The sequence below is a fragment of the Pseudomonas sp. PHC1 genome (genome assembly GCF_046487845.1).
Taxonomy (GTDB): domain Bacteria; phylum Pseudomonadota; class Gammaproteobacteria; order Pseudomonadales; family Pseudomonadaceae; genus Aquipseudomonas; species Aquipseudomonas sputi.
Genome location: NZ_JBJXHJ010000031.1, coordinates 1 through 48707 on the forward strand (window position 1 = coordinate 1; position 48707 = coordinate 48707).

Below are 48707 nucleotides of genomic sequence, written 5' to 3' on the forward strand. Positions count from 1 at the left end.
GCGGGAATAGCTCAGTTGGTAGAGCACGACCTTGCCAAGGTCGGGGTCGCGAGTTCGAGTCTCGTTTCCCGCTCCAGTTTGTACAGCGTTTGTTGTTGCGCTACTGACAGCAAATGTTTTGAGGCCGAGTAGCAAAATGGTTATGCAGCGGATTGCAAATCCGCCTACGCCGGTTCGATTCCGACCTCGGCCTCCACTCTAAACAAGCTCCGTAGATCCATGATTTACGGAGCTTTTTTATTTGCGTTGCACGGAAAGATTTAGTCTTTGAAACGGCAACTGCAAACTTGCTTCACCGGGAAGTGATGTATATATTTCCCCCTCTGCCGCCGACGTGCAGTTCCTGTCGGGACTGTGAATCGTGATCAGAGTAAAGCAACACCGCGCTACCGCCCGAATGGCGAAACTGGTAGACGCATGGGACTTAAAATCCCCCGCTCGTAAGGGCGTGCCGGTTCGATTCCGGCTTCGGGCACCATGAATATCAAGGGCTTGCATGAGATACCTCATGCAAGCCCTTTTGTTTTTCCGCAATGAAAAACTCCTTTCGACGTTTCACCTCGCAACCAACACTTTTTCCTTTCTGTTTCATACGGACTGTTCGGCATTGAGCACGAATTGAGCTAGTGTTTCTTTCTCGCTCAACCCAACAAAGGACACTGATGATGAAGCGACTGCTATTGGGCATTTTGTTGATGTCTTCAGGCCTGGCTCAAGCGCAGATCCTGCTGCTGAACGCCACATGCCCTGGAAACATTGAGGTCCACGCAGACAAGGGTGGCCCTATTTACATCAATGGCAAAGAAGGGAAACTGAAGAAATTCAACGATAACGCCTTTGAGGCCAAAGGCAGCGGGGTGACTATCTCACTGACGATCATGCCCGACGGCTCACCTGATGTTTCGTATACAGGCAAAAACAAAGCCCATGGGGTTTGCCAGGTGATGCAAGCGAAGTAAGCGTCGGGCTCGGGTCGTAAGGGTATTTAGCGAATAGCAAAAAGGGCCGATTCAATCGGCCCTTTTTTTGTTCAGACAAACCCCTGTCCGCTAAATCCTCTGGGCAAACGCTGAAGCCCTGCCATTTCGGTTAACCGCTCGATCCATTCCGAACGCCAGTTGGACGCCGTGTGGGCCGCTCTGGAGTGGCGATTCGCACGCCGCGCCGCATTGCGCTGATCTTTGCGGGCATCCTTGTACGCATCAGTATTGCGGCAGCTGCGGCATTTCACTCGATTGAGTTCGCTGCTGGAGGAGAGGTTGTTGCCCTTGTGCCCACAGGCCAGATGCCCGTCTACTTTGAAATGAATGACCATGAGACGTCTCCTTGGTGACGTGTAAAGGGTTTGACCTTCCACGACCAAGGGCGTTCTTCCATGCAGGCGAATCGTTGACCTACCTGAAGCGTGGCAGCGGCCGATCAATAGGCTTGAGCGACGACAAAGTACTGCGAATCAGGGGGGTGTCCTTGTCGATATCGTTCAGCCGGTCGCGGATGCGCAGGGCGGTAGGGTGTCCGCCTTGATGATCGACCCAGTCGGCGATCTCTTTGCAGGCTGCCGCGAGACGCGCCTCCCGGGCCTCGAGCAAGGTAAGGAGAGTGGTGATGGACTCTTTTTCGGACATGGAGCACCTCCGTTCATTGATCCGCTCGGTGGCAGCAAAAAGCCCGCTGGGGGCGAGCTTTCTGCCGTTGGGGCGCTGCTCCTTCAGCTGATTTTGAGTATAGACCCGTAAATGACCGCTATCAGCCCGACGACTCGGCGGCGGACACTCGCGAGCTGGCGGCATTGAGCCGATGACATTCCTTGTGGGCGTCTTCTTCCCGGTCGTAGCCATCGCCGATGAAACCACCGGTTCGCGTGTCGCGGATGCGATACCAGCCCAACGCTTCGGCGGGCTCATGGAGCGTTTCTCCGGCGCGCCGGCCGTGGATGACGATCTTGTTGCAGCGCTTCACGACGAATATGTCTTCCATGGCGTCACCGCAGCTGATTCCTACCAGATCAACTATAGAAGGCCTGAACAATCGTGCAAAAAATAGACAAGTCAGTTCGTCGGGTACAGTCGCCAGCCTGATCGCTGCCAGCGCAGGTGGTGAGTCGGATTCAACGCCTCAAGGAAGTCCTGATCGTGGGAAACGACGACAATGGCGCCCGGAAATGTCCGCAATGCCCGCTTGAATGCGTCCACCGAAGGCAGAACCAGATGATGGGTCGGTTCATCCAGCAGCAACAGCTGCGCAGGATTCGCTCGCCACAAGGCCCACCTCCAAAAAATGTCGTGAACACTGACAAACACCATGAGCGGCGTGTCGCGATTACATTTTTGAAGGCTTGGTTGTTCACTTCTGCGGTCGTCCTGGGGAGGTAGGAGGGCGTGGCCTAGTCGAGACGGTCGCAGGCTTCAAGGCGCGTCTGCCTGTTCGACCATCCGTTCAAGGAACAGCGCCAGCGCGACTTCTTCCTTGCGCAGGCCCTTGCGAATGCGCGGTTTCGGCAACTCGGTCAGGGCGCCGAGCATGAAGTGTTCCACCACCGCCGGGTGGATGTAGCATTTTCGACAGACCGCCGGCGTGTTACCCAGTTGGCGGGCGACACCCTTCACCATCTCGACCACATGCCGCTTGGCTTCGGCCTCGGACTCCCATCGCAGCTCCCGCAGAACCGCCAACGCCAGGGCGCTGCCGGCCCAGGTCCGATAATCCTTGGCGGTGAAGTCCGCGCCGGTCAGGGTTTGCAGGTAGGTGTTGACGTCAGAAGAACTGACCGTATGCCGCTCGCCATTTTCGTCCAGATACTGAAACAGGTTCTGCCCCGGAATTTCCAGGCAGCGCTTGATGATTCGCGCCAGGCGCCGGTCCTTCACTGTGATCTGATGTTCGATGCCGCTCTTGCCGCGAAACTGGAACAGGATCGCGCTGCCGTTGACTTCGACATGCCGGCTGCGCAGGGTGGTCAGGCCGTAGGAGCGATTGTCCCGCGCGTATTGCGTATTGCCGACGCGGATCAGCGTGGCGTCGAGCAGTGTGATAACGGTTGCCATGACTTTGTCGCGACTGAATCCGGGCGATGCCAGCAGTGCCTCCAGCTGTTTACGCAGCTTGGGCAGCGCCAGGCCGAATTCGCGCAGACGCGAATACTTGTCGGCGTCGCGCACTTCGCGCCAGCGTGGGTGATAGCGATATTGCTTGCGCCCACGGGCATCGCGTCCGGTGGCTTGCAGATGGCCGCGCGGGTCGGCGCAAATCCACACGTCGGTGTAGGCCGGTGGAACGGCCAGCGCGTTGATGCGTTTGATCTCGTCAGGATCGGTGATGCGCTGGCCTTCGGGATCGAAGTAGGCGAATTTTCCGCGCAACTTTTTGCGGGTGATGCCGGGCTGCGTGTCATCGACGTAATGAAGGTCCGAAGGTAATACTTCGGTGAGCGCAGTATCGGGCATGGCGGACTTCCTTCGCGGCAAATCAGGCTGTTAAAGCCATTGACCGCACGCCATGACGGACGTGCCCGCGGGTTTACGCCAGCACCGCGACGGCCTTGATCTGGGCCCACAATGACTGGCCCGGATGCACGCCAAGCTGATCCCGTGAATAGCGAGTGATGCGCGCCAACAACGGTGTCCCGCCGGCATCGAGGCGAATGAGCACGTGCGCGGCGTTATCCGCCGGTTGCTCGCTGACGACCGTGACCGGCAGGCGATTGAGGATGCTGCTGAACTCACTGTTTTGCAGGGTCAGGCTGATGTCGCGCGCGTGTACCTTGCAACGCAGGCTCTGACCCGTCGTCATGGGCGCGTGGGTCACGCGAATGTTCAGTGGCGAGTCCGGCAGTTGCAGGGTGAGCAATTGATAGTCGGCATCGTAGCCGCTGACCTGGCCTTCGATGATCACTCCGGCGTCATTGTCCATGGCCAGCGGCAGATCGAGCCGTGCCAGGGTTTCGCCAATCGGGCCGCTGGCCAGCGCTTTGCCGTCGTTGAGCAGCACCAGGTGATCGGCGAGCCTGGCCACTTCGTCCTGAGCATGGCTGACATACAGCACCGGGATTTCCAGTTCGTCATGCAGGCGTTGCAGGTAGGGCAGGATTTCCCTTTTGCGCTGACTGTCGAGGGCCGCCAAAGGCTCATCCATCAACAGCAATGTGGGGCTGGTCAACAATGCGCGGGCGATGCCGACACGCTGACGCTCGCCGCCCGACAAGTGCTGCGGGTGACGATCCAGCAAATGGCCGATCCCCAGCAGTTCGGTGGCTTGGGTCATGTCGACCCGGCGCTGTGACTTGGCGATGCGCTTGAGGCCGAACTGCAGATTGGCCAGCACCGACAGGTGCGCAAACAGGCTGGCTTCTTGAAACACATAACCGAGCGCGCGTTTGTGCGGCGGTACGAAAATGCCTTTTTCGCTGTCCTGCCAGACCTCGTCATTGATGCGGATAAAAGCTTGCGGCGCGCGTTCGAGCCCGGCGATGCAGCGCAGGCAGGTGGTCTTGCCCGAGCCGGACTGACCAAACAGTGCCGTCACGCCACGCCCGGGCAGTTGCAGGTCAACATCGAGGCTGAAGCCCGGCCAGGTCAGTTTCAGACGTGCATCAATCATCGATCAGCTCCAGCCCGCGCGGGGCTTGCGGCTGGAATACAGCGCCAGCAACACCAGAAACGAAAACACCAGCATCGCCCCGGCCAACCAGTGCGCCTGCGCGTACTCCATGGCTTCGACGTGGTCGTAGATTTGTACGGAAACCACCCGGGTCTTGTCGGGAATATTCCCGCCGATCATCAGCACCACGCCGAATTCGCCGACGGTGTGGGCGAAACCGAGGATTGCCGCGGTGATGAAACCGGGGCGAGCCAGAGGCAGGATCACGCTGAAAAAGGTGTCCCAGGGATTGGCGCGCAATGTCGCGGCCACTTCCAGTGGCCGAGTGCCGATCGCGGAGAAGGCGTTTTGCAAGGGCTGCACCACAAACGGCATGGAATAGAGCACCGAACCGATCACCAGGCCAGTGAAGCTGAACGTCAAGGTGCCGAGCCCCAGCCACTGGGTGAAATGGCCAATGAAGCCATTGGGGCCGAGCGCCAGCAGCAGATAAAAACCGATGACCGTCGGTGGCAGCACCAGTGGCAGCGCGACAACCGCGCCGATGGGGCCGCGCAGCCAGGAACGGCTGCGCGACAACCACAGGGCAATCGGCGTACCGATGACCAGCAGGATAACGGTGGTCAGGGACGCCAGCTTCAGGGTCAGCCAGATCGCCGCGAAATCGGCACTCGTCAGCGCCATTTACAGTTGATAACCGTAGGACTTGATGACCGCAACGGCTTTCGGGCCTTTGAGATAATCAACCAGCGCCTTGGCGGCGGCGTTGCCCTTGCCCTTGTTGAGGATCACCGCGTCTTGCTTGATCGGGTCGTGCAGGCTCGCCGGCACGATCCACGCCGAGCCGCTGCTGACCTTGCCGTCCTTGAAAATCTGCGACAGGGCGACGAAGCCCAGCTCGGCGTTGCCGGTGGACACGAACTGGTAGGCCTGAGTGATGTTCTGGCCTTCGACGATCTTGGCTTTGGTGGCGTCGGTCAGTTGCAGTTTTTCCAGCACCTGAGTGGCGGCCAGGCCATAAGGTGCAGCTTTCGGGTTGGCGATGGACAGGTGCTGGTACTGGTTTTTCTTCAGAACATCGCCTTTGGCATCGACGTAACCTTCCTTGGCCGACCACAGCGCCAGGGTGCCGATGGCGTAGGTGAAGCGTGAACCTTTGACGGTGTCGCCTTCTTTTTCGAGTTTTTCAGGGGTGGTGTCATCGGCCGCGAGGAATACTTCGAACGGCGCGCCGTTTTTGATCTGGGTGTAGAACTGACCGGTGGCGCCATATGCAGCGACCAGTTTGTGCCCGGTGTCCTTTTCGAAATCCGCGGCAATCGCCTGGATCGGTGCAGTGAAGTTGGCCGCGACAGCGACTTGCACTTCGTCGGCCTGAGCGGCACCGATGGCGAATGCCGCGAGCAGGCCAGGGGCAAAACGTGAGACACGATTGATCATGTAACGGCTCCGTGAGTGGCAAGTGCAGTGGGCAGTTGTTATTGAAGAGGCAGACTGCGCCGATGCGAGAGCATGAGACGCTGTATAGCGAAATATATAGCGAAATGCCGCCAGACAGGAAGCGCTGCTGTGAAACCGGGTGGAGGCGCCGCGTTCCTCACCCGGTGGGGTTTATCATCGCGCCAGTTTTGCCAGTGCGCCTTCAGCCAGTTGCCGGGTCAGTTCAGCGCTGCCGAGGTCTTTGCCGAGCGTGAAGGCCTGGCCGGCCCAGAGGTTGCTGAAATCTGCTTCGCCCTTCGCACGCAGCGGCATCAAGGCACCGCCAGCCAGCGGAAAAGCCGGGGCCTTGTCCGACATCGGGCCCAGTTCGCGCATCACCCGATTGAGAATCCCCCGCGCCGGACGCCCGGTAAACAGATTGGTCACCGCGGTCTCGCTTTCCTTGGCGGTGCGCAAGGCCTTGTGGTGCGACGCGCTGACTTTCGCTTCCGGGGTAAACAGATACGCCGTCCCGACTTGAACAGCCGAAGCGCCGAGCATGAACGCGGCCGCCACGCCGCGCGCATCGGCAACCGCACCGGCTGCAATCACCGGTACATTCACCGCGTCGACCACTTGCGGCACCAGCGCAAACGTACCGACCTGACTGCTCAGGTCCTCGCTGAGAAACATCCCGCGATGGCCGCCGGCCTCGTAACCCATGGCGATGATCGCGTCGCAACCGTTCTGCTCGAGCCAGATCGCTTCGTCGACGGTGGTTGCCGACGAGATGATTTTTGCACCAGTGGCCTTGACCCGATCCAGCAAGGATTTATCCGGCAGGCCAAAGTGAAAGCTCACCACTTCTGGGCGAAACTCTTCCAGCACTTCGCAGGCAGCGGCATCGAAGGGCGCGCGATTGGATACTGGCGTTGGTGCATCGAAATCGACACCCAGTTCGCGATAGTAGGGTTCCAGCAGGTTTTTCCAGTCACGGGCCTTTTGCTCATCGGCGGCCGGAGGTTGATGGCAGAAAAAGTTGACGTTGAACGGCTTGTTCGTGCCTTGGCGAATGGTCTTCAGTTCTTCGCGCAGTTGTTCGATGGTCAGCATCGCCGCCGGCATTGAACCGAGGCCACCGGCGTTACAGGTCGCGATGACCATCGATGAATTCGTGGCACCGGCCATGGGGCCCTGGATGATCGGCAGTTCGATGCCGAACAGGTCAAGAATGCGGGTATCAGGCCATTGACTCATGGAATAGCTTCTCCGACGACAAAACAGGGCAGGGACGGTAGCAGCCGGTTTTTTAACGCAAAGCCACCCCCCATGACCAGCACAGATTTGTAGCTTGAACAACAGGCGCTGGCTCGGTGTTCGGTCCCGATTGGCTAAAGGTCGAGTGGGGCAAAATGTTGCAATGTGCTATTCCAATGCCTCGACATCCTGAATTTCACCGGTAAGAGGCAGTCATGTTCAAAGGCATTCTGATCGACAAAGACGACAGCGGTTATCGCGCCAACCTGCAAGAAATCAGCGACGAGCAATTGCCGCAGGGCGATGTGACAGTGGATGTCGCGTACAGCACGCTGAACTTCAAGGACGGCCTGGCGATCACCGGCAGCAGCCCGGTGGTGCGCAAGTTTCCGATGGTGCCGGGGATCGATCTGGCGGGCATCGTCGAAGTCAGCTCACACCCAGACTACAAGGTTGGCGACGCGGTGCTGCTCAACGGCTGGGGCGTCGGCGAAAACCACTGGGGCGGCCTGGCGCAGAAGGCGCGACTGAACGGTGACTGGTTGATTCCGCTGCCCAAGGCATTCACCGCTGCGCAAGCCATGGCCATCGGCACGGCGGGCTACACGGCGATGCTGTGCATCATGGCGCTGGAGCGCAACGGCGTGACACCGCAACAGGGCGAAGTGCTGGTGACGGGTGCCAACGGTGGCGTTGGCAGTTTTGCGATTGCGTTGCTGAGCAAGCTTGGCTACCGCGTGGTCGCTTCGACCGGTCGAGTGTCTGAACACGAATACCTGAAGCACCTGGGCGCTGGCGAAATCATTGATCGCGCCACCCTGTCCGAGCCCGGCAAGCCGCTGGCTAAAGAGCGCTGGGCGGGCGTCATCGATTCGGTTGGCAGCCACACGCTGGCCAATGCCTGCGCCAGCACCCGGGCCGAAGGCACCGTGGCCGCGTGCGGTCTGGCTCAGGGCATGGACTTTCCGGCCTCGGTCGCGCCGTTCATTTTGCGAGGCGTGACGCTGGCCGGAATCAACAGCGTGACCCAGCCCAAGGCCCGCCGCATCGAGGCCTGGGATCGTCTGGCGAAGGACCTGGATTTTGCTCTGTTGCCACTGATCAGCCATGAGATCGGCCTCGGCGAAGCGATCGACGCGGCACCGAAGTTGCTCGCGGGGCAGCTCCGAGGGCGGGTGGTGGTGGATGTAAATCGCTGATCACTGTCAGGTTTTGCCTTCACGTTCGAGCAATTCGCGCTTGCGCTCCACGCCCCAGCGGTAGCCCGACAGATTGCCGTCACTGCGCACAACGCGATGACAGGGGATCGCCACCGCGAGGCTGTTGGCACCGCAAGCCTGAGCGACTGCGCGCACGGCTTTTGGCGAGCCGATACGCAGGGCGATGTCCGCGTAGCTGGCGGTGCTGCCGACCGGTATTTCCCGCAGCGCCTGCCACACCCGTTCCTGAAACGCCGTGCCGCGCACGTCCAGTGGCAAATCGAGTCCGATGGCGGGCGCCTCAATGAAGCCGACGACGCGAGCGATCAGTTGTTCGAACTCGGCATCGGCGCCGATCAGGTTGGCCCGGCGAAACTGGTCCTGCAGGTCGCAGACCAATTGGTGCGGATCGTCCCCCAGCAAAATCGCGCAGATCCCGCGTGCGCTCTGTGCCACCAGAATGGCGCCGAGCGAGCACTGGCCGACGGCGAACCGAATGTCATTGTTCTGCCCGGCGGCCCGGAAATCGCCGGGTTTCATGCCCAGTACCCGATCGGCTGCCTCATAGAAGCGGCTGTTGGAATTGAAACCGGCGTCGTACAGCGCATCGGTCACCGAGCCGCCGTCTGCCAGACGCTGACGAACCCGGCGCGAGCGATGCGCGGCGGCATACCCCTTGGGAGTCAGGCCTGTCGCAGTTTTGAAAACACGGTGAAAATGGAAGGCACTCAGGCCGGCGGCTTTGGCGAGATCATTGAGTGCCGGAAAGGTGTCCGACGCCTCGATCTGGCGACAGGCTGCCGCAACGGTGGCGGCATGCTGCGCTGCGACTTCGGTCTGATCCTTGTTCACTCTTCTGCTTGGGCGATATCCCGCGGCTTCGGCTTCTTCGGCGGTCTCGAAGAACTCGACGTTCTGCGGTTTCGGCAAGCGCGCCAGGCTACTGGGGCGGCAATAGATGCCGGTGGTTTTCACGGCGTAGACAAACTGGCCGTCCGCCCGAGGGTCGCGTGCCAGGACAGCGGCCCAGCGTGGATCGTCTTCAGTGTTCAGCGAGATGGAAAGCGTTTTCATGATGGAGAGTCCGTTGACCTGTTGAATGTCAGGTTAACCAGTGCCGCCAGCCGGAACACTCCGACCCTTGCGGTCAAACTTTTCAGGATTATCCAGCGGTGCGAAATGTCAGGTTGAAGCGCTGTTCGCCCAGGCGCGGGTGCCGGCCAGGCTTGACCGGCAGGATGCCGTGATAGCGCAACCGATCGACGCCGCCCCAGATCACCATGTCGCCGTGCAACAACGAGATTTTCTGGCTCCTGTCGCCGCGCGCGAAACCGCCGAACAGGAATGTGGCGGGCAGTCCCAATGACAGCGAAACGATCGGCGCTTCGTAGGCACTTTCGTCTTTGTCCTGATGCAACGACATCTTCGCGCCTGGGACATAACGATTGATCAGGCAGGAATCCGGCATGAATTCCGCAAATCCCGCGCGTTTCGCCGCTGTCTGGGCCAGCTCTCGAAAAGCCTCGGGCATGGCCGGCCAAGGGCGATGGCTCACTGGATCTTCGGATGAATAGCGGTAACCGCTGCGATCAGTGATCCAGCCCAGTGCGCCGCAACTGCTGGTGGCCACCGACATGCTGAAGCCTCCGGGTGTCATCATGTGACGCAACGGGGCGCAGGCGATGATCGCTTCCAGGGCCGGTAACAACTGCTCGATGTGCGGCAGGGCGAAACCGCGCAGCACCCAGGATTGCTCGCCGATCTGTTCGGCGCGCCGGGGTTGTTCGGATTCTGTGTCGGCGAACAGATCGAAGGTGGTTTGCATGATCGTCAGGTCGCGTCGTGGAAAATGATGCCCAGAGTATGCCGTTTTCCGCTGTGCAATCGGCTGACGCCGTGGCGCATGGTCACCCGATAATCACTGCGCACGCCTTTGACCGGCCGCTGATTGACAGCAAAGATCAGCGCGTCGCCTTTTCTCAGGTCCATCACCAGCGGGCGCGATTGCATTCTCGGACGTTGTTCGGTCATGACGAACTCGCCGCCGGTGAAATCTTCGCCAGGTTCTGACAGAAGAATCGCCACTTGCAGTGGGAACACATGTTCGCCGTACAGGTCCTGATGCAGACAGTTGTAGTCCTGTGGGCCGTATTGCAGCAAGAGCGGGGTAGGTCGCAGTTGACCGGCGGCGTGGCAGCGCTCGAGAAATTCGCTGTGTCGCGCTGGAAAACGCTCCGGCAATCCCATTCGTTCATACCAGCGGTTGGCCAGAGGCACGAGTCGCGGATAGAGCGCGCTGCGCAGGCGTTCCACCACCGATGGAAGCGGATAGCGCAGGTATTTGTATTCCCCGCGCCCGAAACCGTGACAGGCCATGATGACCCGGGATCGAAACGGTTCACTTTGTGGGTAAAGCGCACTCAACCGATCACAGGTGTCCGGGCGCAGCAGCGTGCGGAGAACGGCACAACCGTCTAGGTCCAGTTGCTGCTCGAGGGCGATCCAGTCGAGCGCATCGAGCGGGGAGGCGGGTGAGGGTGGCATGCTGATTCCTTGGCTCATATTCAGGTATCAGTCTGGGGCGTCCACCCGGCCGGAACACTCCGCCGCTTGCGGTCTAATTGTCACCCGGGGCTTACAGGGCCTTGCTGACGCTGATGTCGCTGATGACATCGTCGCTCTGGCCGTGCAGGGCATCCAGCGCTGCCTTGGCTTCTTCCGGGGTGCCGTTTTCCAGTTGGGCGAACTCGAAGCGGCGTTCGCCGTTGAGTTTGTACTTGATCACGTATTTGGTCGTTTGGGCCACGTTGATGCTTACCTGTGTGCGTGGGCGGAACCGCTCAGCTGAGCTTGGAGCTCGAGCGGCGAATGATCTTGATCGAATGCGTCAGGGTTGGCTTGCGGGTCACGCTGATCGCCCGTCGGCTGACGGTGTCGATGGTGATGTTCCAGAAGCCGGTGCTTGGCGCGGTGATTCGGGCGGGGAACGTGTCGAAAGCACCGCCGTGATAGGTGTGGCGCCCGCCATTCTTGAAGCTGCGGAAGTTGGCGTCGTTCATCAGACGGATGTTGCAGGTTTGCGAGCATTGAATGACGACGATGTCGTCCTCGTTGAGGTGCTCGCGCTGGTGAATGAATTTCATGGGCGCCTCCAGAAGGGCTTTTTCTACAAAATCAAAACGATAGCATTGTCGATTGGCGCAGTTTATCAGCCCGGACAGGTTATTATCCGGCCGTCGGGCACCGCTTTGACAATTAAAAACAGATATTCACGATTCGATGTGGGTTAAATGCAGTGAGCCTCGGAGAAAAACGGTATTCGTGCTGTCGGAGGGTCTTTATTGGAGGTTTTGTATGAAGTGGGGTGTGGTGATTCTGCCGTTGGCATTGGCAATGGGTGGTTGCGCAAGCGTTTCGCAAATCAATGAAACGCTGCCGACCATGAACGTCATTTCCGGCAAGAAACCCCATGAATATGCACAGTGCCTGTCCGAGAAACTGGCCGACAGCCGGGGTGCCTTGCAGGTAGAACGGCACAAGGACGAGGTTCGGGTCATTGTGCCTGGCAAGCTGGGATCGGGCCCGGCAGCGGTGTTTGACATCGAGGATCGCTCCGGCGGCAGCAGTATCAAGCTGCACGAACGGATGTCCAATGTGCCGCTGCGCCCATGGGATGTGCGCAAAGCTGCCACGGCCTGTATTTCCGGCTGATAGACTGTCAGCAGTCAGCATTGATGCCGTCACAGCGTTGCTGTGGCGGCATTGTCATTTCTGGAGCGGTGAATGAAGAGAGAGCAGGTGCAGGAGCGACACAAGGAAGGACTCATTGCGGCTACCCATGTGATCCAGAACCCGGCGAATCCGGGGGAGTGGATCGTGTTTTTCAAGAAAAGCGCCGGTCGCAGCTACTTTCTGGTCGACGATAACGACGAAGTCGAATCCTTCAACCGGCTCGACGACCTGATCGAAGTCGTGCGCGGGCTGGGGATCAAGTTCGCGGAAATTCACATGTAAGGCTATTTACACACCACCACCACGCTACGGTTTTTGTAGTTGCCGACGTCGACGCCCAGCGTCTTGTCGCTTTCCTTGGGCGCTGGTGTGCCGTCGGTCCCGACGATGCGATAGCCGGTTCCGGCGCAGGACGCGTCAGCCTTTTCATAACAGCTGGCCCAGGAGTTGGCCTCGCCGGAGCAGTCGATGCTCAGGCCTTGTTCACCGTTGTTCAGGTAAGTGGTCTGCGAAGTAGCGCAGCCGGTCAGGGCCGCGAGCGCAATCAGGGGCACGAAACGGATGAAGGGGCGGTTGGTCATGGCTATGTCATCTTCGAGAGGGAGGGGGCTAGACGCTATGACAGCGCCGACATGAAAAGGTTATAGCGATTGGCCACTTCTTTGTGCGCAGCCCAAAAAAAGCCCTGCGCGAAGGCAGGGCCGGGATTTGCAGTCGCCGATCAGTCTTGATCCTTGCCGCGACGCTTCGGTGCGGCAGGCGTGTAATCAAGTACCGCGGCCACTTCAATCGCCATTGCTTCAGTGGGCAACGGGCCGGATACATCTTCGCCGTTGGCGGCAGTGATATGCCACTGGCCATCTTTCGCCTTGGCGACGGTGTATCCGTTGATGATTTTTGCTGCGGACATCTAGCGGCCTCGTTGGCTGGTTCAAAGGCGCCATGATAACGGTAAATCGGCGAACGGGCGCAGGTCGATGAGGTGTTTCGAGATCTTTGGGCTACGCTGAATGCGCAGCCTCTGTGTGCGGATTGAACTATCCGCCAGATTATTTCTCTATGTTGACATCGGTTAGCCAGTGCGGGGCATTGTAAGGTGTACGCCGCCTGATTAGACTGCGCCGAAACTCGTACACACAGCCCTTTCAAGGACTTATATGATCAAGAAATGCTTGTTCCCAGCAGCCGGTTACGGTACTCGCTTCCTCCCAGCGACGAAGGCCATGCCCAAAGAAATGCTGCCGGTGGTAAACAAGCCACTGATCCAGTACGGCGTCGAAGAAGCTCTGGATGCCGGTCTGAACGAAATCTCCATCGTGACCGGCCGTGGCAAACGCGCTCTGGAAGACCACTTCGACATCAGCTATGAGCTGGAAAACCAGATCAAGGGCACCGACAAGGAAAAATACCTGGTCGGTATCCGCAAGCTGTTGGACGAGTGCTCGTTCTCCTACACCCGTCAGACCGAAATGAAAGGCCTGGGTCACGCGATCCTGACCGGTCGCCCATTGATCGGTGACGAACCGTTCGCTGTGGTGCTGGCAGACGACCTGTGCGTGAACCTCGAAGGTGACGGCGTACTGACCCAGATGGTCAAACTGTACAAGCAGTTCCGCTGCTCGATCATTGCCATTCAGGAAGTCGATCCGCAGGAAACCAGCAAGTACGGCGTGATCGCTGGCGAAATGATCCGCGACGACATCTACCGTGTACACAGCATGGTCGAGAAGCCAAAACCGGAAGACGCGCCATCGAACCTGGCGATCATCGGCCGTTACATCCTGACCCCGGACATCTTCGATCTGATCGAACAGACCGAACCAGGCAAAGGTGGTGAAATCCAGATCACCGACGCCCTGATGAAACAAGCCCAGAACGGCTGCGTGATGGCCTACAAGTTCAAGGGCAAGCGTTTCGACTGCGGTGGTGCGGAAGGCTACATCGAAGCAACCAACTTCTGCTTCGAGAACTTCTACAAGACTGGCAAGGCTTACTGATAGCGCCTGACCTGCCTGTACGAAAAAGCCACCTCCGGGTGGCTTTTTCATTTTCCACCCCCATATCGCCAGGAGCGCTTGCCCAACGGACGACGACGGGTATGCTGATCGCCTGCCGAGGAGATAGAAATGGCCTACGATTTTGACCTTTATGTGATTGGTGCCGGTTCCGGCGGTGTGCGGGCTGCGCGTTTTGCTGCCGGGTTCGGTGCGAAAGTGGCGGTGGCCGAGAGCCGTTATCTGGGCGGGACCTGCGTGAACGTCGGTTGCGTACCGAAAAAACTGTTGGTGTATGGGGCGCATTTCGCCGAAGACTTCGAACAGTCCTCGGGTTTTGGCTGGAGCCTGGGCGAGGCGGATTTCGACTGGGCCACGCTGATTGCCAACAAGGATCGCGAGATCAATCGCCTGAACGGCATTTATCGCAATCTGCTGGTCAACAGCGGCGTGACCCTGCATGAAGCCCATGCGAAGATCGTCGGCCCGCACGAAGTTGAGGTCAATGGCGAGCGATACACCGCGAAGAATATTCTGATCGCCACCGGTGGCTGGCCGCAGATCCCTGAGATTCCGGGGCATGAGCATGCGATCAGCTCGAACCAGGCGTTCTTCCTCAAAGAACTGCCCAAGCGTGTACTGGTCGTCGGTGGCGGCTACATCGCTGTTGAATTTGCCGGGATTTTCCATGGCCTGGGCGCCAACACGACATTGTTGTATCGCGGGGATCTGTTCCTCCGTGGTTTCGACGGTTCGGTGCGTAACCATTTGAAAGAAGAACTGACCAAGCGCGGTCTGGATCTGCAATTCAATGCCGACATTGCCCGTATCGACAAGCAGTCGGATGGCAGCCTGAAAGCGACCCTCAAGGATGGTCGCGTGCTGGAGGCGGATTGTGTGTTCTACGCCACCGGCCGACGTCCGATGCTGGACAACCTGGGGCTGGAGAACACTGATGTGCAGCTCGACGACAAAGGCTTCATCAAGGTCGATGAGCAATATCAGACCACCGAGCCATCAATCCTGGCGCTGGGCGATGTCATCGGTCGCGTACAGTTGACGCCAGTGGCGCTGGCCGAAGGCATGGCGGTGGCGCGGCGCTTGTTCAAGCCTGAGCAATATCGTCCGGTGGATTACAAGATGATCCCGACGGCCGTGTTCAGTCTGCCGAATATCGGCACCGTCGGCCTGACCGAAGAAGAGGCTCGGGAAGCGGGCCGCGAAGTCGTGATCTACGAAAGCCGCTTCAGGCCGATGAAGTTGACCCTGACTGACTGCCAGGAGCGCACGCTGATGAAGCTGGTGGTCGATGGCAAGACCGACAAGGTCCTGGGCTGTCACATGGTCGGGCCGGATGCCGGCGAGATCGTGCAGGGCCTGGCAATCGCATTGAAGGCCGGCGCCACCAAGCGTGACTTCGACGACACCATCGGGGTGCACCCGACGGCGGCCGAAGAGTTTGTCACCATGCGTACGCCGGTCGGCGCTTAAGTCTTTTTCGGTTCTGCTGCGTCTGGCGCTGCCGCAACGGCCGTGGCCAGGCGCAAGCTGGCTTGAACCGTGGTCAATTCCTTTTCCAGTGACTGATTGAGTTGCGACTGCTCGTCGACGTTCTGCTTGAGCGTCTGGCTTTCCAGCAGTGCCACACGCAAACGTTCCTGGAGGAGGGTGCGTTCGCTGTCGACGCGAGACGCTTGCTCCAGCAGTTGATCCTGACGCTGATTGCTTTGTTTGAGTTGATCCTGCATCAGGCTCAATTCGCGTACGGTGCCGCGATTTTCAGTCAGCAGGCGCTCGTTGTCGCGGTGCAGCTGGGTGATCTCGTCCTGACGTACCAGGGCGCTTTGCTGCGCCTGGCGTAACTCCATCTGCAACTGCTGAATCTGAGTTTCGTGGCGGCTTTGCTCCTGCTCGCGCTGTTCCTTGATGGCGTTGCGGTAGTGCTCAAGCGCGTCGCGGGCGTGCAGGTGTTTCTCTTCCAGTGAGCGGATCTGCTCGTCCTTGTCCTGCAGGCGCAGCTCAAAATCCGCCAGTGCCTGATTCAGCCCGGCGTTGCGGGTCTGTTCGGTCTGCAGCATTGAGCGGGTATCGCTCAGGGCTTCGGATTCCTTGGCCAGCGCGGCGCCCTGAATGTCGTGTTTCTTCTCCAGTTGCGCATGATCCTGACGAAGCAGATTCAGCTCGCTTTCCAGTGCCTGACGCTGTTGTTCGTACTGCTCGCGTGCCTGGTCGATCGGCTCCTGCGCCTGTTCTTTCAGGCGTTGGGCAAGGCGCGTGACGAGCGCCAGCAGCTCGTCATCGATGGGTTCTGCCGAGGGATCGGCCGGTTCGCTGCCGTCATCGAGTTCCTTCAGATAGCGATGAATCGTGGTTTTTGAACCGGTATTACCCAGCTCGATGCGTACTGCGTCGATGCTGGGGTGTTCGCCACGGGCGAGGATCGCTGCGCGCGCGATCTGGACTACTGCTTTGTTAACGCCGCCACGGGCCATATCTGCTCCTACCATTTCGTACTGTGGTACATGCCACTAAAGTACGCAGTGTACCACGTTGAAAATAAAGTAAAACAAGCACCGATAAACGGGCGGGATATACTGGTATTACCCCATGTGAAACCCATAAAATCGTTCACCTGACAAGCCTTCAGTACGCCACGAGAAAATCAGCCCATGAGCGACATCGATCGCTATCTGCAAGCCGCCACCCGCGACAACACCCGCCGCAGTTATCGCGCGGCCATCGAGCACTTCGAATCCGTGTGGGGCGGTTTTCTGCCGGCGACAGGGGACAGCATCGCGCGGTATCTGGTGGCGCATGCCGGCGTGCTGTCGGTCAACACGCTGAAGTTGCGCCTGTCGGCGCTGGCGCAGTGGCATAACAGTCAGGGCTTCGCCGATCCCACCAAGTCGCCAATGGTGCGCAAAGTGTTCAAGGGCATCCGCGCCCTGCATCCCGCGCAGGAAAAACAGGCCGAGCCTTTACAGCTGCGCGATCTTGAGCAGACCGTTGCCTGGCTTGAACAGGAAATGAAGGACGCCCGGGAGAAACTGGATCGTCCGCTGCTGCTACGTGCCTGCCGCGACCGCGCGCTGATCCTGCTGGGCTTCTGGCGTGGCTTTCGCAGCGATGAACTGTGTCGGGTGCAGATCGAGCATGTGCAGGCGCACGCCGGCAGCGGCATTACCCTGTACCTGCCGCGCAGCAAGGGCGATCGGGAAAACCTCGGGCAGACCTATCAGGCCCCGGCGCTGCTGAAGTTGTGCCCGGTGCAGGCTTACATCGAATGGATCACCGAAGCGGCGCTGGTACGGGGCCCGGTGTTTCGCGCCGTCGATCGCTGGGGCAATCTCGGCGAGGAGGGCTTGCACGCCAACAGTGTGATCCCGTTGTTGCGCCAGGCCCTGGAGCGCGCAGGAATCTCCGCCGATCGTTACACCAGCCACTCCCTGCGTCGCGGTTTCGCAACATGGGCCCACCAAAGCGGCTGGGATCTCAAATCGTTGATGACTTATGTGGGCTGGAAGGACATGAAGTCCGCCATGCGCTATGTTGAAGCGAGCCCCTTTCACGGGATGGCCCGGATTACGGATAAGTCGCTGTCGCCGTAGAGATCGTTTTCTTCTATTAATACTCTCAGCTAATAGCGAAAACAAATCAGCAGCATCAGGTTTGCCAATGAGCCATCCGTCGAGTGACTGGGTAGGATTCACCCATCGAATTCACAACCCTGACGGAGAGTCATCAATGCCTATCATCAACAGCCAAGTAAAACCGTTCAAAGCTACCGCATTCAAAAACGGCGACTTCGTACAAGTCTCGGACGCTGACCTGAAAGGCAAATGGTCCGTAGTGTTCTTCTACCCGGCCGACTTCACTTTCGTTTGCCCAACCGAGCTCGAAGACCTGGCTGACAACTACGCCGCCTTCCAGAAGCTGGGCGTAGAGATCTACAGCGTTTCGACCGACACTCACTTTGCCCACGCTGCCTGGCACAACACTTCGCCAGCCATCGGCAAAATTGAATACACCATGATCGGCGACCCGACCCACGTCATCTCCCGCAACTTCGACGTGCTGATCGAAGAAGCTGGCCTGGCGGATCGTGGCACCTTCGTGATCAACCCTGAAGGCCAGATCAAAATCGTTGAACTGAACGATGGCGGCGTTGGCCGTGACGCTTCCGAGCTGCTGCGCAAAATCAAGGCTGCTCAGTACGTCGCTGCTCACCCAGGCGAAGTTTGCCCGGCCAAGTGGAAAGAAGGCGAGGCCACGCTGGCTCCGTCCCTGGACCTGGTCGGCAAGATCTGAGTCTCTGTGACACACGCAATGCAGGGCGGGACTCCGCACCTACTTAAGTAAGCTGCACCGCCCAATAGAAAAGCCCGGGCGAGATTCGCTCGGGCTTTTTTTCGCCTCAAATAAAGTCAGGAGATCGCCCGTATGTTGGACGCCAATCTTAAAGCCCAGTTGAAATCGTACCTGGAACGGGTCACCCAGCCGATCGAGATCGTTGCTTCACTCGACGACGGTGCGAAATCCCGTGAAATGCTCGACCTGTTGAAAGACGTTGCCAGTCTTTCGCATCAGATTACCTTGATCGACAGCGGCGACGATGCGCGCAAACCGTCGTTCTCGATCAACCGCCCCGGTGCCGACATCAACCTGCGTTTCGCCGGCATCCCGATGGGTCATGAATTCACCTCGCTGGTGCTGGCCCTGCTGCAAGTCGGCGGCCACCCTTCGAAGGCCAGTGTCGAAGTGATCGAACAGATTCGCTCGCTCAAGGGTGAGTTCAACTTCGAGACTTACTTCTCACTGTCCTGCCAGAATTGCCCGGACGTTGTTCAGGCACTGAACCTGATGGCCGTGCTGAACCCGAATATCCGCCACGTCGCCATCGACGGCGCGCTGTTCCAGGACGAAGTCAACGATCGCAAGATCATGGCGGTGCCAAGCATTTACCTGAATGGCGAAAACTTCGGTCAGGGCCGCATGGGCCTGGAAGAAATCCTCGCCAAACTCGACACCGGCGCCATCGAGCGTCAGGCCGAGAAAATCAGCGCCAAGCAAGCCTTTGATGTGCTGGTGGTCGGCGGTGGCCCGGCCGGTGCTTCGGCGGCGATTTACGCCGCACGTAAAGGCATTCGCACCGGTGTTGCAGCCGAGCGCTTTGGCGGTCAGGTGCTGGACACCATGGCCATCGAGAACTTCATTTCCGTACAGGAAACCGAAGGCCCGAAACTGGCGACCGCGCTGGAAGAGCACGTCAAGCAGTACGACGTCGACATCATGAACCTGCAGCGCGCCGACAAACTGATCCCGGGCAAGAATGGCGAGCTGCATGAAGTCCGCTTCGCCAGCGGCGCGACCCTCAAGGCCAAGAGCGTGATTCTGGCGACCGGCGCGCGCTGGCGCGAAATGAACGTGCCGGGCGAACAGGAATACCGCAACAAGGGCGTGGCGTACTGCCCGCACTGCGACGGCCCGCTGTTCAAAGGCAAGCGTGTGGCGGTGATTGGCGGGGGGAACTCCGGCGTCGAAGCGGCCATCGACCTGGCCGGTATCGTGTCGCACGTAACGCTGCTGGAGTTCGACGTTCAGTTGCGCGCCGACGCCGTACTGCAACGCAAGCTGCACAGCCTGCCGAATGTCACTGTGATCACCAGTGCGCTGACCACCGAAGTCACTGGCGACGGGCAGAAGGTCAACGGCCTTCGCTACAAGGATCGCAATACTGAGGAGCTGCGCACGGTCGAGCTGGAAGGGATTTTCGTGCAGATCGGTCTGCTGCCCAACACCGATTGGCTCAAAGGCACCATCGAGCTGTCGCCGCGCGGCGAGATCATCGTCGACAACCGTGGTGAAACCTCGATCCCCGGCATCTTTGCCGCTGGTGACGTGACCACCGTGCCGTACAAGCAGATCGTGATTGCGGTGGGCGAGGGTGCCAAGGCTTCCCTCAGCGCTTTCGATCATCTGATCCGCACTTCGGCTCCGGCGTAAGCCAAAGGCCTGAAAAAGAAAAACCCCATCAGCAATGATGGGGTTTTTTCTTTGCGGGGTGTTTTCTACCCAGGTTCAGCTTTACAGCGGCGCCGGCTGGATGATTTCAACCCAGTAGCCATCCGGGTCCTTGATGAACGCCAGGCTCTTCATGCGGCCATCGGTCAGGCGCTTCTGGAAGTCGCAGCCCAGCTCTTCGAAGCGTGCGCACGCCGCAACGATGTCCGGTACCGAAATGCAGATATGACCAAAACCGCGCGGGTCGGTGTTGCCGTTGTGGTAGGCGAAGTCCGCGTCGTTTTCGGTGCCGTGGTTGTGGGTCAGTTCCAGAATGCCGGGAATCGATTTCATCCACTCGGTGCGCGCAGCGGCGTCGGCCGGGATCTGCGATTTGTCGACCAGGGCGAGGAAATACAGGCTGAATTCCGCTTCCGGAAAATCACGCTTCTCGACCAGCGAGAAACCCAGCACGCGGGTGTAGAAATCCAGCGACTTGGTGATGTCTTTGACGCGCAGCATGGTGTGGTTGAACACGAAGTTGCGGGTTGCGCTGTCCGGGGTGGCAGTGACGCCAGGAAAGGTGTTCAGTTCTTGCAGGCTCATGGGCCCTCCGTAACAAATTGGGGCGAGTGAATGCGCGCAATGATACGCATGCCTTGCGGCATCGCCAAACCGAAAGCGCGGGCTTGCCCTGCGGGCGGGCCGGCCTCAGACTTTACGGCTTAATCCGCGAGTGCCTCTGGTAATGATCCGACCGTTCAAATCGCTGTTCGTTTTCCTGGGTTTTTCCCTGCTGGCCTTGCCAGCCTTTGCCGAGGCGCCAAGCATCACTTGGCCCGCCGGCTGGGAAGTCGAGGCGTTGCCCGAAACCTCCCCTGAAGTCTCCCGTCAGCGCGCAGTGAAGACTGATGCCGATGGCAATCAGGTGATGGTGATGGAGTTGACGATGACCCACGTGGAAAGTGGTCATCAGGTCAACTTGCAAGGCGTGTTGCTGGAGATGCGCAAGTCGGTGCAGAAAGACTTTTTCCAGAGCGGTTATCAGAGTGTCTGCAACAGGATTCATGCGAGTACGCTGGGTTCGCTGGCCGCGCTTGAGACCACTTGTACGGTGACTGAAAACGGCCGTCATGTGTTGTCACAAACATTGGTTGCAGCGGTAGAGGCGGATAAGGCGTACGTACTTTCGTATGCCGGGCAGGCGAAGGTCTATAAGGCCAGCGACGACGACATATTGGCTGCGCGAAACAGCTTGAAATTTTAGTCGTCTGTTCGTGGCCGGCGTGGCGTTAGATACCTGAACTGATTAAGCATAAAGTTAATCGCCGGGTAACGGGGCAACATTCGGAAGCATAGTTTCAGTGCGAGAGGGTTTTGAAACTCAACTTGATCGACAGAAAAATCGTTGCATTTGTTAAATATTGTCCAAAAAAAAGCCCTGCATATGCAGGGCTTTCATGTTTGCGAGGGCGATTAACCGCGCAACCAGGAATCAACGGTGGCTGCACCGTATTGTTCCTTCCAGGCCTTCAGGCCGCGGTGGTTGCCACCCTTGGTCTCGATCAGCTCACCGGTGTGCGGGTTCTGATAGACCTTGACCACGCGAGCGCGGCGGGTTTTAGGTGCGGCGGTCAGTTGCAGACCGGATTTCGCCGGGTTCGGATCGAGAATGGCGATGATGTCTTTCAGGCCTTTGCCGTAGGTTTTCATCAGCCCCTGGAGCTTTTCTTCGAATTCGATTTCTTTCTTGAGCCCGGCATCGTTCTTCAGCGATTCCAGCTGCTTGAGCTGTTCCTGAAGGGCCTTTTCAGCTGCACGAAATTCAGCGAGTCTGGACAATATCTTTACTCCAATAATGTATTTGGCTGATACCAACCGCAAACAAAGCTATAAGCCAAGAGCCTTGAAGCGACTCGGTGATAATGGCTCACCTGCCCATCTTGCAACAGGTAAGAAAAATTGTAGTAGTTAATTCGACAAGAGTAAATCCTGACTTTTTCTTCATGTAACAACAACGCTGTTTTGTATCAATTTGGTGCGGGCTGTCGGCGACACAGGATTTATCCCGCCAAGTTAATGATGAGTTAATGCTTCGATGAAGTCTGCAGCCGGCATCGGCTTGCCGAAAAGGTAGCCCTGCAGAAAGTTGACATGGTGGGCGGCCAGATAATCACACTGGGCCTGCGTTTCCACACCTTCGGCCACAATGCCCAGATCCAGTTTGGTGGAGAGTTCGATGATGGTGTCCAGAATGTGCCGGGACAGGGCGTCTGTATCGATCATGGCCACGAATGTCTGGTCGATCTTGAGGAAGTCCACATTGAAGGTTCTCAAGTAGCCAAGGCTTGAATGGCCAGTCCCAAAGTCGTCAATCGCGATCTTCACGCCCATTGCGCGCAGCTGTGCGAACAGTTGATGGGTAATGGCGGTCGGCTCGATCAGCTCGCGTTCGGTCAGCTCCAGGACCAGAGTGATGCTGCCAGGCTGAAAAGCTGACAAAAACTCACGGCAATCCTCAACCAGCTCAAAATCGCGGCAGTGACTGGCGGTGATGTTGATGCCAATGTGGAAAGGCGCCTCGAAGGTCGATGACAGCGGCCCGAGTATGGCAGCGGTCTGCTGCATCAAGGTGCGGGTCATCGGCACGATCAGCCCGGAATGTTCGGCAAACGGTATGAACAGGTCCGGACGCACCAGCCCTTCCTTGGGATGGTTCCAGCGCATCAGCACTTCTGCGCCCGACCACCGTTTGCTGTCGCCGTGCACCACCGGTTGAAAGTACGGAATGAACTCTCCGGCTTCCAATGCCCGAAGCATTTCCTGACTGGGCGACGTCGAGCGCTTCTGCAGGATGTAGCCGATCGCGCCCGATACGGCACCAAAGAACATCAGCAGGCTGAACAGCGGCGGATACTCCTCTTTCATGTAGCGCCAGGTTTCTCCTGCCGGAAAAGCGGCTGTTACCGAGAACGCATAGCGCGATGAGTGCAAGGTACTTTGTGCAACCGGCAGCGCGGGCAGGGCGCCTTGATGCACTTTGCCGTCGGCGCTGAGCCAGTTGTTGCCGACTTGCAGAAACAACAGCGTGTGCCGGCCGATCAGGCGCAGGATGTTGCTCAGGTGATAGCCGTCCAGCGTGGTCAGCGCACCACCGCGGCCCTCGCTCAGGCGATACACCAGCAGCGCGCTCTCGGGCGTGACCGGGTTGCCGTTCATGAGCCACAACTTGCCCTTTGCGTAGTCGCCCGGATTCACGGTTTCCTTGAAGTCGCCGAACAGCGAACTGCAATAGAGATTGTCGTCCCACACCAGATTGGTCGAGCGTACGAACGGACGCCGGGTGACTTGTTCGCGCAAGGCCAGTTTGACGGTCTCGCAGGTCTGGCCGGCCAAAGGCAACAATTCGCGGGCGGCCTGGGCAGTGTTGTCGAGCATCAGTTCGAACTGGCGCAGGGCTTCATCGGCGGTGTGCTGCGAACTCTGTTGAAGGGCGCGTCCGGCCTGCATATAGAGAATGACGCTGCCGAGTACGATCGGCAGCATGCCACACAGCAGTGTCACGATAATCCGGGTACTGCGCTTGCGGCGGGGCCTGACGGTCAGTGGCATGAGCGCATCCTGTCGCGATGGAGTGGGGCTCTCGATTGCAGGCCAAGCGTGCGCGCAGAGCCCAAGGTCTGAGCCCATGATAGATGGCCAATGACGCCTGCGCCGCTCGGTGGTAATTCAGCCGTGTCGCCAACTGAAAGAACGCAGGCCATGTGCCTGGGCGGTGTGCTGACTCCGGGGGCATCTGGCGGTGTAACAAAGCCCTTGCACCGGGCCGAAAAAAGCGGATTTTATAGAGAGGGCAGACAACCCGTTTTACGCTGTGTAGAATCCGGTTACGCATACAATAATAATCGTCTTCTGGCAGCAGAAGCCTCGCCCGCAAGAGCCTTGGGTCGACAATGAAGATATTCGGGTTTCAACTGATCTACGGTGACTTCCTCGCCCGCAGTGTGCGTGGCATCTCCTGTGCGCCGCCCACCGGTCTCAGCATTACTGACAAATAACTCTGGTTAATTGATAAGAATGATGAGGCGCCTACCATGGCAGATTTATACGAAAACCCTATGGGCCTGATGGGCTTCGAGTTCATCGAGTTCGCATCGCCGACCCCCGGCACCCTGGAGCCGATCTTCGAGATCATGGGCTTCACCAAGGTCGCGACCCACCGCTCCAAAAATGTGCACCTGTATCGCCAGGGCGCAATCAACCTGATCCTCAACAACGAAACGCACAGTGTGGCCTCGTACTTCGCGGCCGAACACGGCCCGTCGGTGTGTGGCATGGCATTCCGGGTCAAGGATTCGCAGAAGGCCTACAACCGCGCGCTGGAACTCGGCGCCCAGCCGATCCACATCGAAACCGGCCCGATGGAACTGAACCTGCCGGCGATCAAAGGCATTGGCGGCGCGCCGCTGTACCTGATCGACCGTTTCGGCGAAGGCAGCTCGATCTATGACATCGACTTCGTATTCCTTGAAGGCGTTGACCGCAATCCGGTCGGTGCCGGCCTGAAGATCATCGACCACCTGACCCACAACGTGTATCGCGGTCGCATGGCCTACTGGGCGAACTTCTACGAGAAGTTGTTCAACTTCCGCGAGATCCGTTACTTCGACATCAAGGGCGAATACACCGGCCTGACCTCGAAAGCGATGACCGCGCCGGACGGCATGATCCGCATCCCGCTCAACGAAGAATCGTCGAAGGGCGCCGGGCAGATCGAAGAGTTCCTGATGCAGTTCAACGGCGAGGGTATCCAGCACGTAGCCTTCCTCACCGACGACCTGGTCAAGACCTGGGATCAGTTGAAGAAGATCGGCATGCGCTTCATGACCGCGCCGCCGGACACCTACTACGAAATGCTCGAAGGCCGTCTGCCGAACCACGGCGAGCCGGTCGATCAACTGCAATCGCGCGGCATCCTGCTCGATGGTGCTTCGGATAAAGAAGACAAGCGTCTGCTGCTGCAGATCTTCTCGGAAACCCTGATGGGTCCGGTGTTCTTCGAATTCATCCAGCGCAAGGGTGACGATGGTTTCGGCGAAGGCAACTTCAAGGCGCTGTTCGAATCGATCGAGCGTGATCAGGTGCGTCGTGGCGTGCTCGCTACCGAGTAATCTGCAGATGTAAAAAAGCCCGGCCTGCAACGTTGCAGGCCGGGCTTTTTGTTGGGCGTCTTACGGGCGCCGATGGCGCGTCAGATGCTTGAACCCTTCAAACACCAGCACCACCACTGCCAGCCAGATCGGGATGTAGGTCAGCCACTCACCGGGTTTGATGCTCTCGCCGAGCAGCAGCGCCACTCCGAGCAGCAATACTGGCTCGACGTAACTGAGCAAACCGAACAGGCTGAACGGCAGCAGGCGACTGGCAATGATGTACACCACCAGCGCCGACGCACTGATCAGGCCGAGCAGCGGAATCAGCCACGTCAGCGCCGGGTATTGATCGAACACGCCGAAACCCTGTTCGCCGCCGCGCACAAACCAGTACGCCACCGGCAGCATCAGCGTCATGTCGACCCACAAACCGCCAAGGTTGTCCGACTTCAGGTATTTGCGCAGCACAAAGTACAGCGGGTAACCGACGACGACCACCAGCGTCGCCCAGGAAAATCCGCCAACCTGATACAACTCGTTCAACACGCCGAGGCTGGCAAAGAACACCGCGACTTTTTGCAGGTACGACAGGCTTTCGCCATAAGCGATGCGTCCGGTCAGCACCATCGCCAGCGGCAACAGGAAGTAGCCCAGCGACACATCGAGGCTGTAGCCGTTGAGCGGCGCCCACATGAACAGCCACAACTGCACACCCAGCAACGCTGACGAGAGGACCAGGCCACCGATCAGCTTCGGGAGCGCAGGAACCCGACGCAGCAGCTCCAGCACTCGCCGCCATTCGCCGGACAACAACATGAACACGGTCATGCAGGGCACGGTCAGCAACATCCGCCAACCGAATATCTCCACGCCGCTCAATGGGGTGAGCAACGAGGTGTAGTAATACATGACGGCAAACAGCGTCGATGCTGTCACCGATAGAGCAATGCCTTTAGACAAACTGTCCTCGCGGGGGGGATGGGCAAACGAGGCGCGCAGGATACGTGGTTTTTGTGCTGAATATTGGCCGAGTGATCAATATTTCCAACATTCGACCCAGGTCCCGTGAGAGCGGAGACCTGGGTCGAAGCATAGGTGCTTAAGCCTGACGCAGCTTGCGCCCCGACACAAAATGGCTCACATCATTAAACCCCGGCGTAGACGCATGCCCCGGCGTCACCAGCGAATCGATAAACGCTTCATCCTCCGCGGTAATCTTCACCGTCTGCGCCTTGGTGTAAGCATCCCACTGCTCTTCCGTGCGCGGCCCGACAATCGCCGACGTCACCGCGCCGTTGTTCAGCACCCAGGCAATCGCAAACTCGACAATCCCGACCCCACGCTCCTGGGTGTATTGCTGAATCTGCTGGGCAATGCGCAGCGACTCCACCCGCCATTCGGTTTCCAGAATCCGCTTGTCCTGACGCCCGGCACGGCTGTTGGCGTCCGGGGTTACGTCCGGTGCGTACTTGCCGCTGAGCACGCCACGGGCCAGCGGGCTGTAAGGCACCACACCGAGGCCGTAGGTCTGGGCAGCGGTGATCTGCTCGGTCTCGGCCTGACGGTTGACGATGTTGTACAGCGGCTGGCTGATGACCGGGCGATCGACCCCGAGCTTGTCCGCCACGCGAATCACCTCGGCAATCCGCCAGCCGCGATAGTTCGACAGGCCCCAATAGCGGATCTTGCCTTGGCGAATCAGATCGCCAATTGCCGAGATCGTCACCTCCAGCGGGGTGTTGTGGTCTTCGCGGTGCAGGTAATAGATGTCGAGGTAGTCGGTGCCGAGCCGGGTCAGGCTGGCTTCCAGACCATTGAAGAGGTGCTTGCGGCTCAGGCCGCTGCGGTTCGGCATGCCGTCCACCGGGCCGAAACCGACCTTGGTCGCCAGCACCCATTCATGTCGATGACGGGCGATGGCCTCGCCGACGATTTCTTCCGAGCGGCCATTGGTGTAGACGTCAGCCGTGTCGATGAAATTGATGCCCTGATCCCAGGCCTTGTCGATGATGCGCAGCGAATCCTCTGCGCTGGTCTGCTCGCCGAACATCATCGTGCCGAGGGTGAGGGTGGACACCTGCAACCCCGAGTGACCCAGTGTGCGATAGCTCATGCCGAAATCCTTTTGTCGGTGGGAAAGCTTCCATCAAATACCAGAAGCGTCCGGCGCGGAAAAGTGAATTTATCGACACAGTGCCTCGCAGCGCTGGCGTAAAAACGCCTGCAACACCTTGACCCGTTCCGACACCTGCACCCGGTGCGGGCACAGCAGATTGAACGGCACACTCTCGCCGTGCCAGTCATCGAACAGCGTCACCAGCCGCCCGGCGCGCACGTCCTCGGCTACATCGAGCCAGGCCTTGTAGGCGATTCCGTGTCCGGCCAGTGCCCATCGGCGGGCGACTTCGCCGTCGTCGCTGAGGTAGTCGCCGCGTACTTCGACTTCCAGCGTTTCGTCGTCGCGATGAAAGCGCCAGGTGTTGTAAGGCCGGCCGTTACGCAGGTAGAGCAGGGCGCTGTGTTTGCTCAATTCGGCAGGATTCTGTGGTGTGCCGTGACGCTCGAGATACGCGGGGCTGGCGCAGGCCACGCGGCGATGGTCCGGCAGAATCGGCAACGCTACCAGCGTTGAATCACTCGGCACACCGAAGCGCAGCGCCACATCGACCGTTTCGCGAAACAGATCCGCATGCCGGTCGTTGAGCAGCAATTGCAGTTGAATGTGCGGGTGTTCGCGCTTGAAGTCGTCCAGCCACGGCAGCAACACATTGCGCCCGAAATCCGACGGCGCTGCCAGTTGCAGCACGCCGCTCAAGCCTTCGGTCTGCTGTTTCAGCGCCTGTTCGCCCTCGGCCAGGGTCGCCAATGCCAGACGCACGCTTTCCAGATAGCGCCGGCCTTCTTCGGTCAGGCGCATGCTGCGGGTCGAGCGGGCGAAGAGTCGGATGCCGAGACGGGTTTCCAGGCGTTTCAGTGCGATGCTGGCGGCCGCCGGCGTCAGCTCCAGCGCCCGGGCGGCGGCGGAAATGCTGCCGGAATCGGCGGTGCGGACGAAGATCTCAAGATCCAGAATCGAGCTCATTGGTAAAAATCCTTTAAAGATCCTTCCGATTTACCGGGATTTTTCTTCGATTGGCAACCGCAGAAGATGCAATCTCCTCAAGCCCACTGGAGAACTCCCATGAAACCATTCGACAACCAGACTGTAGTGGTCATCGGCGGCAGCAGCGGCATTGGCGCCGCCGTCGCGTCGAACGCCGCAGAACGAGGCGCCCGTGTTTATTCGGTTGGGCGCCGTGTTGAAACATCCGAAACCCACGGCGATATCCGCCACGAGTCTGCCGATATCACCGATGAGGCCTCGCTGCTTCAACTGTTCAAGCGCATTGGCGCCTTCGATCATCTGGTGATTACCGCCGGGCCGAGCATCAGCGCCAAGCCGCTGGCCGACAGCGATCTGCTCCAGGCGCAACAGGCGTTCGACGTGAAGTTCTGGGGCACCTTGCGCGCCATTCAAGCGGCGCTGCCTTACCTGAGCGAGCGGGGCAGCATCACCCTGACGTCGGGGTTGCTGTCGCGCAAATTCGTCGCGGGGCAATTCATCAAGACCACGATGAATGCGGCGCTTGAATCACTGGCCAAACAACTGGCCAAGGAGCTGGCGCCGCGCCGGGTCAACGTCATCAGCCCCGGCGTGACCGACACCGAAGCCTACGCCGGCATGGACGAAAGCCAGCGCCGCGCGATGTTCGCCCGCACCTCGGCGGCGCTGCCGGTAGGCCGGGTCGGCATGCCGCAGGACCTGGCCGCCGCGTTTATGCTGGTCATGGAGAACGGCTTTATCAGTGGCAGCATCATCGACGTCGACGGAGGTGGATTGTTATGACCTGGCACTTCGATCACATGGCATTCAATGCGCCGGACGGGCAACGGATTCAAGAGGCCTTCAATGCCTTGCTGGGATTGACGCCGGGGCGCCGGCCGCCGTTTCCGTTTCCCGGGCGCTGGTTGTATCAGAGTGAGGAGGCGTTGGTGCATGTGATCGAGCAACCCGTTTTGGAAGAGGCTGCTTTGAGCCACATCGCGTTTAGAACCGATGAAGATGCAGCGGTGGTGTTGAAGCGGGTGCAGGGCAGTGGGTTGCCGTATCAGGTGGCGCAGGTGCCGGAGGATGGGATCTGGCAGATTTTTGTGCAGATGCCGGGGGGAGTGGTTTTGGAACTGGATGCGAAAAGCAGTGCGTGATGCTCGTTCCCACGCGGAGCGTGGGAACGATCTGGAGTGGGGTGTTTAAGTGTGGCGTTTAAAGGACACGTTCAGACACGCACCCCAGGCTACACAACCTTGCGCCGTTGCCTACGGCTGCGCCAGAATCCGCCGGCTTGTGCGCTTATGGGCCGGGTTTTATCGTTGTCCCGTCGCTGAATAACAGCGATCGGGTTTGGTAGCCCGGGTCTTTAAGTGCAGAGTGCTCCATTTTGTAGAGTCTTTTGTCTCTGTTTTATGGTGGTCATTCGCAGGGCACCTTCGGGTGCGCCGTTTCTCCTAAGGCCCGGTCTACCAACCTGCGTCTGGCCACCACCATCGTTTGGTAGCGAGTGTGGTGGCGCCAATAAGTGCCTTAGGAGTTTCACCATGATCAAACCAACACCCAACCCACCCGAAGCCGACACCACCTCGCCCTACGAAACCCTCGATTCCAAGAAATTCCACGAAGCCGCCGAACGCGCCCTCGATCACTATCTCAATCCGCTGCTCCCCAGAAAACCGCTGCTCAAACCCAACGCCCGCTACCTCATTGCCCCCGGCATCGACAGCGAAGAACTGCTGGCCGATGCGTGCGAGACCCTGACCTCGGCCAAAACGATGGCCACCGACTTCGCCGGGCTGGTGGACGGCTCGCAGCGGCATGTACTGCTAGGCATTGCGCAACTGATCATGCTGGGTGAACTGGCGGTGAACCGGGCGCTGGATAATCTGGAACTCAAGACTGAAGCGTCTGTGTAGCCTGATCGTTCCCACGCAGAGCGTGGGAACGATCAAACGAAAAACGGCCCGAAAAGGGCCGTTTCTGTATCTCGCCTAATGCTTAAGCCCGCAACGTCCGCGTCATCCGCAACGCCAGCAGACTCCCGCCAACAATCACACCCGCCAGCAGATAAAGCGCCGCATCGGTAGAGCCCGTGCTGTCCTTGACCCAACCCACCAGATAAGGACTGAGGAACCCGGCCATCTGCCCCATCGAGTTGATCAACGCCAACCCACCCGCTGCAGCACCCGCGCTCAACATGGCAGTCGGCACCGGCCAGAACATCGGCAGACCGGTCAGCGCGCCCATGGTCGCAATGGTCAAACCGAGAATTGCAATCGCCGGATTCGCCGCGAAGTTCACCGCAATCAACAGGCCGACAGCGCCCATCAACATCGGCACCACCAAATGCCAACGACGTTCTTTACGCAAGTCTGCCGAACGCCCGACCATCAGCATAAACACCGCCGCCAGCAAGTAAGGAATCGCACTCAACCAGCCAATCACCAGGTTGTCGCTGAAGCCGAGGTTCTTGATGATCGACGGCAGCCAGAAGTTGATCGCGTACACACCGCTCTGGATGCAGAAGTAGATCAGGCCGAAGGCCCAGATGGCCGGGTTCTTGAACACGGCGATCAGCGAATCGGAGGTGGTTTTCGGTTTGTTCGCCAGGTCTTCGGCCTGGTCGGCTTCCAGCACCGAACGCTCGTACGGGGTCAGCCATTTGGCGTTGGCGAAGTTGTCGCTGAGCAGGAAGTAGGCGAGTGCGCCCAATACAACCGTCGGAATGCCTTGCAGCAAAAACATCCACTGCCAGCCCGCGAGGCCACCCTGGCCGGCGGCGAAGTGATTGAGGATCCAGCCGGAAAACGGGCTGCCGAGCAGGCCGGACACCGGGATCGCCGACATGAACAGTGCCATGATCCGGCCACGGCGGAAGGTCGGGAACCACTGTGAGAGGTAGAGCACAACGCCGGGGAAGAACCCGGCTTCGGCCGCGCCGGTGAACAGGCGCAGGGTGTAAAACTGGGTCGGCGTGGTGACGAACAGCAGGCAGGTCGACAGCGTGCCCCAGGTGATCATCATCAGCGCAATCCAGCGCCGGGGGCCGAACTTGGTCAGCGCCAGGTTACTCGGCACGCCGCACAGTACGTAGCCGATGAAGAAGATACCGGCACCGAGGCCGTACACGGTTTCGCTGAATTTCAGCGCGTCGAGCATCTGCAATTTGGCAAATCCAACGTTGACCCGGTCGAGGTAGTTGAACAGGTAGCAGATGAAGATGAAGGGGATCAAACGCAGGGTGATGCGTTTGTAGACGGCATTTTTATCGTCAGCGATGGTCTGGGCGGCAGCGGCGCTCTGCGACATGGCGGCTCTCTCTTTATTATGATTTTTTGCGATGCAAAGGGTAACGTTGATCGCCCTGAGAGTCTCGGCCACCTTTGGCCGGATTGTCTTTGTGCCTGAGCACAGGGTTTGCTGCCAGACCCTGTGCGGGTGAACAACCGTCCGCGCCTGTTTTCAAGGATTTCAGCCCCTATGTTCGAACTCGATCACGACCTCGCCCAGGACATCGTCGACCGGGCCATGGCCATTTTGCCGTACAACGTCAACGTCATGGACAGCCAGGGACTGATCCTCGGCAGCGGCGAGCCGGAGCGGATCAACACCCGCCACGAAGGCGCGCAACTGGTGCTGGCCAACGGGCGAGTGGTGGAGATTGACGCGCAGACCGCGGTGCATTTGAAGGGCGTGCAGCCGGGAATCAATCTGCCCCTGCTGCTCGATCAGCGCTTGATCGGCGTGCTTGGCATCACCGGTGAGCCGGAGCAACTGCGCACTTACGCCGAGCTGGTGCGCATGACGGCTGAAATGCTGGTCGGCCAGCGCAACCAGCAATCCGAACAGCAATGGCGGCGACAGCGCTGCGATGACTTGCTCGCGCTGTTGTTGAGCGAGGCGGGGGATTCGCCAAGGTTGATCGACGAGGCCCAGCAACTCGGCCTCAAACCGCAACTGACGCGGGTGCCGTATCTGTTTGAGCTGGGTCTGGAGCACGGGCCCGGGCAAACCGCCGAGGCGCTGAGTGCCTGGCTGATGTCGCGCTATCCCGACAGTTGGTGCGTGAGCTCGGCAAAATCGTCGCTGCTGTGGTGCCGTCCGGCGAGTCAGAACGTCGAGCATGATCGGCTGCTGGAAAAACTCGATGGTCTGGGCTGGAACATCCTGCGCATTGCGGTCGGCGGGCAGGCCGATGGGCTGACTGGATTGCGCCGTTGCTACCGGCGGGTCGGCGATCTGCTCGCTTATGGCCGTGAAGTACTGCCGCATTCACGGCTGCTGACCCTTAATCGCTACCGCTTGCCGGTGATGCTCTGGCGCCATCGCAACGACGATGCGCTGGATGAACTGCTCAAACCGTTGCGCAAGGTGATCGCCAAGGACAACAACGGCCAGTTGCTCGCGACCCTGCGCAGCTGGTGCGATCACGACGGGCAGAGCCAGGCTTGTGCCGATGCCTTGGGGATTCACCGCAACAGCCTGCGTTACCGGATGGAGCGGATTGCCGAGTTGAGCGGGGTCGATCCGCTGAAGCTCGACGGGATGCTGGCGTTGTATCTGGGTGTGCAATTGCTGCCGCAGATTGACGATTTGTCGAAATGAACAATAAACGCCTGCGCCACTTGTGCAGCGGACAGGCGTCAACGGGCAAGGCGACTGGCAGCATGAGGGGCATTGGAACTGGAGAATTCGCATGAAAATCGTCATCGCCCCCGATTCGTTCAAGGACAGCCTGAGTGCCCAAGGCGTTGCAGAAGCCATCGCGCTGGGTCTGGCTCAAGTCTGGCCGCAAGCGACTTTGGTCAAATGCCCGATGGCCGACGGTGGCGAAGGCACGGTGGAGTCGATTCTCGCCGCGTGCGAAGGCGAACTGCGCCGCACCCGCGTGCGCGGTCCGTTGGGCGCAGCGGTTGAAGCCGCGTGGGGCTGGCTGCCGCACAACCACACCGCAATCATCGAAATGGCTGAAGCCAGCGGCTTGCAACGGGTGCCGCCGGGGCAGCGTGACGCCTGTATCAGCAGCACGTTCGGCACCGGTGAGCTGATCCGCGCCGCGCTGGATGCCGGCGCGCAACGGGTGATTCTGGCCATTGGCGGCAGCGCCACCAATGACGGCGGCGCCGGCGCCATGCAAGCGTTGGGCGTGAAACTGCTGGATGCCCAAGGGCAAGCTCTGGTGCCGGGCGGTCTGGCGCTGGCGCAACTCACCCAACTCGATCCAAGCGGACTCGACCCGCGTCTGGCGCAAGTGCGTTTCGACATCGCCGCCGACGTCAACAATCCGTTGTGCGGCCCCCACGGCGCCTCGGCGATCTTCGGCCCGCAGAAGGGCGCATCCCCTGCGCAAGTACAACAACTGGATCAGGCCCTCGCTCATTTCGCCGAATGCTGCGCGCGAGCGCTGGGCAAGGATGTGCGGGATGAGCCGGGCAGCGGTGCTGCGGGCGGATTGGGCTTTGCCGCCAAGGCATTTCTCGGTGCACGGTTCCAGGCCGGTGTCGAAGTGGTCGCGGAACTGGTCGGCCTGGCCGACGCTGTGAAGGGCGCGGATCTGGTGATTACCGGAGAAGGGCGCTTCGATGCTCAGACCCTGCGCGGCAAAACCCCGTTCGGCGTCGCGCGCATCGCCAAGCAACATGGCGTGCCGGTGATCGTCATTGCCGGCACCTTGGGCGATGGCTATCAGGCACTCTACGATCACGGCATCGACGCCGCATTCGCGGTCACCAGCGGTCCGATGTCCCTCGAACAAGCCTGCGCCGAAGCCCCGCGCCTGCTGCGCGAACGTGCCGCAGATATTGCTCGCGTATGGCGTATGGCAACTCCGGCCTGACCTGTCAGTCATCATCTGAAACAACGGGTGTTTCATCGCTGAAACACCCGCAGCACCGTGAAAAATATTTCATCTTTGCGCGCAAACTTCCTCAAGCCTGGCCGATATAGAAATCAGGCGCACACAAGACTTTCCAAAAAAGTGACGCCGGACTGAAGCCCGCCCAGGGGCCAGTGATCACGGCAGGGACGCTCGTAGTTTCAATTATCCGAGAGTCCTCCTATGTCCTTGCGTAATCTGAATATCGCGCCCCGTGCTTTCCTCGGTTTTGCCTTCATTGCCTTGCTGGTGATCGTGCTCGGTGTGTTCGCCGTCAACCGCATGTCGATCATCCGTCAGGCGTCGCTGGAGATGGAATCGACGCAGTTGCCGAGCGTCACCCAACTCGCCGTGGTCACGGAAAACGTTTTGCGTCTGCGGATCCTCTCGTTCCGCATTCTGGTCAATCGCGAACCGGCGGGGTTGCAGGAAGCGCAGACCCGTATCGGCGTGCTGGTGGACAAGGTACGCGCCGCTCAGGCCAGTTACGCGGTATTGCCGGCGGGGCCAGAAGAACGCGCGCTGTATCAGGAGTTCTCGACGACCCTCGACAACTATGTGCAGGCGCAGAACCAGATGATGGATTTGTCGCGTCAGGACAAGCTCGACGAGATGCGCGCCCTGATCAACACGAAGATCAAGGATGGCACCGACAAGATGGGCGAACAGCTCAACAAGCTGATTGCAATCAACGCCGCCGATGCGAAGACCGCTTCCACCCAAGCCGGTGAGCACTACGACAGCGCAATTACCGGCATCGTCATTGTGGCGGTCATCGCGGCGCTGGCCACGGTGCTGCTGGCCTGGCTGCTGACCCGCAGCATCGTCACGCCGCTGAACCGTGCCGTGGCGGCCGCGCAAACCATCGCCGGCGGCAACCTGACCAACGTCATCGAAATCGACGGCAGGGACGAACCGGCGCGCCTGCTTGAAGCCCTGGCCGCCATGCAGACCAACCTGCGCAAGACCATCGAGCAGATCGCCGGCTCCGCCACCCAACTGGGCGCCGCCGCCGAAGAGCTGAGCGCCGTGACCGAAGAAGCGTCCCGTGGCCTGCAACAGCAGAACGACGAAATCGAACAGGCGGCCACCGCCGTCAACGAAATGACCGCCGCGGTGGAAGAGGTGGCGCGCAACGCGGTGTCGACCTCCGAAGCCTCGAACCAGTCGACCCACGCCGCCCGCGAAGGTCGCGATCAGGTGGTGAAAACCGTCGACGCGATCCAGACCATGACCCACGACGTGCAGAACACCGCACAGATGATCGAAGGCCTGGCCGAACAGGGGCGCGACATCGGCAAGGTGCTGGACGTGATCCGCGCCATCGCCGAACAGACCAACCTGCTGGCGCTCAACGCTGCCATCGAAGCGGCGCGTGCCGGTGAAGCCGGGCGTGGCTTCGCCGTGGTCGCGGACGAGGTTCGCGCCCTGGCCCATCGCACCGCGCAATCGACCCAGGAAATCGAAAAAATGGTCGCCGGTATCCAGAACGGCACCGGCGAAGCGGTTTCGTCGATGCAGCAAAGCAACCAGCGCACCCAGACCACCCTGGAAATGGCCCGCGCCGCTGGCGTTGCACTGGAGCAGATCACCCAATCGATTCACCAGATCAACGAGCGCAACCTGGTGATCGCCAGCGCCTCGGAAGAACAGGCGCAGGTGTCCCGCGAGGTCGACCGCAACCTGGTCAACATCCGCGACCTGGCCACGCAATCGGCCGCCGGTGCCAACCAGACCAGCGCCGCGACCCACGAACTGTCGCGCCTGGCGGTGGATTTGAATGCGATGGTGGCGCGCTTCGTGATTTGACCTAGGGTGAAGGCTGGAGACCGCGCAATCAGGAGACGTACATGCGCTATTCAGCCTTGACCCAACGAATCGCCGGGGAGGGAGCAGCGGCCTGGCGAATTCACGACCGAGCGCTGGAGCTGCGCGCCGAAGGGATTGATGTGTTGCTGCTGTCGGTGGGTGATCCGGATTTCGATACGCCGCTGCCGATCATCCACGGCGCCATCGACAGCCTGCTGGCAGGCGATACGCATTATTCCGACGTGCGCGGCCGGCTGGAGCTGCGCAGGCTGATCGCCGAGCGCCATCGGCGGTGCAGCGGTCAGGACGTCGATGCCGGACATGTGATCGTGCTGCCCGGCGCGCAATGCGCGGTGTATTCGGTGGCGCAGTGTCTGCTGGATCCGGGCGATGAAGTGATCGTCGCCGAACCGATGTACGTGACTTATGAAGGTGTGTTCGGTGCCTGCGGCGCAACCGTGGTGCCCGTGCCGGTGCGTCCGGAAAACGGTTTTCGCGTCGATCCGGCGGATGTCGCGGCGCGGATTACTCAGAAGACTCGGGTCATGTTGCTCAACAGTCCCAACAATCCTTCCGGTGCGAGCCTGTCACTGCTGATCTGGCAGGCGCTGGCGGCGCTGTGCATTCGGCATGACCTGTGGTTGATCAGCGACGAGGTCTACAGCGAATTGTTGTACGAAGGCGAGCACATCAGCCCGGCGAGCCTGCCGGGCATGGCCGAGCGCACCGCGACGATCAACAGCCTGTCCAAATCCCATGCGATGACCGGGTGGCGGATCGGCTGGATGATCGGGCCGAAACCCTTGGCCGAGCATCTGGTGAATCTGTCGTTGAGCATGCTGTTCGGTCTGCCGGATTTCGTGCAGAAAGCGGCGCAGATCGCGCTGGAGAAAGACCTGCCGGAAGTGACGCAGATGCGCGAGGAATACCGCTTGCGCCGGGATCTGGTGTGCGAGCGGTTGTGCGGCTGTCCAGGGTTGTACCCGATCAGACCGGATGGCGGGATGTTCGTGATGGTCGATGTGCGCCAGACCGGGATCGGGGCGCAGGACTTTGCCGAGCGGCTGTTGGAGGGCTATGGGGTTTCGGTGCTGGCAGGGGAAGCGTTTGGGCCCAGTGCAGCGGGGCATATTCGCATCGGGTTGGTGGTGGATCGGGTGAAGCTGGCGGATGCCTGTTCAAGGATTGCCCTGTGCGCTGCGCAGCTTCTACAAGTGCGCAGCGCCTGACTGTTTACGCCTGATCGTTCCCACGCGGAGCATGGGAGCGATCAATCAAGGGAAGGGATTCACCAGGTTGGCGGGTTTTTCACCGGCCAAGGCCGCCAACAGGTTCTCCACCGCGCACCGCGCCATGGCTTCGCGCGTTTCGTGGGTCGCCGACCCCATGTGCGGCGTTGCCACCACATTATTGAGCTGCAACAACGGCGAATCATGATTCAGCGGCTCACGTTCGAACACATCCAGCCCCGCCGCGCGAATCCGGTTATGGCGCAAGGTGTCGATCATCGCCGCCTCATCCACCACCTTGCCCCGTGAAATGTTGATGAAGATGCTGTCCGGCCGCATCAACGCAAATTGTTCGGCGCCAATCAAACCTTCAGTCTGCGCCGTCAGCGGCAAAGTCAGGCAGATGAAATCCGCCTGCTGCAGCAGGTCCTCCAGGCTGCGGTACTGCGCATCGAAGCGCGCCTCGACCGCCGGTTTGCGCGATTGGCTGTGATAGATCACCGGCATCCCGAACCCGAAATGCCCGCGCTGCGCCAATGCCTCGCCAATGCGCCCCATGCCGATGATGCCCAGGGTCTTACCGTGCACATCGGTGCCGAAATGCGCCGGGCCGATGCTGCGGTGCCAGTGACCGCCGCGCACCATGTTCGCCAGTTCCACCACGCGCCGGGCGGTGGCGAGGATCAGCGCGAAACCGGTGTCGGCGGTGGTTTCGGTCAGCACGTCCGGGGTGTTGGTCAGCAGGATTTTGCGCCGGGTCAGGTAGTCGATGTCGTAGTTGTCGACGCCCACCGAGACGCTGGAAATCGCTTCGAGCTTGGGCGCCAGATCGAGCAGCGCCGCGTCCAGTTTCAGGCTCGCGCCGAGCAACCCGTGAGCGCCGGGGAGGGCGTCACGCAGTTTCATCAAGCCATCGGCATCAAGGCTGTCGATCAGCGTCACATCGACCTGTTCCTCAAGGCGCGCCATCAGCGCCGACGACAGTTTTTTGTACAACACAACCTGCTTTTTCATCGCAGTCATCTCTCTATCAATTCAGGAGTGGGCCGGCTGCGGACGCGGAGCGACACGCTTGGCCGTCACCCGGTCGCTCGCGCCGGGCTTGAGAAAAATCGTCAGCACCACCGAGAGCATCAGCGCGCCGCTCATCAGCAGGTAAGACGCGCCGGGCGACCCGGTGGAGCTGTTCAGGTAGCCGACCAGATACGAGCCGCCGAACGAACCGAGGGCGCCCATGCTGTTGATCAGCGCCATGGCGCCGCCGGCAACGTTGGCCGGCAGGATCTCCGGGACGATGGCAAAGAACGGCCCATAAGGCGCGTACATGCAGGCGCCGGCAATCACCAGCAGCGTGTACGACCACCAGAAATGTTCCGCGCCCAATGCGTAGGAACCGTAGAACGCCAACGACGCAATCAGCAGTGGCGGCCAGACGAAGCGTTTGCGCTTTTGCAGTTTGTCCGAGCCCCACGACACCAGCAGCATGCCGATCACCGCCGCCAGATAAGGCAGGGCCGAGAGCCAGCCGGCCTCGATCATGTCCATCTGCGCGCCGGCCTTGAGGATCGACGGCAGCCACAACACGAAGCCGTAGACGCCGATGCTCCAGCAGAAAAACTGCAACGCCAGGATGATCACCTTCGGCGAACGGAAGGCTTCGGCGTAGTTCTTTACCGCTTTGATCCCGACCTGTTCGGCGGCAAGAGCGCTTTGCAGATCGTGCTTTTCCTGATCGTTGAGCCACGTGGCCTGAGCCGGACGATCATCGGCCAGCCTCCACCAGATAAACGCCCAGAACACTGCCGGCAAGCCTTCGATGATGAACATCCAGCGCCAGCTGAAGTGCTCCACCAAGTACCCCGAGACCACCGACATCCAGAGCATGGTCACCGGGTTGCCGAGGATCAGGAAGGTGTTGGCCCGCGAGCGTTCGGCGCGGGTGAACCAGTGGCAGAGATAGACCAGCATCGCCGGCATCACCGCCGCTTCGACCACACCGAGCATGAAGCGAATGACGATCAGCCAATAGGCGTTGGAAACCACGCCGGTCAGCGTCGCGAGCCCGCCCCAGAGAATCAGGCTGACGAAGATCAGCTTCTTCACGCTGTGTTTTTGCGCGTAGATCGCCCCGGGCACCTGGAAGAAAAAGTAACCGAGGAAGAACAGTGCGCCGAGCAGCGAGGACAGGCCCGGCGTGATCATCAGGTCGGCGGCCATCCCGGAAGCAGCGGCGAACCCGTAGTTGGCGCGGTCCAGATACGCCAGGCTATAGGTGATGAACACGATCGGCATGATGTACCACCAGCGGCGGCTGGCGAGGGTTGCGGTTTTCATGGTCTTGCTCCTGAGCTTGTTGTTTTTGTCGCAGCAGGTTCAATGAATCGGTTGTTGCTCGTACCCACGCTCTGCGTGGGAGCGCCTCCGGGGACGCTCCGCGTTGCATATGACGCAGAGCGTCACGGGCTGCATTCCCACGCAGGAGCATGGGAATGATCAGTCATGAGTTCGGATCGGGTCGGCAAACCCTCCATGTCGCCGCGGCTCTGCACCGCGCGACTGCCAATCCAGTTGGCGCGTCTGACGGCCTCGGCAAAACTCTGGTGTTCCAGCAGGGCGCTGATCATCCCGACCGCAAAACCATCGCCGGCACCCACCGTATCGACCACGGTCTGGACCGGCACCCCGGCGACAAATCCCTGATCCAGATGGGTGCGGTAATACGCACCTTGCGGCCCGAGCTTGATCGCCACGGCTTCGGCACCCTGATCGAGATAAAACGCCGCGATATCCGCCGGATCTTCAAACCCTGTCAGCAAGCGACCTTCGCTCAACCCCGGTAGCACCCAGTGGGCGAGGGCGGCGAGGCGGTTGATCTCGCTGATCATCTCCCGTTCGCTGGCCCACAGGCTCGGGCGCAGGTTGGGGTCGAACGACACGCTGCGCCCGGCGTTGCGCATGCGGGTCATCAGTTCATGGGACATTTCCCGCGCCGACGTGGACAGCGCCGGAGGAATACCGGTGGCGTGCAGGTGCCGGGCACTCAACAGCATCGGGGTAATCGACAGCGGCGACAGATGACTGGCTGCCGAGCCACGGCGGAAATACTCGACCGTCGGATCGCTGCCGTCATCGTTGCGGGATTTGAGCTGGAAACCGGTCGGGTGCGCGTTGTCGACTTCAACGTGACTGCAATCGAGCCCCTCGCGGGCCAGGGTTTCGACAACAAATCGTCCCAGCGAGTCGGCACCGACCCGGCTCAGCCACGCGACCTTGAAGCCCAGCCGCGACAAGCCGATGGCGACGTTGCTGTCGGCCCCGGCAATCCGTTTGTGAAATTGCTCGACGCAGGCCAGATCACCGCTCTGTTCGGCAACAAACATGGCCATGGTTTCGCCGAACGACAGGATATCGATCTCAGACATGGGCAGGCTCCAGGCGGGACTGGCCGAGCTGGGCGAGGGCGGCGACGTGTTCGGTGGTGAGTTGCACCAGGTCATCGCCCTGCAGCGGGTATTCGGCGGCGCGCATGACCCCTTGGGCCATGTGCCGCAGCAGCTGTTCCCACAGATGCAGGTCAGTGGCGGCGGGCGGCACGGCCACCAGTTTGCCGTCGGTACGGCGGGCCACGGCTTTGCAATGCACGTAGCCGACGTGACGGCCCAACAGCCGAGCGGCGCTGGTGGCGGACTGGTCTTGCCACTGCCAGTTGCCGATGTCGAAGGTCATCTTGATCGGCAGGTTGTGCTGCTCGACGGCGGCGAAGAAACGCTGGAAAGGCTCGATCCGCCCGCCGTGCAGGGTCTGGTCATTCTCTACCAGCAGTTGCGCAGGGCTTTGCGCAAGGATTTGCGCCAATCTCTGCAGATCGTTGTTGTTGGTGAAAAAACCGAGGGAAACCTTCAGCCACTTCGAGCCAAATGCTTCGGCGTTTTGCAGCGCGGTGATGAGTTCGGGATTGGGCCGCGATTGACCGGCGAGCCACAGTTCGGTGGGCGAGGAATAGATGCTCTGCAGGCCTTCGGCTTGCGTGGCAGCGGCGAGTTGTTCGGCGACTTCGTTGGTCAGCAGCTCTTCGCGCCATTCGATGCGGTTGGCGCCCGAAGCGGCCAGCACTTCGATGAAAGAAGCCTGACCACGACGGCGAACGAGGTCGGCGCCGTAGCTGGAAAGGCTGATGGCAACGGCGGGTTTATTCATTAGGGCAAAAGAGTCCTGATCCGTGCATGACACATGGGTCGAGCCTTGGTTGGGGAAATCGCTGGAAACGGCAGGTTTATTCATTGTTATCTACCTCTGAAACCGGTTTCATTTTCGTTCAAAAAAAATCAGCAGGTTGTGCAGTGCTCTTTCGGCCCCATCGCTGGCAAGCCAGCGATGGGGCCACATCAATCGCTACATAAACCACGGGTTGAGCCGCGCTCGACCAGTACTGGCGCAAAATCCAGTGTCCGTGCCGCTTCATCATCCCCACGCAACCGCTTGAGCAAACACTCAAACGCCCGCGCACCCATCTCTTGTGTCGGCTGGGCGAGGGCGGTGATCCCGCTGCCCACCAACGGATACCAATCCAGATCATCCAGCGCGATCAGCCCGACATCCTCAAACAACCGGCAGCCAATCTCGCGCAAAGCCAGGGTGCAGGCGAGCGCCGCCACGCCGTTGGCGCAGAACAGGACTTTAGGTCCCGAAGCAGGTGTGTTCAAAAAGGCTTGAAGGTCGTTCGCAAGGCTCGAGCCGGTTTCCAGCACCGAGCCATTTATGCCTTGGCGCTGGGCAATCTGTTGCTGAAAACTGCTGACCCGCTCGATCCGCGAACTGGTGCCGTCATGAGGTTCGGTCACCAGCAGCACATGGCGATAGCCGCGCTGCTCAAGATGCGTGAGTGCCATTTCGATGGCTTGCGGGTTGTTCAGTCCGACCATGTCGCTGTCGAGCCCCTCGACCTTGCGATCCACCAGCACCAGCGGCATTTCCCGTTTCAACTCATCCAGCTCATCCCGGTGATGACCGAGGGTGTTCACGATCAACCCTTCGATGTTGTACGAGCGCAACAGCGCCAGGTGCTGGCGTTCCTGCTCGTCATCGCGGTCGGTGTTGCACACCACGAGGCTGTAGCCGTGCCGGCGGCAGGCGGTTTCCACCCCGTGCATCACGGCGATCGAATAAGGGTTGCGGATATCGGCCACCAGCATGCCGATCAGGCGGGTGCGGCCGCGTTTCAAACCTCGGGCCATCTGGTTCGGACGATAACCGAGTTCGGCAATCGCCTGCTCGATGCGTTGGGCAATGGCGTCGGAGAGCAAGGCGCGGTCGTCGCCGATGAAGCGCGAGACGCTGGCCTTGGAGACGCCGGCGTGTTCGGCGACGTCGAGCATGGTGACGCGGCTGCGCTGGGCGGCGGAGAAGTCGTTCACGATCAGACCTATTTTTGGAATTATGCTTTGAAACCGGTTTCAGAAAACACCACGCATTGGCCTGCGTCAAGTGCCAATTTTACTTTCAGGAAGCGGGTAAAAGCGACGGACGGTAGCAAGACCTGTCAGATCTGACAGTAGGCAAACATTACCGGTGAGCCTTTAATTCAAATAGACAACAAATTAGCCCTTGAACGAATTCGTATCAAACGGGAATCCGCTATGTCGCTGAATAACGGAGAAAGATCATCCGGCGTCCTGCTTGCCGACCCGCCAACGGTCGACGGCATTCCCGAAAGTGACCCGGACGGGAACGTACCGGCAGATGTCTTGATCAATGGCGGCACGGCGCGAGTCAAGCGTTGGCCAAACTATGCTGACCAGCCAAACAAAACAGATGAACTTTTAGTTTATTGGGATCTCGATGGAGACAAGAAGACGATTTATCAAAAAAACCTTGATGGGCCGATTACTGAGCTTGAGTTGCCGATAGCACTGGACGCAGATCTTTTTGCAAAGAATGGTACTGCAAAACTCTATTACTCTGTCAGGGCAGTTAAGCCACTGCCTGGGAATAGAGTTGATTCGCAAGAAAAAAAGCTGACGATCGATCGCAGCATCATTCCGTTGCCAAAATTATTGCGTCCAATTTTTCCAGATGCAGATATTTGGGGGCAGTTGCATTGCAGTTCTAATCGGCCTATATGGATCGGGGTTTTTGTTGTGGTGCCTTTTCAAGGCTTCAAAAAAGACGATATTTGTGAGTGGGTATGGAAAGGGTTTTCGGTGCCAACGAATGATGATAGATATTTTGTTGAAAGTACATTTGGGCAATTCAGTTATACATTGTCCGAAGTTGATGCAAATAATAGAAGCGGGTTTGAGTTGCCGTTGATTCCATTTGATCCCCATGTCAAACCCTTGATCGATAATTGTGCTGGCTCTGTGGTTTATAAAATAAAACGAGCAGGAGCTTATGTCGGGCAGTCATGGGTTGGCGTCGTGAAAATTCATCGTAGACCTGCCGGCCAACTAGATCCCTGCGACCCACCATAGAAAAAGTATTATAAGAATCCTGACCAGCTACTGCCATTGATAAGCTGAAGCTATTGCCTTTGATGGTGGCAGAGTTGAATTGGGTTTTGTGAGTTTTATCCTTGCTTGTCGTATTGGTCGAAAATCAACATGGAGCATGATAAATGAACGCTAAACAGCAGCTTGGTGAAATTGATCGGTTAGCCTTTGAAACCCGCTCGATTGGACCCTTGGCCGGTTTGCCACCGACCGTGCTTGATAAAGTGAGTGATACCGATAAACGGATAGTTGCATCAAAACTTTTACCTGGCGAAAAGATTTCCGTGGAGTTGTTACTATGGGAACTTCAGATGGAAGGTGACGTGGTTGAGGTCCAAACGACTCGCGCCAATACCAATAACTGGACAGTCCAGCTTAGCTTCCCTGCCGGGCCTATCGCAGATCGGCCGCCTAAGTATGTTGTCCAAATCCCAACCGATAATCTTGTTGAGGACAATCCACCGGCTACACCTACCGAGTGGTGGGTCCGCTATCGCGTGAGACCCCCATTTGGTAATCCTTGGAATTCGACCCCTACCCCATTCATTGTCGACCGTCGAGCCCCTTACCAAGCTGTTCCGGGTGGTTCGAAATCGCGTCCTCCGGTACCTGTACTGCCCACATTGTCTCCCGGTGGAGTCATCGATGAGGATTTTATTGAACGCAATAAAACAGGCATGGTGGTTACGTTTCCTGTTAACTATCAAAATCGGATTGCGGCCGACAAAATCCTGTTTTATATCAGCGAAAGGTACACTGCTGTCAACAACGAGCCACCTCTTTTTGACGGCACCTTCAGCGACACGGCAGGTGTTGGGAGTATTACCATCGCAATTGAAAAGGTCATGCAACTGAGTCCAAGAGCCGTTTATGCATACTATATTCTGGACGACGGTGCAGCTAAGGCGGGTGAGTCGGGAAATCGCAGTGCATTATCCTTCGCCGTAGGGTTGAAAGTTATTTTCAAGCCACTGCCAGTCATTGATAAACCTGTTGTTCCACTCGCAAATACGGATAAGTTAATTGATCTAAAAGATTGCGGGGTCGGCGTCACTATTCAGCTGAAAAGAGTTGAGAATGTGCTGGATGATGATGATGTAAAGCTGGCATGGAATGGAAAGGATTTAGGCACGGAACCGTTTGGTCCGGATGATCCACATGTTCGGGTTGTTCCATACTCCGTTATTGAAGAGTCATATTATGAAGGCGGAGCTGATACCGACGGTAATGTTCCCGTCACGGTAGATGCCACGTTATTGCGCGGCGCGGGAACGGTGAGTACTTCGTTTCTTGATGACATTTTTGAAAATATCTACTATCCAGGACCGATCAACCCTACTGATCCAGTTCCTCCCAATGCACAATTGAGCGCGGCTCATATTACCAGTACTGCGGTCCCTGATATTCTTGAACCTGTAGATTACAATAAGGATCAGACGGTTACTATCACGCTCCCGAATGATCCGGATAAGCCAGTTAAAACGGGCCAGCAAATCTTTGGAGAGTACGCCGGTGTACGATTTGGTCCGGAGTTTTTGAAAGATGGAGACACTTCCATCACGATGAATTTGCCTTGGAAAACGATTGATGATGGAGGTTTTGGCGCGAATAAACCGCTTCAATGGTTCTGGTCTGATATAGGTGGTGTTAACGAAAATCCCTCCCCCATCACTCAAGTTACCAATAACGCGATCATTGTCGATTTGGTCAAGCCGGTGGTCGAGAGAGAATACGAGGATGAGGATATCATTCTTTGCGACGATCTCAAGGAATCGGATTTCCGTTTAAAAGTTCATATTCCAGGTAATCCAACTCATCTGAAGGTCGGCAGGAAGGTCACTCTTCATGCTCAGGGTTACCGGGATCCAGAGATGACTCAGCAGTCGCCGGAAACCACGTTTAAGTCAGCGCCACATACTATAGCGGATCCGGAGGGCGCTAACGGCTTCGATATGATCATTGAGCCTTATGATCCCGTTATCAGAAATATTCCGGTACCGCCCCCATCCCCTGTTATACCGGGCGACTACCTGGGCTATTGGAAAATCTGGTACTCGTTGGAAATCAACAGCACTGATTACAATTCGGCAGAATTTACAAGCAAGATCAGTCTGGTGAATCCACGTGGGGAATACTGCGAGGAGGCTTAAGACTCTGCCTGCTGACGCTCGTCATCTCATAGAAAAATCCGTTTTGATGCCGGGCGTTGCACAGATTAGTTCACTCACGTTTTAAGGAGATTTCTGAGTTATCAAGAGGACTTCTCCTACATCAGAGCCTCGCTGAGGGTCAGTAACCTTACCGACCCTTGGTAAGGCGATTCTGATGTGGTGCGCCGAACCTTCTTTTTGAAGTTAATAATGGTAGTTCCCCATGTGTTCGAGAAACGATCCCTTCGTACAGCATAAAATCCTTCGAGGATTTCCGTATCTCGCTTTATTTCTGTTGTCCCTGCCTCACGCACAAGCTCGCGCATTGAATCCCGGAGAACTGGAAACGATCTTGCCTTCGTCGGCGGTGGAAAGCTGGCATCTGGCGAACGGATCGATCTTGACCAGCAATGGTGCCAGCACATTGGAAATCACGATGCAGGGCGGGACGCTGAATGCCAACGGAGGCCAGACCCAGCAAATTGATGCCGTCGATGGTGGATCGGTCAACCTCGATAACGTCACGGTCACCGGTGTCGGGGGCTTCGTGACGTTGTCACTGGCGAATAGCTCTGCGGTTATTTCGGGATCGACGATTTCCGGGAGGCTAATCGGCTTACAAGCCGTGCGGGATGTCGATACCCAAACCGGCTCAATCGTAGATATGCGCGACAGCACCGCTAGCGGCACCACCGGTGGGGCTTTCGTGACTTCGTACAGCGTTTTGAACTTGACGAACAGCACTCTGGAAGGTACGGGCGCATCGAGTTTTGGCCTCACACTGGCCGGTGGCTCTGCGAATCTGAGCGCTGGCTCAAAGATCATTGGTGGTCTCAATGGTGTTGCCTATCAGAGAGATGGCACTGATGAACAGTTGAGCAGGCTGGTTCTCGACAACTCCAGTGTCGAGGGTAAAAGCGGAGCGGCGATCATTGCAGATATCGGCAGTAATCCGTTGGGACCACTCGAAATCAGCGTATTGAATGGCTCGACGTTGATTGGCGGCAATGGCTCGATACTGGAAGTGGCAGGTGGGACGTCCGTCGATTTCAATGTTGTCAACAGTAACCTTAGCGGAAATGTTGTGGTGGCGTCTGGCAGCACAGCAACGGTCAGTCTGGACTCTAACGCTTCTTTGAAAGGTAATCTGCAGAATGTTTCCAGACTGAATCTGGACAATCAAAGTAGCTTTACCGGAATTTTTCGAGGCGATGCAATCAAGGGTTCCAATATAACGCTTGATAATGGCTCGACATTTACCGGTGACGTTGAAAATGTATCGAGTTTCGCACTGAACGACTCGACCTGGGTCTTGACTGGCAATAACCAGGTTGGTCGGTTGGCCATGAATAACGCAACACTCGATTTTGGTGAGGGTGCGGGATTTTACCAACTGGATGTCGGTAATTTGTCCGGCAATGGCACTCTCAAGATGGCCACGGACTTCGGCGGTCGCCAGACTGACTTTCTGAACGTGACTGGTAACGCTACGGGCGACTATCGAATCAACGTGAGTGCGACCGGCAGCAAGCCGTTGACCACCGAACCTATCCAACTGGTCAGGGTCGGCAGCGGTGACGCGAGTTTTGTTTTGGTCAACGGGGCCGTGGATGTCGGCGCGTTCACTTACAAGTTGTTTGATGAGGGCAACGGCTGGTTCTTGCGGCCTGACACTCAGGTCAGCACCAGTACTCAATCCGCATTGGCCATTACCAATACGGCTTCCACAATTATCGATGCTGAACGCACACTGCTTAATACCCGAATGGGTGATCGGCGCCTCAACTCAGGCAGTGGCGGAGTTTGGACACGTACCTACGGTAATCGCTATAGCGTCCAGGATGGCTATGGTGGTGGTTACAGCCAGACTCAGCAGGGCGTTGTATTCGGAGCAGATACGAAGCCGATGGACAGTGATTGGCTGTTCGGCGCGATGCTTGGCTACAGCAAGACTAGCCTTGATTTGAGGTATGGGAGTTCCGGTACTGTCGACAGTTACTCGGTAGGCGTTTATGCAACGAAACTCGACTCGCAAACCGGCTTCTATATTGATGCGGTCACGAAGATCAACCGCTTTGATAATCATCTGAAGGTCACCATGAGTGATGGTGTTCGCACCACGGGGGACTATGACAGCTATGGTTTGAGTGGTTCGCTTGAAGTAGGCAAGCAGTATGCACTGAACGATCGTTGGTTCTGGGCTCCCTTTGCTCAACTCAACGCGGCAGTTGTCTCAGGTAAACATTATTCGCTGGACAATGGTCTTGAGGTCGATAGCCAGTTGACCCGATCACTTGTGGCCAAGGGCGGCCTGTATGTGGGAAGCGAAATGGATTTGGGGAATGGACAGAAACTGCAACCTAGAGTCCGGGTCGCAATGGGGCATGAGTTCATCAAGTCCAATGAAGTCGGGATCAACGAAAGCCGTTTCAACAACGATACTTCTGCTACCAGCGTTGAGCTGGCAGGAGGGGTCAACTGGGCTCTGCCAAAAGGAGTGCAGTTGTTTGCCGAGGCAGGTTCAAGCCAAAGCAAGACTGTCAAGCAGGATTACAATGTGAGCGCGGGTATCAGCGTGGCGTTCTGATCAGGCTTTGCAGTAAAAAAGGAGGCAACCGCCTCCTTTTTTTGTGAAGAGTGTCCCGTCCTGAATAAGGTTTACACCTTCTGATCTATTTTCAGGAGGACGTAATGGAAACGGCTAAAAGGCGTAGT

Annotated in this window: 49 protein-coding genes, 3 tRNA genes and 1 pseudogene; 24 read left to right on the forward strand and 29 right to left on the reverse strand. The window is 58.6% G+C overall.

Features of this window, described 5'->3' with window-relative positions; all coding sequences use genetic code 11:
- The 4 genes from ACKJSM_RS26570 to ACKJSM_RS26585 all read left to right on the forward strand — a co-directional run bounded on the left by ACKJSM_RS26570 (window position 1) and on the right by ACKJSM_RS26585 (window position 959).
- Window positions 1–76: transfer RNA gene (locus tag ACKJSM_RS26570), tRNA-Gly, on the forward strand.
- A 46-nt stretch (window positions 77–122) separates the two neighbouring features.
- Window positions 123–196 (forward strand) — tRNA-Cys (locus ACKJSM_RS26575).
- 195 nt (window positions 197–391) lie between these two features.
- A tRNA-Leu gene (locus ACKJSM_RS26580) sits at window positions 392–478 on the forward strand.
- Window positions 479–665: 187 nt separating this feature from the next.
- Entirely contained in the window at window positions 666–959 is a 294-nt protein-coding gene (locus ACKJSM_RS26585; RefSeq protein ID WP_410239307.1) for a hypothetical protein, read from the forward strand.
- A 71-nt stretch (window positions 960–1030) separates the two neighbouring features.
- Here the strand turns inward: ACKJSM_RS26585 and ACKJSM_RS26590 are convergent, their stop codons facing one another.
- The 9 genes and pseudogenes from ACKJSM_RS26590 to ACKJSM_RS26630 form a co-directional block, all read right to left on the reverse strand.
- A complete protein-coding gene (locus tag ACKJSM_RS26590; protein ID WP_236179061.1) occupies window positions 1031–1315 on the reverse strand; it encodes a hypothetical protein in 285 nt (94 codons plus the stop codon).
- A gap of 79 nt (window positions 1316–1394) precedes the next feature.
- Window positions 1395–1625, reverse strand: a complete 231-nt coding sequence (locus ACKJSM_RS26595) for a hypothetical protein (RefSeq protein ID WP_039768768.1) — start codon at window positions 1623–1625, stop codon at window positions 1395–1397.
- Window positions 1626–1746: 121 nt separating this feature from the next.
- Window positions 1747–1977: a hypothetical protein gene (locus ACKJSM_RS26600; RefSeq protein ID WP_410239308.1), complete on the reverse strand. Its 231-nt coding sequence runs from the start codon at window positions 1975–1977 to the stop codon at window positions 1747–1749.
- Between the two features lie 71 nt (window positions 1978–2048).
- Window positions 2049–2264, reverse strand: a pseudogene (locus ACKJSM_RS26605) (ABC transporter ATP-binding protein); the annotation flags it as partial.
- 141 nt (window positions 2265–2405) lie between these two features.
- A complete protein-coding gene (locus tag ACKJSM_RS26610; RefSeq protein ID WP_410239309.1) occupies window positions 2406–3443 on the reverse strand; it encodes a DNA topoisomerase IB in 1038 nt (345 codons plus the stop codon).
- Between the two features lie 73 nt (window positions 3444–3516).
- Entirely contained in the window at window positions 3517–4596 is a 1080-nt protein-coding gene (gene modC, locus ACKJSM_RS26615) for a molybdenum ABC transporter ATP-binding protein (protein WP_410239310.1), read from the reverse strand.
- A 3-nt stretch (window positions 4597–4599) separates the two neighbouring features.
- The gene (modB, locus tag ACKJSM_RS26620) at window positions 4600–5280 is read right to left on the reverse strand and encodes a molybdate ABC transporter permease subunit (protein ID WP_410239311.1); all 681 of its coding nucleotides are present in this window, start codon (window positions 5278–5280) and stop codon (window positions 4600–4602) included.
- Complete coding sequence (gene modA, locus ACKJSM_RS26625; protein ID WP_410239312.1) at window positions 5281–6036, reverse strand: molybdate ABC transporter substrate-binding protein; 756 nt, start codon at window positions 6034–6036, stop codon at window positions 5281–5283.
- Between the two features lie 174 nt (window positions 6037–6210).
- Window positions 6211–7272 (reverse strand): NAD(P)H-dependent flavin oxidoreductase, encoded by a 1062-nt coding sequence (locus ACKJSM_RS26630; RefSeq protein ID WP_410239313.1) that lies wholly within the window; start codon window positions 7270–7272, stop codon window positions 6211–6213.
- 215 nt (window positions 7273–7487) lie between these two features.
- On the opposite strand from ACKJSM_RS26630, the gene ACKJSM_RS26635 reads away from it, so the two are divergent.
- Window positions 7488–8471, forward strand: a complete 984-nt coding sequence (locus tag ACKJSM_RS26635) for an MDR family oxidoreductase (RefSeq protein ID WP_410239314.1) — start codon at window positions 7488–7490, stop codon at window positions 8469–8471.
- Between the two features lie 6 nt (window positions 8472–8477).
- On the opposite strand, the gene ada is transcribed toward ACKJSM_RS26635, so the two are convergent.
- The 5 genes from ada to ACKJSM_RS26660 form a co-directional block, all read right to left on the reverse strand.
- Entirely contained in the window at window positions 8478–9545 is a 1068-nt protein-coding gene (gene ada, locus ACKJSM_RS26640; protein WP_410239315.1) for a bifunctional DNA-binding transcriptional regulator/O6-methylguanine-DNA methyltransferase Ada, read from the reverse strand.
- An 88-nt stretch (window positions 9546–9633) separates the two neighbouring features.
- Window positions 9634–10296 (reverse strand): DNA oxidative demethylase AlkB, encoded by a 663-nt coding sequence (gene alkB, locus ACKJSM_RS26645; RefSeq protein WP_410239316.1) that lies wholly within the window; start codon window positions 10294–10296, stop codon window positions 9634–9636.
- A gap of 5 nt (window positions 10297–10301) precedes the next feature.
- On the reverse strand, window positions 10302–11015 hold the full coding sequence (locus ACKJSM_RS26650; RefSeq protein WP_410239317.1) for a 2OG-Fe(II) oxygenase: 714 nt from the start codon (window positions 11013–11015) through the stop codon (window positions 10302–10304).
- 91 nt (window positions 11016–11106) lie between these two features.
- Window positions 11107–11277 (reverse strand): hypothetical protein, encoded by a 171-nt coding sequence (locus ACKJSM_RS26655; protein WP_007958927.1) that lies wholly within the window; start codon window positions 11275–11277, stop codon window positions 11107–11109.
- A gap of 34 nt (window positions 11278–11311) precedes the next feature.
- The gene (locus tag ACKJSM_RS26660) at window positions 11312–11614 is read right to left on the reverse strand and encodes a DUF1883 domain-containing protein (protein ID WP_039768744.1); all 303 of its coding nucleotides are present in this window, start codon (window positions 11612–11614) and stop codon (window positions 11312–11314) included.
- Window positions 11615–11825: 211 nt separating this feature from the next.
- On the opposite strand from ACKJSM_RS26660, the gene ACKJSM_RS26665 reads away from it, so the two are divergent.
- Both ACKJSM_RS26665 and ACKJSM_RS26670 read left to right on the forward strand, forming a co-directional pair.
- Entirely contained in the window at window positions 11826–12182 is a 357-nt protein-coding gene (locus tag ACKJSM_RS26665) for a hypothetical protein (protein WP_236179072.1), read from the forward strand.
- Window positions 12183–12254: 72 nt separating this feature from the next.
- Window positions 12255–12485: a hypothetical protein gene (locus ACKJSM_RS26670; RefSeq protein WP_236179073.1), complete on the forward strand. Its 231-nt coding sequence runs from the start codon at window positions 12255–12257 to the stop codon at window positions 12483–12485.
- Window positions 12486–12487: 2 nt separating this feature from the next.
- On the opposite strand, the gene ACKJSM_RS26675 is transcribed toward ACKJSM_RS26670, so the two are convergent.
- Together ACKJSM_RS26675 and ACKJSM_RS26680 are read right to left on the reverse strand one after the other, a co-directional pair.
- Window positions 12488–12784, reverse strand: a complete 297-nt coding sequence (locus tag ACKJSM_RS26675) for a hypothetical protein (RefSeq protein WP_236179074.1) — start codon at window positions 12782–12784, stop codon at window positions 12488–12490.
- Between the two features lie 140 nt (window positions 12785–12924).
- Window positions 12925–13113 carry a hypothetical protein gene (locus ACKJSM_RS26680; RefSeq protein ID WP_041475286.1) on the reverse strand — a complete coding sequence of 63 codons (189 nt, stop codon included), beginning with the start codon at window positions 13111–13113 and terminating at the stop codon, window positions 12925–12927.
- A 247-nt stretch (window positions 13114–13360) separates the two neighbouring features.
- Here ACKJSM_RS26680 and galU point away from each other — a divergent pair, with 247 nt between their 5' ends.
- A complete protein-coding gene (gene galU, locus ACKJSM_RS26685; protein WP_007958937.1) occupies window positions 13361–14200 on the forward strand; it encodes a UTP--glucose-1-phosphate uridylyltransferase GalU in 840 nt (279 codons plus the stop codon).
- 129 nt (window positions 14201–14329) lie between these two features.
- Window positions 14330–15688: a glutathione-disulfide reductase gene (gorA, locus tag ACKJSM_RS26690; RefSeq protein ID WP_410239318.1), complete on the forward strand. Its 1359-nt coding sequence runs from the start codon at window positions 14330–14332 to the stop codon at window positions 15686–15688.
- Here gorA and ACKJSM_RS26695 read toward each other — a convergent pair.
- A complete protein-coding gene (locus tag ACKJSM_RS26695; protein ID WP_410239319.1) occupies window positions 15685–16689 on the reverse strand; it encodes a DNA-binding protein in 1005 nt (334 codons plus the stop codon). The genes gorA and ACKJSM_RS26695 overlap by 4 nt on opposite strands.
- 177 nt (window positions 16690–16866) lie before the next feature.
- On the opposite strand from ACKJSM_RS26695, the gene ACKJSM_RS26700 reads away from it, so the two are divergent.
- From ACKJSM_RS26700 to ahpF, 3 genes are all read left to right on the forward strand, one after another.
- Window positions 16867–17805: a site-specific integrase gene (locus ACKJSM_RS26700; RefSeq protein ID WP_410239320.1), complete on the forward strand. Its 939-nt coding sequence runs from the start codon at window positions 16867–16869 to the stop codon at window positions 17803–17805.
- Between the two features lie 136 nt (window positions 17806–17941).
- Window positions 17942–18505: an alkyl hydroperoxide reductase subunit C gene (ahpC, locus tag ACKJSM_RS26705; protein ID WP_003224621.1), complete on the forward strand. Its 564-nt coding sequence runs from the start codon at window positions 17942–17944 to the stop codon at window positions 18503–18505.
- A gap of 132 nt (window positions 18506–18637) precedes the next feature.
- The gene (gene ahpF / locus ACKJSM_RS26710) at window positions 18638–20200 is read left to right on the forward strand and encodes an alkyl hydroperoxide reductase subunit F (RefSeq protein ID WP_410239321.1); all 1563 of its coding nucleotides are present in this window, start codon (window positions 18638–18640) and stop codon (window positions 20198–20200) included.
- An 81-nt stretch (window positions 20201–20281) separates the two neighbouring features.
- Here ahpF and gloA read toward each other — a convergent pair whose 3' ends face one another.
- Window positions 20282–20803 (reverse strand): lactoylglutathione lyase, encoded by a 522-nt coding sequence (gene gloA, locus ACKJSM_RS26715; RefSeq protein WP_065260490.1) that lies wholly within the window; start codon window positions 20801–20803, stop codon window positions 20282–20284.
- Between the two features lie 142 nt (window positions 20804–20945).
- Between gloA and ACKJSM_RS26720 the strand changes: the two genes are divergently transcribed.
- Window positions 20946–21464 (forward strand): DUF4946 domain-containing protein, encoded by a 519-nt coding sequence (locus ACKJSM_RS26720; protein WP_410239322.1) that lies wholly within the window; start codon window positions 20946–20948, stop codon window positions 21462–21464.
- 209 nt (window positions 21465–21673) lie between these two features.
- Here the strand turns inward: ACKJSM_RS26720 and ACKJSM_RS26725 are convergent, their stop codons facing one another.
- Both ACKJSM_RS26725 and ACKJSM_RS26730 read right to left on the reverse strand, forming a co-directional pair.
- Window positions 21674–22039: a histone-like nucleoid-structuring protein, MvaT/MvaU family gene (locus tag ACKJSM_RS26725; protein ID WP_064381416.1), complete on the reverse strand. Its 366-nt coding sequence runs from the start codon at window positions 22037–22039 to the stop codon at window positions 21674–21676.
- Window positions 22040–22273: 234 nt separating this feature from the next.
- Window positions 22274–23809 carry an EAL domain-containing protein gene (locus tag ACKJSM_RS26730; RefSeq protein WP_410239323.1) on the reverse strand — a complete coding sequence of 512 codons (1536 nt, stop codon included), beginning with the start codon at window positions 23807–23809 and terminating at the stop codon, window positions 22274–22276.
- A 482-nt stretch (window positions 23810–24291) separates the two neighbouring features.
- Here ACKJSM_RS26730 and hppD point away from each other — a divergent pair, with 482 nt between their 5' ends.
- Window positions 24292–25368 (forward strand): 4-hydroxyphenylpyruvate dioxygenase, encoded by a 1077-nt coding sequence (hppD, locus tag ACKJSM_RS26735; protein WP_410239324.1) that lies wholly within the window; start codon window positions 24292–24294, stop codon window positions 25366–25368.
- Window positions 25369–25428: 60 nt separating this feature from the next.
- On the opposite strand, the gene rarD is transcribed toward hppD, so the two are convergent.
- The 3 genes from rarD to ACKJSM_RS26750 all read right to left on the reverse strand — a co-directional run bounded on the left by rarD (window position 25429) and on the right by ACKJSM_RS26750 (window position 28432).
- Window positions 25429–26310: an EamA family transporter RarD gene (gene rarD / locus ACKJSM_RS26740; RefSeq protein ID WP_410239325.1), complete on the reverse strand. Its 882-nt coding sequence runs from the start codon at window positions 26308–26310 to the stop codon at window positions 25429–25431.
- Window positions 26311–26449: 139 nt separating this feature from the next.
- Window positions 26450–27463: an aldo/keto reductase gene (locus ACKJSM_RS26745; protein WP_410239326.1), complete on the reverse strand. Its 1014-nt coding sequence runs from the start codon at window positions 27461–27463 to the stop codon at window positions 26450–26452.
- 69 nt (window positions 27464–27532) lie between these two features.
- Window positions 27533–28432, reverse strand: a complete 900-nt coding sequence (locus tag ACKJSM_RS26750) for a LysR family transcriptional regulator (RefSeq protein ID WP_410239327.1) — start codon at window positions 28430–28432, stop codon at window positions 27533–27535.
- A 99-nt stretch (window positions 28433–28531) separates the two neighbouring features.
- On the opposite strand from ACKJSM_RS26750, the gene ACKJSM_RS26755 reads away from it, so the two are divergent.
- From ACKJSM_RS26755 to ACKJSM_RS26765, 3 genes are all read left to right on the forward strand, one after another.
- The gene (locus ACKJSM_RS26755) at window positions 28532–29236 is read left to right on the forward strand and encodes an SDR family oxidoreductase (RefSeq protein ID WP_410239328.1); all 705 of its coding nucleotides are present in this window, start codon (window positions 28532–28534) and stop codon (window positions 29234–29236) included.
- Entirely contained in the window at window positions 29233–29595 is a 363-nt protein-coding gene (locus tag ACKJSM_RS26760) for a hypothetical protein (protein WP_410239329.1), read from the forward strand. The genes ACKJSM_RS26755 and ACKJSM_RS26760 overlap by 4 nt, the downstream gene beginning before the upstream one ends.
- 390 nt (window positions 29596–29985) lie before the next feature.
- Window positions 29986–30357, forward strand: coding sequence for a DUF6124 family protein (locus tag ACKJSM_RS26765; protein ID WP_410239330.1), 372 nt, complete (start codon window positions 29986–29988; stop codon window positions 30355–30357).
- Window positions 30358–30439: 82 nt separating this feature from the next.
- Here ACKJSM_RS26765 and ACKJSM_RS26770 read toward each other — a convergent pair whose 3' ends face one another.
- Window positions 30440–31750 (reverse strand): MFS transporter, encoded by a 1311-nt coding sequence (locus ACKJSM_RS26770; protein ID WP_236179122.1) that lies wholly within the window; start codon window positions 31748–31750, stop codon window positions 30440–30442.
- A gap of 171 nt (window positions 31751–31921) precedes the next feature.
- Between ACKJSM_RS26770 and ACKJSM_RS26775 the strand changes: the two genes are divergently transcribed.
- The 4 genes from ACKJSM_RS26775 to ACKJSM_RS26790 all read left to right on the forward strand — a co-directional run bounded on the left by ACKJSM_RS26775 (window position 31922) and on the right by ACKJSM_RS26790 (window position 37354).
- Complete coding sequence (locus ACKJSM_RS26775) at window positions 31922–33046, forward strand: sugar diacid recognition domain-containing protein (protein WP_236179124.1); 1125 nt, start codon at window positions 31922–31924, stop codon at window positions 33044–33046.
- 91 nt (window positions 33047–33137) lie between these two features.
- On the forward strand, window positions 33138–34277 hold the full coding sequence (locus ACKJSM_RS26780) for a glycerate kinase (RefSeq protein ID WP_410239331.1): 1140 nt from the start codon (window positions 33138–33140) through the stop codon (window positions 34275–34277).
- 222 nt (window positions 34278–34499) lie between these two features.
- Window positions 34500–36125, forward strand: a complete 1626-nt coding sequence (locus tag ACKJSM_RS26785; RefSeq protein WP_410239332.1) for a methyl-accepting chemotaxis protein — start codon at window positions 34500–34502, stop codon at window positions 36123–36125.
- 41 nt (window positions 36126–36166) lie between these two features.
- The gene (locus ACKJSM_RS26790) at window positions 36167–37354 is read left to right on the forward strand and encodes a pyridoxal phosphate-dependent aminotransferase (protein WP_410239333.1); all 1188 of its coding nucleotides are present in this window, start codon (window positions 36167–36169) and stop codon (window positions 37352–37354) included.
- A gap of 45 nt (window positions 37355–37399) precedes the next feature.
- On the opposite strand, the gene ACKJSM_RS26795 is transcribed toward ACKJSM_RS26790, so the two are convergent.
- The 5 genes from ACKJSM_RS26795 to ACKJSM_RS26815 all read right to left on the reverse strand — a co-directional run bounded on the left by ACKJSM_RS26795 (window position 37400) and on the right by ACKJSM_RS26815 (window position 42768).
- A complete protein-coding gene (locus tag ACKJSM_RS26795; protein WP_410239334.1) occupies window positions 37400–38368 on the reverse strand; it encodes a 2-hydroxyacid dehydrogenase in 969 nt (322 codons plus the stop codon).
- 21 nt (window positions 38369–38389) lie between these two features.
- Window positions 38390–39688, reverse strand: coding sequence for an MFS transporter (locus tag ACKJSM_RS26800; RefSeq protein WP_410239335.1), 1299 nt, complete (start codon window positions 39686–39688; stop codon window positions 38390–38392).
- A gap of 122 nt (window positions 39689–39810) precedes the next feature.
- The gene (locus ACKJSM_RS26805) at window positions 39811–40776 is read right to left on the reverse strand and encodes a sugar kinase (RefSeq protein ID WP_410239336.1); all 966 of its coding nucleotides are present in this window, start codon (window positions 40774–40776) and stop codon (window positions 39811–39813) included.
- A complete protein-coding gene (locus ACKJSM_RS26810) occupies window positions 40769–41551 on the reverse strand; it encodes a sugar phosphate isomerase/epimerase family protein (protein ID WP_410239337.1) in 783 nt (260 codons plus the stop codon). Before ACKJSM_RS26810 ends, ACKJSM_RS26805 begins: the two co-directional genes overlap by 8 nt.
- Before the next feature lie 188 nt (window positions 41552–41739).
- A complete protein-coding gene (locus ACKJSM_RS26815; RefSeq protein WP_410239338.1) occupies window positions 41740–42768 on the reverse strand; it encodes a LacI family DNA-binding transcriptional regulator in 1029 nt (342 codons plus the stop codon).
- Window positions 42769–42990: 222 nt separating this feature from the next.
- On the opposite strand from ACKJSM_RS26815, the gene ACKJSM_RS26820 reads away from it, so the two are divergent.
- From ACKJSM_RS26820 to ACKJSM_RS26830, 3 genes are all read left to right on the forward strand, one after another.
- Window positions 42991–43824 (forward strand): hypothetical protein, encoded by an 834-nt coding sequence (locus tag ACKJSM_RS26820; protein ID WP_410239339.1) that lies wholly within the window; start codon window positions 42991–42993, stop codon window positions 43822–43824.
- Between the two features lie 143 nt (window positions 43825–43967).
- On the forward strand, window positions 43968–45992 hold the full coding sequence (locus ACKJSM_RS26825; RefSeq protein ID WP_410239340.1) for a hypothetical protein: 2025 nt from the start codon (window positions 43968–43970) through the stop codon (window positions 45990–45992).
- 223 nt (window positions 45993–46215) lie between these two features.
- On the forward strand, window positions 46216–48579 hold the full coding sequence (locus ACKJSM_RS26830) for an autotransporter outer membrane beta-barrel domain-containing protein (protein WP_410239341.1): 2364 nt from the start codon (window positions 46216–46218) through the stop codon (window positions 48577–48579).
- The last annotated feature ends 128 nt before the right edge of the window (window positions 48580–48707 follow it).

Excerpts from the sequence above, each read along its gene's own strand:
- ACKJSM_RS26630 (WP_410239313.1), bottom strand. The coding sequence starts at position 7,272 with ATGAGTCAATGGCCTGATACCCGCATTCTTGACCTGTTCGGCATCGAA.
- galU (WP_007958937.1), top strand. The coding sequence starts at position 13,361 with ATGATCAAGAAATGCTTGTTCCCAGCAGCCGGTTACGGTACTCGCTTC.
- gloA (WP_065260490.1), bottom strand. The coding sequence starts at position 20,803 with ATGAGCCTGCAAGAACTGAACACCTTTCCTGGCGTCACTGCCACCCCG.
- ACKJSM_RS26805 (WP_410239336.1), bottom strand. The coding sequence starts at position 40,776 with ATGTCTGAGATCGATATCCTGTCGTTCGGCGAAACCATGGCCATGTTT.
- ACKJSM_RS26820 (WP_410239339.1), top strand. The coding sequence starts at position 42,991 with ATGTCGCTGAATAACGGAGAAAGATCATCCGGCGTCCTGCTTGCCGAC.
- ACKJSM_RS26750 (WP_410239327.1), bottom strand. The coding sequence starts at position 28,432 with ATGAGCTCGATTCTGGATCTTGAGATCTTCGTCCGCACCGCCGATTCC.
- ACKJSM_RS26670 (WP_236179073.1), top strand. The coding sequence starts at position 12,255 with ATGAAGAGAGAGCAGGTGCAGGAGCGACACAAGGAAGGACTCATTGCG.
- ACKJSM_RS26795 (WP_410239334.1), bottom strand. The coding sequence starts at position 38,368 with ATGAAAAAGCAGGTTGTGTTGTACAAAAAACTGTCGTCGGCGCTGATG.
- ACKJSM_RS26770 (WP_236179122.1), bottom strand. The coding sequence starts at position 31,750 with ATGTCGCAGAGCGCCGCTGCCGCCCAGACCATCGCTGACGATAAAAAT.
- ACKJSM_RS26785 (WP_410239332.1), top strand. The coding sequence starts at position 34,500 with ATGTCCTTGCGTAATCTGAATATCGCGCCCCGTGCTTTCCTCGGTTTT.
- modB (WP_410239311.1), bottom strand. The coding sequence starts at position 5,280 with ATGGCGCTGACGAGTGCCGATTTCGCGGCGATCTGGCTGACCCTGAAG.
- ada (WP_410239315.1), bottom strand. The coding sequence starts at position 9,545 with ATGAAAACGCTTTCCATCTCGCTGAACACTGAAGACGATCCACGCTGG.
- ACKJSM_RS26720 (WP_410239322.1), top strand. The coding sequence starts at position 20,946 with ATGATCCGACCGTTCAAATCGCTGTTCGTTTTCCTGGGTTTTTCCCTG.
- ACKJSM_RS26775 (WP_236179124.1), top strand. The coding sequence starts at position 31,922 with ATGTTCGAACTCGATCACGACCTCGCCCAGGACATCGTCGACCGGGCC.
- ACKJSM_RS26800 (WP_410239335.1), bottom strand. The coding sequence starts at position 39,688 with ATGAAAACCGCAACCCTCGCCAGCCGCCGCTGGTGGTACATCATGCCG.
- ACKJSM_RS26675 (WP_236179074.1), bottom strand. The coding sequence starts at position 12,784 with ATGACCAACCGCCCCTTCATCCGTTTCGTGCCCCTGATTGCGCTCGCG.
- ACKJSM_RS26650 (WP_410239317.1), bottom strand. The coding sequence starts at position 11,015 with ATGCCACCCTCACCCGCCTCCCCGCTCGATGCGCTCGACTGGATCGCC.
- ACKJSM_RS26680 (WP_041475286.1), bottom strand. The coding sequence starts at position 13,113 with ATGTCCGCAGCAAAAATCATCAACGGATACACCGTCGCCAAGGCGAAA.
- ACKJSM_RS26600 (WP_410239308.1), bottom strand. The coding sequence starts at position 1,977 with ATGGAAGACATATTCGTCGTGAAGCGCTGCAACAAGATCGTCATCCAC.
- ACKJSM_RS26665 (WP_236179072.1), top strand. The coding sequence starts at position 11,826 with ATGAAGTGGGGTGTGGTGATTCTGCCGTTGGCATTGGCAATGGGTGGT.
- ACKJSM_RS26585 (WP_410239307.1), top strand. The coding sequence starts at position 666 with ATGAAGCGACTGCTATTGGGCATTTTGTTGATGTCTTCAGGCCTGGCT.
- gorA (WP_410239318.1), top strand. The coding sequence starts at position 14,330 with ATGGCCTACGATTTTGACCTTTATGTGATTGGTGCCGGTTCCGGCGGT.
- ACKJSM_RS26610 (WP_410239309.1), bottom strand. The coding sequence starts at position 3,443 with ATGCCCGATACTGCGCTCACCGAAGTATTACCTTCGGACCTTCATTAC.
- ACKJSM_RS26635 (WP_410239314.1), top strand. The coding sequence starts at position 7,488 with ATGTTCAAAGGCATTCTGATCGACAAAGACGACAGCGGTTATCGCGCC.
- ACKJSM_RS26825 (WP_410239340.1), top strand. The coding sequence starts at position 43,968 with ATGAACGCTAAACAGCAGCTTGGTGAAATTGATCGGTTAGCCTTTGAA.
- alkB (WP_410239316.1), bottom strand. The coding sequence starts at position 10,296 with ATGCAAACCACCTTCGATCTGTTCGCCGACACAGAATCCGAACAACCC.
- ACKJSM_RS26760 (WP_410239329.1), top strand. The coding sequence starts at position 29,233 with ATGACCTGGCACTTCGATCACATGGCATTCAATGCGCCGGACGGGCAA.
- ACKJSM_RS26590 (WP_236179061.1), bottom strand. The coding sequence starts at position 1,315 with ATGGTCATTCATTTCAAAGTAGACGGGCATCTGGCCTGTGGGCACAAG.
- hppD (WP_410239324.1), top strand. The coding sequence starts at position 24,292 with ATGGCAGATTTATACGAAAACCCTATGGGCCTGATGGGCTTCGAGTTC.
- ACKJSM_RS26830 (WP_410239341.1), top strand. The coding sequence starts at position 46,216 with ATGTGTTCGAGAAACGATCCCTTCGTACAGCATAAAATCCTTCGAGGA.
- ACKJSM_RS26765 (WP_410239330.1), top strand. The coding sequence starts at position 29,986 with ATGATCAAACCAACACCCAACCCACCCGAAGCCGACACCACCTCGCCC.
- modC (WP_410239310.1), bottom strand. The coding sequence starts at position 4,596 with ATGATTGATGCACGTCTGAAACTGACCTGGCCGGGCTTCAGCCTCGAT.
- ACKJSM_RS26745 (WP_410239326.1), bottom strand. The coding sequence starts at position 27,463 with ATGAGCTATCGCACACTGGGTCACTCGGGGTTGCAGGTGTCCACCCTC.
- ACKJSM_RS26790 (WP_410239333.1), top strand. The coding sequence starts at position 36,167 with ATGCGCTATTCAGCCTTGACCCAACGAATCGCCGGGGAGGGAGCAGCG.
- ACKJSM_RS26700 (WP_410239320.1), top strand. The coding sequence starts at position 16,867 with ATGAGCGACATCGATCGCTATCTGCAAGCCGCCACCCGCGACAACACC.
- ACKJSM_RS26695 (WP_410239319.1), bottom strand. The coding sequence starts at position 16,689 with ATGGCCCGTGGCGGCGTTAACAAAGCAGTAGTCCAGATCGCGCGCGCA.
- ACKJSM_RS26660 (WP_039768744.1), bottom strand. The coding sequence starts at position 11,614 with ATGAAATTCATTCACCAGCGCGAGCACCTCAACGAGGACGACATCGTC.
- ACKJSM_RS26595 (WP_039768768.1), bottom strand. The coding sequence starts at position 1,625 with ATGTCCGAAAAAGAGTCCATCACCACTCTCCTTACCTTGCTCGAGGCC.
- ACKJSM_RS26810 (WP_410239337.1), bottom strand. The coding sequence starts at position 41,551 with ATGAATAAACCCGCCGTTGCCATCAGCCTTTCCAGCTACGGCGCCGAC.
- modA (WP_410239312.1), bottom strand. The coding sequence starts at position 6,036 with ATGATCAATCGTGTCTCACGTTTTGCCCCTGGCCTGCTCGCGGCATTC.
- ahpC (WP_003224621.1), top strand. The coding sequence starts at position 17,942 with ATGCCTATCATCAACAGCCAAGTAAAACCGTTCAAAGCTACCGCATTC.
- ACKJSM_RS26755 (WP_410239328.1), top strand. The coding sequence starts at position 28,532 with ATGAAACCATTCGACAACCAGACTGTAGTGGTCATCGGCGGCAGCAGC.
- ACKJSM_RS26780 (WP_410239331.1), top strand. The coding sequence starts at position 33,138 with ATGAAAATCGTCATCGCCCCCGATTCGTTCAAGGACAGCCTGAGTGCC.
- ACKJSM_RS26730 (WP_410239323.1), bottom strand. The coding sequence starts at position 23,809 with ATGCCACTGACCGTCAGGCCCCGCCGCAAGCGCAGTACCCGGATTATC.
- ahpF (WP_410239321.1), top strand. The coding sequence starts at position 18,638 with ATGTTGGACGCCAATCTTAAAGCCCAGTTGAAATCGTACCTGGAACGG.